The organism is Tsukamurella sp. USMM236 (assembly GCF_037148755.1).
In the GTDB taxonomy this organism is placed as follows: Bacteria; Actinomycetota; Actinomycetes; order Mycobacteriales; family Mycobacteriaceae; genus Tsukamurella.
The window spans coordinates 1-56,661 of the sequence record NZ_JBBCSS010000010.1 but is presented as its reverse complement, the minus strand read 5'-3'; the positions used below and the strand labels follow the sequence as shown (position 1 = coordinate 56,661).

Annotated in this window: 49 protein-coding genes and 3 tRNA genes (1 of these 52 only partly in view); 36 read left to right on the top strand and 16 right to left on the bottom strand. The window is 71.7% G+C overall.

All coding sequences use genetic code 11. The features are described 5' to 3' along the window. On the top strand, positions 1–1,082 hold the 3' portion of the coding sequence (locus WFK95_RS23215; protein WP_336672118.1) for a helix-turn-helix domain-containing protein. The gene continues 139 nt to the left of window position 1, outside the view; 1,082 of the gene's 1,221 nt are visible here — the last part of the coding sequence; the start codon falls outside the window, past its left edge; it ends in the stop codon at positions 1,080–1,082. On the opposite strand, the gene WFK95_RS23210 is transcribed toward WFK95_RS23215, so the two are convergent. Beyond that, complete coding sequence (locus tag WFK95_RS23210) at positions 1,079–2,443, bottom strand: NtaA/DmoA family FMN-dependent monooxygenase (RefSeq protein ID WP_336672117.1); 1,365 nt, start codon at positions 2,441–2,443, stop codon at positions 1,079–1,081. The genes WFK95_RS23215 and WFK95_RS23210 overlap by 4 nt on opposite strands. A 9-nt stretch (positions 2,444–2,452) precedes the next feature. After that, complete coding sequence (locus tag WFK95_RS23205; protein ID WP_336672116.1) at positions 2,453–3,673, bottom strand: LLM class flavin-dependent oxidoreductase; 1,221 nt, start codon at positions 3,671–3,673, stop codon at positions 2,453–2,455. A gap of 153 nt (positions 3,674–3,826) precedes the next feature. Between WFK95_RS23205 and WFK95_RS23200 the strand changes: the two genes are divergently transcribed. The 3 genes from WFK95_RS23200 to WFK95_RS23190 are packed head-to-tail and all read left to right on the top strand — an operon-like array spanning position 3,827 to position 7,879. Then, positions 3,827–5,263 (top strand): MFS transporter, encoded by a 1,437-nt coding sequence (locus tag WFK95_RS23200; RefSeq protein WP_336672115.1) that lies wholly within the window; start codon positions 3,827–3,829, stop codon positions 5,261–5,263. A 13-nt stretch (positions 5,264–5,276) separates the two neighbouring features. Then, positions 5,277–6,863, top strand: coding sequence for a phosphoglycerate dehydrogenase (gene serA, locus WFK95_RS23195; protein WP_224646762.1), 1,587 nt, complete (start codon positions 5,277–5,279; stop codon positions 6,861–6,863). Next, positions 6,860–7,879, top strand: a complete 1,020-nt coding sequence (locus tag WFK95_RS23190; RefSeq protein ID WP_336672114.1) for a 3-isopropylmalate dehydrogenase — start codon at positions 6,860–6,862, stop codon at positions 7,877–7,879. Before serA ends, WFK95_RS23190 begins: the two co-directional genes overlap by 4 nt. A gap of 104 nt (positions 7,880–7,983) precedes the next feature. Here WFK95_RS23190 and WFK95_RS23185 read toward each other — a convergent pair whose 3' ends face one another. Beyond that, positions 7,984–9,213, bottom strand: coding sequence for an MFS transporter (locus tag WFK95_RS23185; RefSeq protein ID WP_336672113.1), 1,230 nt, complete (start codon positions 9,211–9,213; stop codon positions 7,984–7,986). 90 nt (positions 9,214–9,303) lie between these two features. On the opposite strand from WFK95_RS23185, the gene WFK95_RS23180 reads away from it, so the two are divergent. Then, complete coding sequence (locus WFK95_RS23180; protein ID WP_336672112.1) at positions 9,304–10,077, top strand: fumarylacetoacetate hydrolase family protein; 774 nt, start codon at positions 9,304–9,306, stop codon at positions 10,075–10,077. A gap of 21 nt (positions 10,078–10,098) precedes the next feature. Here the strand turns inward: WFK95_RS23180 and WFK95_RS23175 are convergent, their stop codons facing one another. Then, complete coding sequence (locus tag WFK95_RS23175; RefSeq protein WP_336672111.1) at positions 10,099–10,452, bottom strand: universal stress protein; 354 nt, start codon at positions 10,450–10,452, stop codon at positions 10,099–10,101. A 28-nt stretch (positions 10,453–10,480) separates the two neighbouring features. Then, complete coding sequence (locus WFK95_RS23170; protein ID WP_336672110.1) at positions 10,481–11,935, bottom strand: sugar porter family MFS transporter; 1,455 nt, start codon at positions 11,933–11,935, stop codon at positions 10,481–10,483. A 161-nt stretch (positions 11,936–12,096) separates the two neighbouring features. On the opposite strand from WFK95_RS23170, the gene WFK95_RS23165 reads away from it, so the two are divergent. Beyond that, positions 12,097–13,272 (top strand): Gfo/Idh/MocA family protein, encoded by a 1,176-nt coding sequence (locus WFK95_RS23165; protein ID WP_336672109.1) that lies wholly within the window; start codon positions 12,097–12,099, stop codon positions 13,270–13,272. A 47-nt stretch (positions 13,273–13,319) separates the two neighbouring features. On the opposite strand, the gene WFK95_RS23160 is transcribed toward WFK95_RS23165, so the two are convergent. Continuing rightward, entirely contained in the window at positions 13,320–14,348 is a 1,029-nt protein-coding gene (locus WFK95_RS23160) for a sugar phosphate isomerase/epimerase family protein (RefSeq protein ID WP_336672108.1), read from the bottom strand. A 35-nt stretch (positions 14,349–14,383) separates the two neighbouring features. Beyond that, the gene (locus WFK95_RS23155; protein WP_336672107.1) at positions 14,384–15,598 is read right to left on the bottom strand and encodes a Gfo/Idh/MocA family protein; all 1,215 of its coding nucleotides are present in this window, start codon (positions 15,596–15,598) and stop codon (positions 14,384–14,386) included. 110 nt (positions 15,599–15,708) lie between these two features. Here WFK95_RS23155 and WFK95_RS23150 point away from each other — a divergent pair, with 110 nt between their 5' ends. The 9 genes from WFK95_RS23150 (at position 15,709) to WFK95_RS23110 (ending at position 25,073) form a co-directional block, all read left to right on the top strand. Further along, positions 15,709–16,728: a LacI family DNA-binding transcriptional regulator gene (locus WFK95_RS23150; protein ID WP_224646775.1), complete on the top strand. Its 1,020-nt coding sequence runs from the start codon at positions 15,709–15,711 to the stop codon at positions 16,726–16,728. 119 nt (positions 16,729–16,847) lie between these two features. Further along, entirely contained in the window at positions 16,848–17,870 is a 1,023-nt protein-coding gene (locus WFK95_RS23145; RefSeq protein WP_224646777.1) for a substrate-binding domain-containing protein, read from the top strand. After that, positions 17,870–18,928, top strand: coding sequence for an ABC transporter permease (locus tag WFK95_RS23140; RefSeq protein ID WP_224646778.1), 1,059 nt, complete (start codon positions 17,870–17,872; stop codon positions 18,926–18,928). Before WFK95_RS23145 ends, WFK95_RS23140 begins: the two co-directional genes overlap by 1 nt. A 4-nt stretch (positions 18,929–18,932) precedes the next feature. Next, entirely contained in the window at positions 18,933–19,745 is an 813-nt protein-coding gene (locus tag WFK95_RS23135) for an ATP-binding cassette domain-containing protein (RefSeq protein ID WP_224646779.1), read from the top strand. A gap of 4 nt (positions 19,746–19,749) precedes the next feature. After that, on the top strand, positions 19,750–20,907 hold the full coding sequence (locus WFK95_RS23130; RefSeq protein WP_336672106.1) for a Gfo/Idh/MocA family protein: 1,158 nt from the start codon (positions 19,750–19,752) through the stop codon (positions 20,905–20,907). A 27-nt stretch (positions 20,908–20,934) separates the two neighbouring features. Then, a complete protein-coding gene (locus WFK95_RS23125) occupies positions 20,935–22,110 on the top strand; it encodes a Gfo/Idh/MocA family protein (protein WP_336672105.1) in 1,176 nt (391 codons plus the stop codon). Between the two features lies 1 nt (position 22,111). Then, positions 22,112–23,062, top strand: a complete 951-nt coding sequence (locus tag WFK95_RS23120; protein ID WP_336672104.1) for a sugar phosphate isomerase/epimerase family protein — start codon at positions 22,112–22,114, stop codon at positions 23,060–23,062. After that, positions 23,059–24,060 (top strand): inositol 2-dehydrogenase, encoded by a 1,002-nt coding sequence (gene iolG, locus WFK95_RS23115; RefSeq protein ID WP_336672103.1) that lies wholly within the window; start codon positions 23,059–23,061, stop codon positions 24,058–24,060. The genes WFK95_RS23120 and iolG overlap by 4 nt, the downstream gene beginning before the upstream one ends. Continuing rightward, positions 24,057–25,073 (top strand): Gfo/Idh/MocA family protein, encoded by a 1,017-nt coding sequence (locus tag WFK95_RS23110; RefSeq protein ID WP_336672102.1) that lies wholly within the window; start codon positions 24,057–24,059, stop codon positions 25,071–25,073. Before iolG ends, WFK95_RS23110 begins: the two co-directional genes overlap by 4 nt. Before the next feature lie 33 nt (positions 25,074–25,106). Here WFK95_RS23110 and WFK95_RS23105 read toward each other — a convergent pair whose 3' ends face one another. From WFK95_RS23105 to WFK95_RS23095, 3 genes are read right to left on the bottom strand one after another with little or no spacing between them, the layout of a single operon-like run. Next, positions 25,107–26,519, bottom strand: coding sequence for an MFS transporter (locus WFK95_RS23105; RefSeq protein WP_224646789.1), 1,413 nt, complete (start codon positions 26,517–26,519; stop codon positions 25,107–25,109). Positions 26,520–26,559: 40 nt separating this feature from the next. Continuing rightward, on the bottom strand, positions 26,560–27,348 hold the full coding sequence (locus tag WFK95_RS23100) for an SDR family oxidoreductase (protein ID WP_224646791.1): 789 nt from the start codon (positions 27,346–27,348) through the stop codon (positions 26,560–26,562). Then, positions 27,345–28,535: a phytanoyl-CoA dioxygenase family protein gene (locus WFK95_RS23095; RefSeq protein ID WP_224646793.1), complete on the bottom strand. Its 1,191-nt coding sequence runs from the start codon at positions 28,533–28,535 to the stop codon at positions 27,345–27,347. The genes WFK95_RS23100 and WFK95_RS23095 overlap by 4 nt, the downstream gene beginning before the upstream one ends. Positions 28,536–28,668: 133 nt before the next feature. Here WFK95_RS23095 and WFK95_RS23090 point away from each other — a divergent pair, with 133 nt between their 5' ends. Continuing rightward, a complete protein-coding gene (locus tag WFK95_RS23090) occupies positions 28,669–29,697 on the top strand; it encodes a LacI family DNA-binding transcriptional regulator (RefSeq protein ID WP_224646794.1) in 1,029 nt (342 codons plus the stop codon). Here WFK95_RS23090 and WFK95_RS23085 read toward each other — a convergent pair. Continuing rightward, positions 29,694–30,434 carry a GntR family transcriptional regulator gene (locus WFK95_RS23085; RefSeq protein WP_224646795.1) on the bottom strand — a complete coding sequence of 247 codons (741 nt, stop codon included), beginning with the start codon at positions 30,432–30,434 and terminating at the stop codon, positions 29,694–29,696. The two genes, WFK95_RS23090 and WFK95_RS23085, sit on opposite strands and share 4 nt — an antisense overlap. A gap of 279 nt (positions 30,435–30,713) precedes the next feature. Between WFK95_RS23085 and iolC the strand changes: the two genes are divergently transcribed. From iolC to WFK95_RS23025, 12 genes are all read left to right on the top strand, one after another. Then, positions 30,714–31,691 (top strand): 5-dehydro-2-deoxygluconokinase, encoded by a 978-nt coding sequence (iolC, locus tag WFK95_RS23080; RefSeq protein ID WP_068521472.1) that lies wholly within the window; start codon positions 30,714–30,716, stop codon positions 31,689–31,691. Continuing rightward, positions 31,684–32,595, top strand: a complete 912-nt coding sequence (locus WFK95_RS23075; RefSeq protein WP_336672101.1) for a Cgl0159 family (beta/alpha)8-fold protein — start codon at positions 31,684–31,686, stop codon at positions 32,593–32,595. Before iolC ends, WFK95_RS23075 begins: the two co-directional genes overlap by 8 nt. A gap of 34 nt (positions 32,596–32,629) precedes the next feature. Continuing rightward, complete coding sequence (locus WFK95_RS23070) at positions 32,630–34,138, top strand: CoA-acylating methylmalonate-semialdehyde dehydrogenase (protein ID WP_336672100.1); 1,509 nt, start codon at positions 32,630–32,632, stop codon at positions 34,136–34,138. A 59-nt stretch (positions 34,139–34,197) separates the two neighbouring features. Then, entirely contained in the window at positions 34,198–35,142 is a 945-nt protein-coding gene (gene iolB / locus WFK95_RS23065) for a 5-deoxy-glucuronate isomerase (RefSeq protein ID WP_224646799.1), read from the top strand. Then, on the top strand, positions 35,139–37,088 hold the full coding sequence (gene iolD, locus WFK95_RS23060) for a 3D-(3,5/4)-trihydroxycyclohexane-1,2-dione acylhydrolase (decyclizing) (protein ID WP_336672099.1): 1,950 nt from the start codon (positions 35,139–35,141) through the stop codon (positions 37,086–37,088). Before iolB ends, iolD begins: the two co-directional genes overlap by 4 nt. A gap of 45 nt (positions 37,089–37,133) precedes the next feature. Continuing rightward, positions 37,134–38,078, top strand: coding sequence for a sugar phosphate isomerase/epimerase family protein (locus WFK95_RS23055; RefSeq protein ID WP_336672098.1), 945 nt, complete (start codon positions 37,134–37,136; stop codon positions 38,076–38,078). A 56-nt stretch (positions 38,079–38,134) separates the two neighbouring features. After that, positions 38,135–39,157, top strand: coding sequence for a Gfo/Idh/MocA family protein (locus WFK95_RS23050; RefSeq protein ID WP_336672097.1), 1,023 nt, complete (start codon positions 38,135–38,137; stop codon positions 39,155–39,157). A gap of 8 nt (positions 39,158–39,165) precedes the next feature. Next, the gene (locus WFK95_RS23045; protein WP_336672096.1) at positions 39,166–40,041 is read left to right on the top strand and encodes a sugar phosphate isomerase/epimerase family protein; all 876 of its coding nucleotides are present in this window, start codon (positions 39,166–39,168) and stop codon (positions 40,039–40,041) included. 36 nt (positions 40,042–40,077) lie between these two features. Further along, the gene (gene gltX, locus WFK95_RS23040; protein WP_336672095.1) at positions 40,078–41,604 is read left to right on the top strand and encodes a glutamate--tRNA ligase; all 1,527 of its coding nucleotides are present in this window, start codon (positions 40,078–40,080) and stop codon (positions 41,602–41,604) included. A 92-nt stretch (positions 41,605–41,696) separates the two neighbouring features. Beyond that, positions 41,697–41,768 (top strand) — tRNA-Gln (locus WFK95_RS23035). A gap of 38 nt (positions 41,769–41,806) precedes the next feature. After that, positions 41,807–41,879: transfer RNA gene (locus WFK95_RS23030), tRNA-Glu, on the top strand. 69 nt (positions 41,880–41,948) lie between these two features. Then, a tRNA-Glu gene (locus tag WFK95_RS23025) sits at positions 41,949–42,021 on the top strand. 52 nt (positions 42,022–42,073) lie between these two features. Here the strand turns inward: WFK95_RS23025 and WFK95_RS23020 are convergent. Genes WFK95_RS23020 through WFK95_RS23010 form a run of 3 tightly spaced genes read right to left on the bottom strand, consistent with a single transcriptional unit; the run spans position 42,074 to position 44,897 of the window. Continuing rightward, on the bottom strand, positions 42,074–42,472 hold the full coding sequence (locus WFK95_RS23020) for a phage holin (protein WP_224646806.1): 399 nt from the start codon (positions 42,470–42,472) through the stop codon (positions 42,074–42,076). A gap of 20 nt (positions 42,473–42,492) precedes the next feature. Continuing rightward, positions 42,493–44,100: an N-acetylmuramoyl-L-alanine amidase gene (locus tag WFK95_RS23015; protein ID WP_336672094.1), complete on the bottom strand. Its 1,608-nt coding sequence runs from the start codon at positions 44,098–44,100 to the stop codon at positions 42,493–42,495. Beyond that, positions 44,097–44,897, bottom strand: coding sequence for a hypothetical protein (locus tag WFK95_RS23010; RefSeq protein WP_336672093.1), 801 nt, complete (start codon positions 44,895–44,897; stop codon positions 44,097–44,099). The genes WFK95_RS23015 and WFK95_RS23010 overlap by 4 nt, the downstream gene beginning before the upstream one ends. A 280-nt stretch (positions 44,898–45,177) precedes the next feature. Here WFK95_RS23010 and WFK95_RS23005 point away from each other — a divergent pair, with 280 nt between their 5' ends. Continuing rightward, entirely contained in the window at positions 45,178–47,802 is a 2,625-nt protein-coding gene (locus tag WFK95_RS23005) for a helix-turn-helix transcriptional regulator (protein WP_336672092.1), read from the top strand. A 45-nt stretch (positions 47,803–47,847) separates the two neighbouring features. Further along, a complete protein-coding gene (locus WFK95_RS23000; protein WP_224646810.1) occupies positions 47,848–49,140 on the top strand; it encodes a DUF2235 domain-containing protein in 1,293 nt (430 codons plus the stop codon). On the opposite strand, the gene WFK95_RS22995 is transcribed toward WFK95_RS23000, so the two are convergent. Further along, the gene (locus WFK95_RS22995; RefSeq protein WP_224646811.1) at positions 49,127–50,173 is read right to left on the bottom strand and encodes a substrate-binding domain-containing protein; all 1,047 of its coding nucleotides are present in this window, start codon (positions 50,171–50,173) and stop codon (positions 49,127–49,129) included. The genes WFK95_RS23000 and WFK95_RS22995 overlap by 14 nt on opposite strands. A 135-nt stretch (positions 50,174–50,308) precedes the next feature. Between WFK95_RS22995 and WFK95_RS22990 the strand changes: the two genes are divergently transcribed. The 4 genes from WFK95_RS22990 (at position 50,309) to WFK95_RS22975 (ending at position 53,649) form a co-directional block, all read left to right on the top strand. Then, a complete protein-coding gene (locus WFK95_RS22990; RefSeq protein WP_336672091.1) occupies positions 50,309–50,662 on the top strand; it encodes a MarR family transcriptional regulator in 354 nt (117 codons plus the stop codon). A gap of 104 nt (positions 50,663–50,766) precedes the next feature. Continuing rightward, entirely contained in the window at positions 50,767–51,414 is a 648-nt protein-coding gene (locus tag WFK95_RS22985; protein ID WP_224646813.1) for an AmiS/UreI family transporter, read from the top strand. Between the two features lie 54 nt (positions 51,415–51,468). Beyond that, positions 51,469–52,506 carry an aliphatic amidase gene (locus WFK95_RS22980; RefSeq protein WP_068521441.1) on the top strand — a complete coding sequence of 346 codons (1,038 nt, stop codon included), beginning with the start codon at positions 51,469–51,471 and terminating at the stop codon, positions 52,504–52,506. A gap of 3 nt (positions 52,507–52,509) precedes the next feature. Further along, a complete protein-coding gene (locus WFK95_RS22975; protein ID WP_336672090.1) occupies positions 52,510–53,649 on the top strand; it encodes an AAA family ATPase in 1,140 nt (379 codons plus the stop codon). Positions 53,650–53,653: 4 nt separating this feature from the next. Here the strand turns inward: WFK95_RS22975 and WFK95_RS22970 are convergent, their stop codons facing one another. After that, complete coding sequence (locus WFK95_RS22970) at positions 53,654–54,376, bottom strand: IclR family transcriptional regulator (protein ID WP_224646815.1); 723 nt, start codon at positions 54,374–54,376, stop codon at positions 53,654–53,656. Positions 54,377–54,463: 87 nt separating this feature from the next. On the opposite strand from WFK95_RS22970, the gene leuC reads away from it, so the two are divergent. Then, entirely contained in the window at positions 54,464–55,897 is a 1,434-nt protein-coding gene (gene leuC, locus WFK95_RS22965; RefSeq protein ID WP_224646824.1) for a 3-isopropylmalate dehydratase large subunit, read from the top strand. A gap of 32 nt (positions 55,898–55,929) precedes the next feature. Then, positions 55,930–56,517, top strand: coding sequence for a 3-isopropylmalate dehydratase small subunit (gene leuD, locus WFK95_RS22960; protein WP_336672089.1), 588 nt, complete (start codon positions 55,930–55,932; stop codon positions 56,515–56,517). Positions 56,518–56,661: the final 144 nt, after the last annotated feature.

Below are 56,661 nucleotides of genomic sequence, written 5' to 3'. Positions count from 1 at the left end.
TGGCCGCGAGCGTCGAGGCCAACGTCGAGAACGTGACCCACGCCATCGTGCTCGACGTCCCGGTGGAGCGGGTCGAGGTCCCGCTGGCCGCGCTCGAGTACCCGCGCCGCGTGGCGCAGCGCGGCATGGCCGCGACGTCTCTCGTCCGCGCCTACTACCTGGGCCAGCAGACGATGATCGCCCTCATCGGCGACGCCCTCGACGCGGAGGCCGGGGTGGAGCAGGACCTGCGTGAGGCCGCGATGCGCTGGCTGGTGGGTTGGTCCTTCGACTACAACGACGTCGTCACCCGCCGCGTCCTCGACGAGTACGAGACCGAGCGCGCGGCGTGGGTGGACGCCCGCAGCGGTGCGCGGACGGTGCGCGTCCTCGAGGTTCTCGACGGCGAGGTGCCGAGCGTGGCCGCGGCGTCCGCGAGCATCCGGTACCCCCTGCGCGCCACCCACATCGGGATGGTCGTCTGGTACGCCGAGGGCGTCGACGAGGTCGAGCGGATCGAGCGCTTCCTCCGCGAGCTGGGCGCCGCGATCGGAACGGCGGCGCCTCCGCTCTCGGTGGCGGTCGACCGGCTCACCGCGTGGGCGTGGCTGCCGGTCGCGGACGGGGACGCGGCGGTCGCGGACGCGCGGGACTTCGCCGCCGCCGACTCGGAGGCGCCGCGCGTCGTGTTCGGGCCGCCGCGGGAAGGGCTCGAGGGCTTCCGCGCGACGAACCGGGCGGCGCGCGAGGTGCGGCGGGTGGCGGACGCGACGGACGCGCGGCTGCTGGTCGCGACGGATCCCGGGGTCGGCCTGGCGGCCCTCGTCGCACACGACGTCGCCGCGGCGCGGGCCTGGGCCGACGGCGTGCTCGGGGAGCTGACCGGGGTGTCCGCCGCCGACGAGCGCCTGCGCAGCACGCTCGAGATCTTCCTGCGCACCGGCGGTAGCTTCAAGGCCACCGCAGAACAGCAGCTCCTGCACGCCAACTCGGTGAAGTACCGGGTGCGCCGCGCGGTGGCGCGGCGGGGCCGCGAGATCGGCGACGACCGGCTCGACGTCGAGGTGGCGCTCGCGGTGCGCCGGATCTTCGGAGCGGGCTAGGTGCGCGCCTGCACTCGGCGGTGCGGCACCGGGAGCCCCAGGTTGTCGCGCAGCGTGCTCGCCTCGGCGTAGTCGGCCCGCAGGACCCCGCGGTCCTGCAGCAGCGGCACGACGCGATCGACGAACTCGTCGAGCCCGGTCGGCACCAGGTACGAGCCGAGGATGAAGCCGTCGGACCCGTCCTGCTGGACGAATTCGTCGATCTGCGCGGCGACCTGCTCCGGCGTGCCGATCAGCGGCCCGCGCTCGAACTGGTCGATCACCACCTCGCGCAGCGACAGCTTCTTCGCCTCGCCGACCTCGCGCAGCCGCTGCGCGGTCGCGAACCGGTCCTGGTGCACGAAGGCGCGCCCCTGGATGATCGGCGGCGCCTCCGGGTCGGGATCGATGGCGGGGACCGGGCCGTCGGGGTCGACGTCCGACAGGTCGCGGTTCCAGATCTGCTCCAACAGGATCAGGGCCGTCTGCCCGGTCACCTGACCGTGCACCACCTCGCGGTGCTTCTCGGCGGCGTCCGCCGGGGTGTCGCCGAGGACGAAGCTCGCGGACGGCAGGATCTTGATGTCGTCGGCGCCGCGGCCCGCGGCCACCGCGCGGGACTTGATGTCGCGGTAGAAATCCGCGGCCTCGGGGAGCTTGCCGTAGGGGGAGAAGATCGCGTCGGCGTTCGCGGCGGCGAACTGCCGGCCCTGCGGCGAGACGCCCGCCTGCAGGACCACCGGGCGGCCCTGCGGGCTGCGCGGCACGGTGAACGTGCCCTCGATGTCGAACTGCTCGCCGCGGATGCCGAAGTCGCCGGTGCCCGGATCGGCGACGAAGCGGCCGCCGGTCTTGTCCGCCAGGGGCTCGCCCTCGCCCCAGCTGTCCCACAGCGCCCGGACCGCCTCGAGGGTCTCCTCGGCGCGCACGTACCGGTCGGCCGGGTCCAGGTAGCCGCCGCGCCGAAAGTTCTGGCCGGTGAACGCGTCGAAGGAGGTCACCACGTTCCACGCGGCGCGGCCGCCGGAGAGCTGGTCCAGGCTCGCGAACCGGCGCGCCAACTCGTAGGGCTCGTTGAACGTCGCGTTGACGGTGCCGGCGAGGCCCAGGTGCTGCGTGACGGCGGCCAGCGACGCCAGCACGGTGAAGGTGTCGGGGCGTCCGATGATGTCCTGGTCGAAGACCTGCCCGGCGCGCTCGCGCAGGATCAGGCCCTCGGCGAGGAAGAAGAAGTCGAACCGGCCCCGCTCGGCGGTGCGCGCCGTGTGTTCGAAGCTGCTGAAGTCGATCTGGCTTCCCGCGTCCGGGTGCCACCACGCCGTGTGGTGGTTCACCCCGCCCAGGTAGGCGCCCAGGATGACCTGCTTCTTGTTCTCGCTCATGGCGTCTCCTCAGACGGTCGCGTAGCGGTTGGGGACGGTCGACGGAAGGCCCAGCAGGGCGCGGAGCGGACCGTCGGGGTACTCCGTGCGGAATCGGCCGCGCGCCTGCAGCGCGGGGACCAGACGGCGGGTGATCGCGGTGAGGTCGTCGGGCAGCGCGCCGGGGCGCAGGCGCACCCCGTCCACGCCGGCGTCCGACCAGTCGAGGAGCAGGTCGGCGAGGTCGTCCGCGGAGCCGGCGAAGATCGCGGCGTCGGAGGTGAACGGGGATCCGGCGTCCGCGTCGAGCCGGGCCAGGCGCTCGGCGCCGGATTCGGTTCCGCTGTCGAGGAACACGACCACATCGGCGTACACCCGCAGCCGCTCCCCGTCGCGCCCCACGCGCCGGGCGGCCTCGTCGACCAGGGCGAGGACGGGGGCGGGCCCGTCCGCGAGGGTGGGGGTCACGAACAGTAGATCGGCGGCGCGGGCGGCGAACTCGTACGGAACCGGAGCGTGTCCCAGCGCCGCCACCACCGGCTGCCCCTGGGGCGGTCGCGGCGTGATCGACGGCCCGCGGACCGAGAAGAAGCGCCCGGAGAAGTCCGCGCGGTGCAGCTTGTCCCGGTCGATGAAGCGGCGCGTCGCGACGTCGCGGATCTCCGCGTCGTCCTCCCAGCTGTCCCACAGGCGGCGGGCGACCTCGACGGCGTCGGCGGCCTCGTCGAACAGGTCGACGAGGGCCTGCGACGGCTGCGATCCGGCGAGCTCGGCGGGCGTCGGGTCCGCGATGGTCCGGCGCCCGAAATGCGCCGCCTCGGCCGCGGTCGGCGAGATGCGCGGCTGCCAGCCCGCGCGGCCGCGCGAGGTGTAGTCGAGGGTCGCGATCGCGGTGGAGACGTGGAAGGGCTCGGTGTGCGTGGTCGTCACAGTCGGTATCAGGCCGATGTGGGAGGTCGACGGGGCGATCAGCGCGGCGATGAGGTGCGCGTCGACGCGACTGCGGACCCGGCCGACGTCGTGCGACGGTACGCGCAGGGCGTCCTCGATCGAGACGAAGTCGAGCAACCCGGTCTCCGCCTCGCTCGCGAGGTCGGACCAGTACCCCGCCGAGCCGAGTTCCCGCGGCCGCGCGGCGGGTTCGCGCCAGGCCGCCGGGTGCCATCCGGCGCCGTCCAGCGCGACGCCGAGATGCAGCTCCGGCGTCCCTCCCGTCGGCCGGTCCGCGGAGGAGGATGCGTTCTGCGCCATGTGGTTCCCGTCTCGTGGTCATCGGATCTGGACACTCACGTTCGTCCCGCGCCCGTCCGGCGTCAACGATTCGGATCATCTCGATCCGGGGGAAATGTCCACGGCCACCACGGGTTTGCACCCCTGGTGGAGACGTTGCGAAACGGGAGATCCGTGCGTCCGAGGCCGCGGGGCCGGGCCCATTGGGAGGTGCTGGTGTGCTGCCTCGCGGGGTTCGCGACGCTGCTCGATTCGGGTGCGGTGGCGGTCTCCCTCCCCGCGCTGCGCGCGCAGCTCGATGCCACCCCCGGGCAGACCCAATGGGTCCTCGCCGCCTACTCCCTGGGGTTCGGACTGGCACTGGTTCCGGCGGGCCGACTCGGCGACGTGCTGGGCCGGCGCAGGCTGTTCCTGGGCGGGGTCGCGGTGTTCTCGTCGTCGGCGCTGGTCTCCGCCCTCGCGGACGGGGCCTGGCAGGTCGTGGCCGCGCGCCTGCTGCAGGGCGTCGCCGCCGGCGTCATCAGCTCGCAGGTGCTGGGCATCATCGCCGATCGGTTCACCGGGGTGCTCCGGGCCCGCGCGCTCGCCGCCTACGGCGTGGCGATCGGGCTGGCGGGCGTGGCCGGGCCGGTGACCGGGGGCCTGGTGCTCGGCCTGGCGGGGGAGGAGACCGGCTGGCGGTGGGCGCTCGCGCTCAACGTCCCGTTCGGGGTGCTCGCGCTGGTGGGCGCCGCGGTGTTCCTGCGGCGCGACGGTGCGCCGCGCGGCGCGGCCCGGTTCGACCTCGTCGGGCTCGCGCTGCTGGCCGCCGCGGTGCTGCTGGTGCTGATCCCGCTCGTCGCCCGCCTCGGAGCGGCCGGAACGGGCGCCTGCGTCGTCGCGGCCGGAGCGGTCGTCGTGCTCCTCGTGCGCTGGGAGCGCGGCTACGCGCGCCGCGGCGGTACCCCGGTGCTCGTCCCCGAGCTGCTGGCCGCGCGCGGCTTCACCCTCGGTGCCGGTGTGGCGACCTTCTACTTCGGTGCGGCGCTGTCCGCGAACACCGTCCTCACCATGTACCTCATCGAGCGCGAGGGGCTCAGCGCGCTGCAGGCGGCCCTGGTGCTGGCGGGAGGCGGTCTGGCCATGGCGGCGTCCTCCGGGATCGGGTGGCGGGTCGCCGCGCGGTTCGGCCGGGCGACGGTGGTCTGGGCGCTGGTCGCCGAGGCCGTGATCGTCGTCGCCTACGTGAGCGCAGTCGGCGTGCTCAGCGGCCCGGGCGTGCTGATCGTGGTCGCGGCCCTGTCGACCGCCTCGGGCGTGGCGTCGGGCCTCGTCGACGCCCCCAATCGGGCCCTGACGCTGGAGTACGCCCCGCCCGCGGCGAACGGCGTGGCGGCGGGCTTCCTCCAGCTGGTACAGCGGCTGTCGGCGACAGTGGCACTCACCGCGACGTCGGGCCTGTACCTGGCCCGCCCGCACGACGCGGGCGGACTGGTTCTCGCGCTGGCGTTGTGCCTCGCGATGTTCGTCGCGGGGCTCGGCTGCGCGATGCTCGATGCGCGCCGCCGCGCGACCCGCCCGAGTTCCGCCGAGCACCAGGTCACTAAGCTGACGGTGCAACCGGCACCGTGAATGAGGAGCGCAAGTGACCCGTCCCGTGGTATTGATCGCCGACAAGCTGGCACCGTCGACAGTGGAGGCGCTCGGTGACGACGTCGAGGTGAAGTGGGTCGACGGCCCCGACCGCCCCGCGCTGCTCGCCGCGGTCCCCGAGGCCGACGCGCTGCTCGTGCGCTCCGCGACCACCGTCGACGCGGAGGTCCTCGCCGCCGCCACCAAGCTCAAGATCGTCGCCCGCGCGGGCGTCGGTCTCGATAACGTGGACGTGCCCGCCGCCACCGAGCGCGGCGTCCTCGTGGTCAACGCGCCCACGTCGAACATCCACACCGCGGCCGAGCACGCCGTCGCGCTGATGCTCGCCACCGCGCGCCAGATCCCCGCCGCGGACAAGACCCTGCGCGAGCACACCTGGAAGCGCAGCGCCTTCAACGGCGTCGAGATCCTCGGCAAGACCGTCGGCGTCGTCGGCATGGGCCGCATCGGCCAGCTCGTCGCGCAGCGCCTCGCCGCCTTCGAGACCAAGATCGTGGCGTACGACCCCTACGTCAGCCCGGCCCGCGCCGCGCAGCTCGGCATCGAGCTGCTCACGCTGGACGAGCTGCTCGAGCGCGCCGACTTCATCTCGGTGCACCTCCCGAAGACCCCCGAGACCAAGGGCCTGATCGGCCGTGAGGCGCTCGCCCGCACCAAGAAGGGCGTCGTCATCGTCAACGCCGCCCGCGGTGGCCTCATCGACGAGCAGGCCCTCGCGGACGCCATCACCTCGGGTCACGTCTTCGGCGCCGGCCTCGACGTCTTCGAGACCGAGCCCTGCACCGACAGCCCGCTGTTCGAGCTGCCGCAGGTCGTCGTGACCCCGCACCTCGGCGCCTCGACCTCGGAGGCCCAGGACCGGGCCGGCACCGACGTCGCCAAGAGCGTCCGCCTGGCCCTGGCCGGCGAGTTCGTCCCGGACGCCGTCAACGTCAAGGGCGGTGCCGTCGACGAGGAGGTCGCGCCCTGGCTCGAGCTCACCCGCAAGCTGGGTGTGCTGCTGGGTGGCCTGCCCGGGCAGCTGCCGGAGAAGATCGGCGTCACCGTCCGCGGCGAGCTGGCCAGCGAGAACGTCGACATCCTGCAGCTCTCGGCGCTGCGCGGCCTGTTCTCGGCCGTCATCGAGGACGCCGTCACCTTCGTCAACGCCCCCGCCCTCGCGGAGGAGCGCGGCGTCACCGTCGAGCTGGAGAAGGTCTCGGAGAGCCCCAACCACCGCAGCCTGGTCGACGTGCGCGCCGTCTACGGCGACGGCACCGTCCAGAACGTCGCGGGCACGCTCTCGGGCCTGAGCCGCGTCGAGAAGGTCACCAACATCAACGGCCGCAACTTCGACCTGCGCGCCGAGGGCCTGAACCTGTTCATCGCCTACGGCGATCAGCCGGGCTCGCTGGGCAAGATCGGCACGCTGCTCGGCGACGCCGGCATCGACATCCAGGCCGCGGCGCTGAGCCAGGACGCCGAGGGTGCGGGCGCGACGGTGCTGCTGCGCGTCAGCCAGCCCGTCTCGGCCGAGGTGCAGCAGGCCATCGGCGACGCGGTCGCCGCCACCACCATCGCGCAGGTGGACCTGTCGTGAAGCTCGCGGTGATCGGCGGGGACGGCATCGGCCCCGAGGTGACGGCGGAGGCGCTCAAGGTGCTGCGCGCGGTGGTCGGCGAGATCGAGACCACCGACTACGACCTGGGCGCGCGCCGCTACGAGCGCAACGGCGAGCTACTCACCGACGAGGACCTGGCGTCGCTGCGCGAGCACGACGCGATCCTGCTCGGCGCCATCGGCGACCCGCGCAAGGTCCCGCCGGGCGTGCTCGAGCGCGGCCTGCTGCTGAAGATGCGGTTCGCGCTGGATCACCACGTGAACCTGCGCCCGTCGAAGCTCTTCCCGGGCGTCGAGTCGCCGCTGAAGAACCCGGGCGAGATCGACTTCGTCGTGGTCCGCGAAGGCACCGAGGGCGCGTACACCGGTAACGGCGGCGCGATCCGCGTCGGCACCCCGCAGGAGGTCGCCAACGAGACCTCGGTCAACACCCGGTTCGGCGCGGAGCGCGTGGTGCGCTTCGCCTTCGAGCTGGCGCGCACCCGGCGGAAGAAGCTGACGCTGGTGCACAAGACCAACGTGCTCGTCTTCGGCGGCTCGCTGTGGCAGCGCACCGTCGACGAGGTGGCGACCGAGTTCCCCGACGTCGCCGTGGATTACAGCCACATCGACGCCGCCACGATCTACCTGGTCACGGACCCGTCGCGGTTCGACGTCATCGTCACCGACAACCTCTTCGGCGACATCCTCACCGACGAGGCCGGCGCGATCTCCGGCGGCATCGGCCTGGCGGCGTCGGGCAACATCGACGCGACGGGCACCAACCCGTCGATGTTCGAGCCCGTGCACGGCAGCGCCCCGGACATCGTCGGCCAGGGCGTCGCGGATCCCACCGCGGCCATCCTGTCGGCCGCGATGCTCCTGCGGCACCTCGGGAACGAGGACGGCGCGCAGCGCATCGAGGCCGCCGTGACGGCCGACCTCGCAGCCCGCGGCGACGCCCCGATCCGCACCGTCGAGGTCGGCGACCGCATCGCCGCCGCCCTCAGCGCGTAACCCGTCGCCCGCCCTCTGTCGGGGCACCGTCGAGCCCATCCCTGACTTAACAGCGTTAGCAGCAGGCGTTCCCCCAGGAAGCGCCCTGGGCTAACGCTGTTAAGTCATTTCAGGGGTAGCGACGGTGCCGCGTCCGCACTCTCCGGCTGGTCCGCGCGCTTCGCGTCGGAGGGGACGAGCGGGTAGGCGAGCAGAGGGGCCAGGGCCACGAGGGCGAAGGCGGCGCCGAAGCTCGTCGCGTGGATGAGGGCGCCCAGGATCGGCCCGGCCGCGGTCGTGGCGACGAACTGCCCGGTGTTCTGGATCCCGAGGGCGCGCCCGCTGTAGAACGGTCCCGCCTTCTCGGCGATCGCGGTGAAGGCGAGGCCGTTGTCGGCGACGGTGACCACCGAGGCGACGAGCAGGACGACGACCGCGACGGGCGAGCCGATCGCGGCGAGCGCGCCGAGCCCGGCCATCGACGCCGCGGCGGCCACGGCGATCCACTTGATCGGCGCGGTCCGCGAGCCCAGCCGGTCCGACCACGCACCGGCCAGGATCCGTCCGCCCGCTCCGAGCAGCTGGCTCGCCGAGATCAGGAGCCCCGCGGTCGCCGGCGCCCAGTGCAGTCCGACGATCAGCCACGTGATGCCCCAGGTCCAGATCGCGCCCTGCGGCAGGACCAGCAGCAGCGAGACCGCGTGGATGCGGACGAGGAAGGAGTCCTCGCGGTAGGGGTTCGACCGGGCGTCCGCGGCCGCGGGGCCGGTCTCGGGCCGGGGCGGATCGACGATGAACGCCCACACCAGCACCACGGAGACCACCGCGATGAAGAGCGGGACGAGCATCGCGGCGGTGAGTCCGGCACGGCTCGCCAGCAGTGGCATCGTCAGCGACAGCAGCGCGATGCCCAGGGGCTGCGAGGTCTGCCGGATCCCCATGGCGGTGCCGCGGCTGGACGCCGGGAACCAGCCGACGACGATGCGGCCGCTCGCTCCGTTGCCGCTCGCCGCCATGGCGGAGGCGCCGAAGAGCGCGACGGCCGCGACGTACAACGGGGCGTGCGCCGCGAACGCCGCGACGGCCGCCGCCAGGCCGACCACGGCTCCGGCCATGCTGATCAGCAGGACGCGGCGCTCGCCGTAGCGATCGATCATGACGCCCCACAGGATCGTGGTGAGCAGCAGGCCGGCGGGCGCGGCGGCCGCGAACAGCCCGGCGCGCTGCGGGCTCAGGCCGCCCTGGATGAGCTGGGGGAGGAGGAACGCGGTGCAGTTCACGGCGGCGGTGGTGGTGATCGCGGCGGTCATCGAGACCACCAGGATCCACCAGCGGCGGGCGGCGGACATCTCCATCGCTACTCCCAACTAGTGAGACGACATGCTTACTATTTGAGACGAAGCCTAGTGGATCGAAGTATCGGAGTCGAACGGTAGGCTCGCGGCATGCGCCTTGCACGAATCGCCAGCAGTGACGGGGTCGCGTTCGCGGCCATCGAGGGTGACCCGGAGGACGGGGCCCGGGCCCGCGAGATCTCCGAGCACCCTTTCGGCACACCGGAGTTCACCGGCCGTAGCTGGGCGCTCGACGACGTTCGCCTGCTCGCGCCGATCCTCGCCAGCAAGGTGGTCTGCATCGGCAAGAACTACGCGGCGCACGCGGCGGAGATGGGCGGCGAGGCGCCCAAGGATCCCGTGATCTTCATCAAGCCCAACACGTCGATCATCGGCCCGCTGGCGCCGATCAAGCTGCCGCGCAGCTCCGAGCAGGTGGACTACGAGGGCGAGTTGGCCGTGGTCATCGGCCAGCCCTGCCGCGACGTCCCCGCCGCCCGCGCGAAGGACGTCATCCTCGGCTACACCGTGGCGAACGACGTGACCGCCCGCGATCAGCAGCGCCAGGACGGCCAGTGGACCCGCGGCAAGGGGTACGACACGTTCTGCCCGCTCGGCCCGTGGATCGAGACGGAGTTCGACCCGTCGGACGCGCGGATCTACACCGAGCTCGACGGCCAGATCAAGCAGGACTCGCGCACGTCGCTGATGATCCACTCCATCGGCGACATCGTCGAGTGGATCTCGTCCGTCATGACCCTGCTGCCGGGCGACGTCATCCTCACCGGCACCCCGGAGGGCGTGGGCCCCATCACCGCCGGCCAGCACGTGGCCGTCACCGTCGAAGGCATCGGCACGCTGACCAGCCTCGCCGAGGACCGCTGACGCCGTTCAGTCGGCCTTGACTCAGTCGGCCTTGACGGCGAGCACGGGGATCGGCGAGTTCAGGATCAGCCGCTGACTGACGCTGCCGAGAACGGCCTTGCTCACCAGCGATCGGCGGCGGACCGCGATCACGAGGCGGGTCGCGCCGCGCTCGTCGATCTCGTCGAGCACGGCGTCGACGGGGTCGCGGTCGCCGCGCCCCGTCCGCTCCACGACGGTGATGGCGACGTCCCCGTCGACGCCCGAGACGTCGAGCTTGGCGATGCCGAGGTTGACGGCCACGAGATCGGTGCCGAGGGATCTCGCCTCCTCGATGCCGGCGCGCAGGGCGACGGGGCCTTCGGTGGTGCCGGGGACCGCGACGATGATGGTCATGATGCTCCTCGTGTCGAGAACGATCCGGTCAGCGGAAGTCGCCGCCGGAGAAGGACTCCTCCAAGTCCTCCAGGGAGCGGCCGCTGGTGTTGGGCAGGGTCTTGTAGATCAGGACGCCGAACAGGGCGCACACCACGAAGAACGTGCCGTACGTACCGACGATGCCACCGACCTTGATCAGGGTGGGGAAGAGCTGCCCGACGAGGGCGTTCGTCAGCCACAGGACCAGTACTGACAGGCCCATGCCGAAGCCGCGCAGCCGCAGCGGGAAGAGCTCGGACAGGCACACCCACACGGGCACGTTCAGCGCCGTCTGCATGGCGAGCACGAACAGGGCGACGAAGATCAGGACGGCGTAGGCCTGCACCTTGCCCTCGGGCAGGATCAGCGCCGACAGCACGGTGAGGCCGTGGCAGACGGTCACGCCGATCATGCCCGCGATGATGAGCGTGCGACGGGGGACGCGGTCGATGAGGAAGAACAGGCAGACCGCGCTGCCGACGACCGCGGAGACGCCCATGAAGATGTTCGCGATCGGCGCCGCGCTGTCGCTGAAGCCGGCGGTCTTGAGCATCTCGGTCCCGTAGTACATCACCGAGTTGATGCCGGTGAGCTGCTGGGCGATCGCGAGGATCACGGCGGCGAGCATGATGCGGCGGACCCACGGGATCGCCAGGTCGGCCCAGCCGCCGGTCTGCGCGGCCTCCTCCTCGCGGGCGAGCTCCTCGACCTCCGCCATCTCGGCCCGCGCGCGGTCCTCGGTGCGGACCTGCATGAGCACGGCGAGCGCCTCGTCGTCGCGGCCCTTCGAGATGTACCAGCGGGGCGATTCCGGCATCCGCAGCATGCCGAGGAACAGGAAGACGGCGGGCACGGCGCACACCGCGAGCATGATCCGCCACACCCCGGGATGGCCGTCGGGGTTGGCGTCGGTGAGCGGGGGCCACACGCGGGCGATGATCGCGTTGATCACGAAGGCCAGCAGCTGGCCGATCACGATGGCCAGCTCGTTGCGGCCGCCGAGGGTGCCGCGTCGCTCCGTGGGCGCCAGTTCCGACAGGTAGACGGGGACGACGACCGAGGCGCCGCCGACCGCGAGGCCGAGGACGAACCGGGCCGGCAGCATCACCGCCAGGTCGTTCGCGAAGACGGCGCCGAGCGTGCCGACGAAGAAGACCACCGCGAGGATGATCATGGTCTTCCTGCGCCCGACGGCGTCGGCGAGCCGGCCGCAGACCAGCGCCCCGACGGCGGCCCCGATGAGCAGGGTGCTGACCACCAGGCCCTCGGTCGTCGTGGTCAGCCCCAGGTCGTGCTTCATCGGCTCCAGCGCGCCGTTGAGCACGCCGGTGTCGTAGCCGAAGAGCAGCCCGCCGAAGGTCGCGACGACCGCGACCAGGTCCATCCGCCGCTGGTGGGGGCCGGGTCTGAGGGCCGGCAGGGCTGTTCGGCCCTCCGGCGTGCTGGTGAGTCCGTCCGTCATTCTGGAGTCCTTCCCGCTGTCCGCGTGAGGAACATCACAGCAGACCGCGAGCCTGTTTGACAAGTAGTTCGACAAGATTGAAAGAATGTCCTGACATGACTATCGAGCGTGTGGCATCCTGAAACCGTTCGCACGGCTGGAAACGACGGAGGTGGCACACGATGCACGACGGTACGCAGCAGGATCCGACCCCGGTGCGGGTGGCCGTGATCGGCATGGGCTGGATGGGCCGGGTGCACGCGCAGGCGTACGCCCGTGTGCCGCACCACTACCCGGACGGCGTCGCGGTGCCCGTCCTGGCCGCGGTGGCGGACGACGTCCCCGGGCGCGCGGAGACCTTCGCCGCCCGGTTCGGGGCGGCCTCCGCGTACACCGACTGGCGCGACGTCCTCGGCGATCCGTCGATCGACGCCGTCTCGGTGACGGTGCCCAACTTCCTCCACCGCGAGATCGGCGTCGCGGTGCTCGACGCCGGCAAGCATCTGTGGATCGAGAAGCCCGTGGGCCTGACCGAGGCCGACGCGGCCGCGGTCGCGGAGGCCGCCGCTCGCAATGATCGCCGCACTGCCGTCGGCTTCAACTACCGCAACGCCCCCGCGGTGCAGGCGGCCCGGGCCATGGTCGCCGACGGCCGGCTCGGCACCGTCACGCACGCGCGGTTCCGGTTGTTCAGCGATTACGCCGCCCATCCCGACGGTGCCCTCACGTGGCGCTACCAGCGGGACCGCGGCGGCAACGGCGTCCTCGGCGACCTCGGCTCGCACGGCGTGGACCTGGTCTCCTACCTGCTCGGCGACATCGACGCGCTGGTCGCCGACACCGCGATCTTCATCCCCGAGCGGTCGGAGCCGACGGGCGCCACCTCGGGACACCAGCTCGCCACCTCGGGCGTGCGGGGCCCCGTCGAGAACGAGGACTACCTGTCGGCGCAGCTGCGCCTGACGTCCGGGGCGCGCTGCGTCCTCGAGGCGAGCCGGGTCGCGGTGGGGGAGCAGAACTCCTACGGCTTCGAGATCCACGGCACGTCCGGCATGGTGCGCTGGGACTACCGGCGCATGGGCGAAATCGAGGCGTCGCTCGGCGATTCCTTCCAGGACCAGCCCGTGTCGACGGTGCACGTCGGGCCCGGCAGCGGCGACTACGCCGCCTTCCAGCCCGGCGCGGCGAATCCCATGGGCTACGACGACCTCAAGGTGATCGAGGCCCAGCACTTCCTGCGTTCCATCGTCACCGGCGTCCCGGAGGGTGCGACGGCCCTGGACGCCGTGCGCAGCGCCCGAGCGCTGGACGCCATGACCCGTTCGGTCGACGAGGGGCGCTGGGTGACGCTCGCGTGAACCCGCGCGGGGAGACGGTGCCGGCGGACCGCCGGCACCCTCGTCCGTCATGCGCTCGCGGACTCCGCGAGCAAGGACTCGGCCAGGGCGGAGTCGGCGGCGAGCAGGACCTCCGCCGCGACGGCGACGCCCTCCTCCCGTCCCAGCTCGGTGTCCTCGTGCTCGATGTTGACGAGCATGTCGGGATCCACGTCGTGCAGGGCGCGCAGGAACTCGGTCCAGTACGCGACGTCGTGGCCCTTGCCCAGCGCGACGAAGTCCCAGGCGGACTCCGTCGGCCACTCGTTGGCCCACTCGTCGCCGCCGAGGTTGGTGCGGGCCTCGTCGGGGCCCAGGCGGTGGAACGAGTTGTCCAGAACCCCGTTCAGCGCCGCGTACTCCGGGTTGATGCGGACGTCCTTGGCTGCGGCGTGCACCACCAGGTCGCCGAGGTGCCGGACCACCGCCACCGGGTCCATCTGCTGCCAGAACAGGTGCGAGGCGTCGAGCTCCACGCCGAGGTGTGTCGAGCCGGTGCGCTCGACCAGCTCGTGCACGGTCGCGCTGTTGAAGACGATGTTCTGCGGGTGCAGCTCGAGCGCGACCTTGACGCCGTGGTCGCGGGCGATGCGGTCGGTCTCGCGCCAGAAGTCGGTGGCGATCTCCCACTGGTGGTCCAGGACGTCGAGCGCGGCGGAGTTCCAGGCGTTGACCACCCAGTTCTGGTGCAGTGCACCGGGGTCACCGCCGGGCAGGCCCGACATGGTGACGACGCGGTCCTGGCCCAGGCGGGCCGCGAGCCGGATCGAGCGGCGGACGTCGTCGGCGTGCTTGCCGCCGATCGCGCGGTTCGGATGCAGCGGGTTGCCGTTGCAGTTGAGGCCGGCGATGGCGACGCCGGTGCCTTCGAAGATCCCGAGGTAGTCGTCGCGGGCCGTGTCGCTGACGAGTATGTCGGCGATGTTCGGCACGTGCACCGGCGGCAGGAAGCCACCGGTGTTGAGCTCGATTCCGGTGAGGCCCACCGCGGCGATGGCGCGGAGCGCGTCGGGCAGGGGGCGGTCGTGGTAGATGGCGTTGTACAGACCGAGTTTCATGGAGGCTCCGTCGGAGTTGGTCGGGACTGGGGTGATCAGGACTGGGGGAGGAGGGACGGCACGTCGACCGGCGTGCCACCCGCCACGGCGGATCGGGCGACGGCGTCGATGAGTTCCATGTTGTGCAGCCCGTCGACGAAGTCGGCGTTCCGCGGCAGCGATTCGTCCACAGGTAGGCCCGCGACCTCCTCGAGCATCGCGCGGGCCTGGAAGACGAAGCCGTCGTTCTGGCCGATCCCCACGCCGGGCGCGTCCATCGCGAGGCCGCCTCGCCAGTACGGGTGGTCGGGGCCGAGCGTCACCGTGCGCGGGCCGCCGAGCGCATGGCCCTCGTCGGTGAACAGGACCTGGACCCGGCCCGGGTTGCGGAAGTCGAACGCCGCCGATCCGCGCTCGCAGAAGACCTCGAACTTCAGGGTGTTGGGGTGCCCCGCGGCGACGCGGGAGACCTGCAGCGCCCCGGTCCCGCCGCCGGCGAAGTCGACGAAGAAGCCTGCCACGTCGTCGTTCTCGACGGTGTCGCGCTCGTCGCTGACGGCGCCGTGCTCGTGACCGATCACGCGGCCCAACGGCTTCGGCCGCGTCGGGAACGCGGTGTGCAGCGTCGCGCCGCGCACGGTGGCGACGGGGCCGCCGAAGAGCTCGGCGATGTAGGTGAGGTGGCTGCCGACGTCGGCGAGCGCGCCCGAACCCGCGGGCCCCGTGAACCGCCAACTGATGGGACCGTCGGGGTCGCAGGCGTAGTCGGTCCAGTACGCGCCGTCGAAGTTGATGAGCCGGCCGAGGCGGCCGCTGCGCACCAGGTCGCCGAGCAGGGCGATCCCGGGGGAGCGGAGGTAGGTGAGGCCGATCCGGCCCAGGACGCCGCGCTCGGCCGCCGTGTCCGCGGCGGACACCATGGCGCGCGCGTCGTCGATGGTGTCGGACAGCGGCTTCTCGCAGAGCACGTGCTTGCCCGCGGCCAGAAGGGATTCGACGATCTCGCGGTGCAGCGCGTTGGCCACGACGACGCTCACCACGTCGATGTCGTCGGCGGCGACGATCGCCTGCCAGGAGGTGTCGTGCCGCACGAAGCCGAACCGGCGAGCGGTGTCGTGCGCCAGCGGCTCGTACGCGTCGGCGATGGAGACCAGCCGCACGTCCGGCAGTCCGGGGCCGTAGACGGCGGTGGCGGCTCGATAGCCCGCGGCGTGCGCCTTGCCCGCCATGCCGGCGCCGATCACGGCGACGCCGATGCTGTTCCCGCTCATGTTCCCTCCTTCAGGTTGCTGTGCGCTCCATCGCGACCTAGTGTCGATGTGAATTGGAGCGCTCCAACAAGCATGAGCAATGTTCGTATGTCCTGTCAAGAGGGTGGCGCATGGAAGGTAAGCGACCGACGATCTACGACGTCGCGAGGCGGGCGGGGGTGTCGAAATCCCTGGTATCACTGGTCCTGCAGGGATCCCCGCGGGTCGGCGAGGCGTCTCGCCGGGCGGTGGAGGAGGCGATCGCGGACCTCGGGTACCGCCCCAGCCGGGCGGCGGCGAACCTCGCCGCGCGGCGCACGCGCACCGTCGGGGTGCTGATCGACGACTACACGAACCTGTGGTTCGTCGACCTCGTGCGCGGCCTGCACGCCGCGCTCGGCCCGGCCGGCTACCGGCTGGCGGTCGTGGACGTCGCGACCGCGGATCAGGCTGAGGATCCGGTCGAGTCCATGCTCGCCATGCGGGTCGACGGGCTCGTGCTCGGCATGGATCCACCGCAATCGCTGCTGGCCCGAGACGGTGCCGCGCTGCCGCCGGTCGTGGTCGCGGGCACGCGGGCGGCGCACGACGCGCGGTTCGACGCGGTCGCCAACGACGACGCCGAGGGGGCGCGCCTCGCCGCCCGGCACCTCGTCGAACTGGGGCATCGCACCCTCGGTCAGGTGTGCGCCGGCGGCGGCGCGGGTGAGGTGCGGCGCGCGGCGTTCTCCGTCGAGGCCTCGCGCCTCGGCGCGACCGTGGTGGACGCCTCCTGGCGCGGCGAGGCGTCGGACGAGGCCGGGTTCCGCGCCGCCGCCGAGCTGTTCGCCGCCGATCCCGGGGTCACCGCGGTGTTCGCGGCGAACGACGTGATGGCCGTCGGCGTGCTCGGAGCGGCGCGCGAACACGGGCGGGACGTTCCGCGCGATCTCTCCGTCGTCGGCTACGACGACACTTCGCTGGCGTCGACCCGGTTGGTGGGGCTGACGACGGTCGACGACCGCAGCTTCGACGTGGGGAACCGGGCGGGTGCGCTCCTGCGCGACCGGATGGGGGCGGACGGCGGCGCATCGTCGTCGGCGCGCGACAGCGAGAGGGATGTTCTCGCACCGCGACTGGTCGTCCGGGGGACCACGGGAGCACCCAGTTGAGCCACAAGATCGCGGCAATGTGCGTATGTCTGAACAAACACTAGGCAAGCGCTGTGATCTGTACTACATTCAGCTCAGCGAGTGGGTCGTCTCACTCGGTGAGGTCGAAGGGACACAGCATGAAGAAGACCACGCAGCGGCCGCGAAGGCTCCGTACCCTGCTCGCCGCGACCGCGGCCGGCACGGCGGCGCTCATCACGGTGGTGGGTTGCTCGAGCACGGGCGGCGCTCCGCGCGACACCGGCGACGGCGGTGCCGGCGTCGGCTCGGCGGGCACGAAGCGCCTGACCATCGCCATGGTCACGCACCAGCAGCCCGGCGACACCTTCTGGGATCTCATCCGCAAGGGCGCGGAGATGGCGGCGAAGAAGGACAACGTCACCCTCCGGTACTCCAACGACCCGCAGGCGCCCAACCAGGCGAACCTGGTGCAGGCCGCGATCGACAGCAAGGTCGACGGGATCGCGCTCACGCTGTCCACACCCAATGCCTTCCAGGCCGTGGTGCAGAACGCGCAGAAGGCGGGGATCCCGGTCTCCGCGTTCAACGCCGGCTACAACGACTACGCGCGCATGGGGATCCAGCAGTACTTCGGCCAGGACGAGACCACCGCGGGCGTCGCGGTGGGCGAGCGCCTCTCCAAGGAGGGCGCGAAGAAGGCCATCTGCATCATCCAGCAGCAGGGCCAGGTCCAGCTCGAGTCGCGATGCGCGGGGGTCCGGACCGGCCTTGCGGGCGGCACCGTCGAGAACCTCAACGTCAACGGCGAGGACATGACCGATGTGCAGTCCAAGGTCAACGCCAAGCTGCAGCAGGATCCGAGCATCGACACCGTCGTGGCTCTGGGTGCGCCGTTCGCGCTGACGGCGAGCAAGGCCCTGGAGGGCTCCGCGAGCAAACCCCGCATCGTCACCTTCGACACCAACGCGGCACTGGTCGGCGCGATCCAGAACGGGAAGGTCGCGTGGGCCGTCGACCAGCAGCCTTACCTCCAGGGCTACCTCGCCATCGACTCGCTCTGGCTGCAGATCATCAACGGCAACACCATCGGCGGCGGCCAGGCCGTGTTCACCGGTCCGGCGTTCATCGACAAGACCAACGTCGACAAGGTCGCCGAGCTCGCCAAGGGCGGGACCCGCTGATGACCACCGACGAGGCCCTCGACCTGAGTACGCACACGCCCGTCACCGACGAGCGGGTCAAGAAGCAGAAGCCCCTGCAGCGGTTGATCCTGCGCCCCGAGATGGGTGCGTTGATCGGCGCGATCGCAATCCTGATCTTCTTCCTGATCGTGGCGCCGCCCTTCCGCAGCCCGGAGGCCTTCGCCACCGTGCTGTACGCCAGCTCGACGATCGGCATCATGGCCTGCGGCGTCGCCGTGCTCATGATCGGCGGCGAGTTCGACCTGTCGACCGGTGTGGCCGTGACCTTCTCGTCGCTCGCGGCGTCGATGCTCGCCTACAACCTGCACCTGAACACGTGGGTGGGATCCCTGCTCGCCCTGGGGCTGTCGCTCGTGGTGGGCGCCTTCAACGGCTACATGGTGATGCGCACCAAGATCCCCAGCTTCCTCATCACGCTGGCCACGTTCCTCATGCTCACCGGCATCAACCTCGCGGTCACCAAGATGGTCACCGGTCAGGTCGCCACCCCCACGATCGCGGACATGGAGGGCTTCCCGTCGGCGCAGGCCGTCTTCTCCTCGACGATCCACATCTTCGGCGTCGGCCTCAAGGTGACGGTCCTGTGGTGGATCCTGTTCACCGCGGTCGCCACGTACGTCCTCATGCGCACCCGCGTCGGCAACTGGATCTTCGCCGTCGGCGGCAACCAGGATTCAGCACGCGCCGTGGGCGTCCCGGTCACCAAGGTCAAGATCGGCCTGTTCATGTTCGTGGCCTTCTGCGCCTGGTTCGTCGGCCAGCACCTGCTGTACGCCTACGACACCGTCCAGTCCGGGCAAGGCGTCGGCAACGAGTTCCTGTACATCATCGGCGCCGTCATCGGCGGCTGCCTCCTCACGGGCGGCTACGGCACCGCGGTCGGGGCCATGATCGGCGCCTTCATCTTCGGCATGGTCAACCAGTGCATCGTCTACGCCGGCTGGAACCCCGACTGGTTCAAGTTCTTCCTCGGCATCATGCTGCTGTTCGCCGTGATCGCCAACAACGCATTCCGCAACTTCGCCGCGAAGAGGTGACCCGATGACCACGGACGATATTCAGGCCGAGACGCCCGACACCGGCGACGACAAGGTCGCGCTGATCGAGTTCAAGGACGTCGGCAAGCAGTACGGCAACATCATCGCGCTCCAGGGGATCAACCTCCGCGTGTTCCCCGGCGAGGTCACCTGCGTGCTCGGCGACAACGGCGCGGGCAAGTCGACGCTGATCAAGACGATGGCGGGGTTGCACAAGCCCAGCGAGGGCGAGGTCCTCGTCGACGGCGAGGTCACCACCCTCGACTCGCCCAAGGACGCGCTCGAGAAGGGCGTCGCCACCGTCTACCAGGACCTCGCCGTCGTGGGGCTGATGCCGGTGTGGCGCAACTTCTTCCTCGGGCAGGAGCTGCGCTCGGGCTTCCTCAAGAGCCTCGACGTGCAGACCATGCGCGCCACGACGAAGGAGGAGCTGTTCAAGATGGGCATCGACCTCCCGGACGTGGACGCCCCGATCAGCTCCTTGTCGGGCGGCCAGCGGCAGTGCGTCGCGATCGCCCGGGCGATCTACTTCGGGGCGCGCGTGCTGATCCTCGACGAGCCGACGGCCGCGCTGGGCGTCAAGCAGTCCGGCATGGTGCTGCGGTACATCACCGCGGCCCGGGACCAGGGCTTCGGCGTCGTCTTCATCACGCACAACCCGCACCACGCGTACATGGTCGGCGATCACTTCGTGCTGCTCAATCGCGGCCGGCAGAAGCTGGACTGCACGTACGACGAGATCAGCCTGGAGGAGCTGACCTCGCAGATGGCGGGCGGCGACGAGCTCGAGACCCTCAGTCACGAACTGCGCAGGTGATCCGGTGGCGGCGACGCTCCTCGAACGCTTCGGGCGCCGGCTGCGGGTCGCGATGGTCGGCGGTGGGATCGGCAGCTACATCGGCGAGACCCACGCCATCGCGCTCCGCACCGACGGTCTGTGGGACCTCGTGGCGGGAGCCTTCTCCCGCACGCCGGCGACGAACGCGGCCACCGGGCGGTCGTGGCTCGTGCCACCGGACCGCACCTACGCCGATCACCGCGCGCTCATCGCGGGGGAGTCCGCGCGGGCGGACCCCGTCGACGCGGTGATCGTCGCGACCCGGCCGTCGAGCCACGCCGAGATTGCCTGCGACCTCCTCGAAGCCGGTTTCCACGTGATCTGCGAGAAGCCGCTCACCGATACCGCCGCCGACGCCCGCCGGGTCGCGGCGGCGGTGGCCGGATCGGGCCGGCGGCTCATGCTGACCCACTGTTACAGCGGCTATCCCATGGTGCGCCAGGCGCGGGAGATGGTCGCCCGGGGCGACCTCGGGCGGATCACCCTGGTCGAGAGCAGGTTCGCGGGCGGGATGTACGCGGCGAACACACCGCCCGGCTCGTGGCGCGTGGACGGCACGGAGGGCGGCGTGACCGCGCTGATCGCCGATCTCGGCACGCACGCGCTGCACCTCGCGGAGTTCGTCGCCGGCAGGCGGATCACGACGGTCGCCGCGGACCTCGCGCGGGTCGCCCCCGAGCACGTCGCCTTCGACAACGCCTACCTCGGCCTCGGATTCGAGGGCGGCGCCCGCGGCCGCTGCTGGAGCACGTCCCAGGCCGCCGGGGCCACCCACGGCCTCGCGGTCACCGTCTACGGCGACCGCGGCAGCGTGGCCTGGGACCACGACACCCCGGAGACGCTGTGGTGGCGTGCGGACGGCGAGCCCGATCGTCTGCTCACCAAGGCCGGACCCGCGGCGACACCGGCAGCGATCGCCGCGTCCCGGTTCACCGCCGGCCACCCCGACGGGTACGCCCTCGCCTTCGCGAACCTCTACCGCGACTTCGCTCGTGCGCTGCTCGCCGATGCGTTGGGCGAGGACCCCGTTCCGTACCTGGTTGATCTCCCCGACGTCGCCGACGGCGTCCGCACCCTCGCCGTCGTCGAGGCCGCCGTCCGGTCCGACGAGGCCGGTCGCCCCGTCTCCGTCGACACCTGACCACCACCGACCCGAATCGAGCACCGCATGACCGAGCCGATCCGCGTGGCCCTCGTGGGCTGCGGCAACATCGCCCTGGGTTTCCACATCCCCGCCTACCTCGCCGCGGACGACCGGTTCCGCATCGTCGGCATCGCCGATCCGACACCGGAACGGCTCGAGCTGGGGCGCGTCGCGGCCGGGCTCACGCCGGAGCAGGTACATGCGGACGTCGCCGACCTGCTGGCGCGCGACGACGTCGACGCGCTCGACCTGTGCACCCCGCAGCACCTGCATCGCGACGTCGCGATCGCCGCGGCCCGCGCCGGCAAGCACGTGCTGTGCGAGAAGCCGATCGCCGCCGTTCCCGCGGACGCCGAGGCCATGCGCGTCGCGGCCGAGGAGGCGGGAACCGTCCTCGCCGTGGTCGCCAACTACCTGTTCTTCCCGGAGGTGGTGGCGCTCACGGCGATCATCGACTCGGGGGAGCTCGGCGAGATCCGCACGGCGCGCGTCGACATGCTGGGTGTCCTGGACCTGCCGGGCGCGGCGGGCTATCGGCCCACGTGGCGGCACGATCCCGCGCAGGCGGGCGGGGGCGTCCTGGTCGACATGCTGCACGGGGTGTATCTCGCCGAGGCCCTCCTCGGCGCCCGCGCGGAGCGGGTCTCCGCGTTCGTGGACAGCGCGACCGACGGCGACGCCGTCGACGGAATCGCGTTGTGCCGCCTCGAGGCCGGCCGCCGCGTCGCGATGGTGAACATCGCGTGGGGCATGGGCCAGGGCGGTGTCGCGGTCGAGGGCGATCGGGGCCGCGCCGTCGCGCACTACCGCGCGGACGGGACGATGCCGTGGGCGCCGTTCGAATCCCTCACCGTCACCACGGAGTCCGGGACGCGCACCGTCGACCTCCCGGCGGGCGCCGAACTGGAGTCCCTCATCGCCGCGTCGATGCGCGACACGGTGCTCGACTTCGCCGATGCGATCGGCGGCGGCCGTGCGCCCGCCGTCGATGCCGCGACGGCCCGGCACATCCTCGAGATCACCGTGGCCGCGTACGCGTCGGGCGCCCTCGGCGCGACAGTGCCGCTCCCACTCGACGGCGCTCTGTTCACCTCCGGGGTCGCCGGTCTCGCGGAGATCGGCGTGCCCGACGACTCCTTCGTCCGTCGTCGTGGGCTGTTCGGTCTGACGGTGCCTGCGGCGTCCGGGATCGAGGGCTGACGTGCAGATCGGACTGCTCACCGACAGCCTCTCCGAGCTCACCCGCGCCGAGGCCCTCGACACGGCCGTGGACCTCGGCGTCGAGACCGTCGAGATCGGCTTGGGCGGTGTGCACGGCGGGTGGTCGCCCGCCCCGCACGCCGATCTGGCGGAACTGCTGGATGACGGTGCCGCCCGGGCCGCGCTGGCCCGGGACATCGGATCGCGCGGGCTGCGGCTCGAGGCCTTCAACGCCGCCGGGAATCCGCTCCATCCCCGGCACGGGGAGCGCGACGCCGCGGTCCTGCGCGGCGCGCTGCGGCTCGCGGAGGAGTTCGAGATCGGCACGGTCGTCACGATGTCCGGCCTTCCCGGCTATCCGGGTGACACGGTGCCCCCGTGGATCACCACGGTCTGGCCGCCGGAGAATCTGGAGCTCCTGGACTACCAGTGGGAACGGGCCATCGACTGGTGGGGGCCGATCGCCGATGAGGCTCGCGCTCGCGGCGTGCGGATCGCCGTCGAGATGCACGCCAACCAGCTCGTCTACAACGTGCCCGGCCTGCTGCGGCTGCGCGCCGCCATGGGTGATGTGGTGGGCGCGAACTTCGATCCCAGCCACCTCATCTGGATGGGCGCCGACCCGCTTGCCGCGATCCGCGCCCTGGACGGCGCGATCCATCACGTGCACGCCAAGGACACCCGCATCGAGGACCGGGCGGCGGTCGCGTCGCGGCTCGAGACCGTCCCGAATCCGCGCACCGGCGAGCGGGCGTGGAACTACGTCGCGGTCGGCACCGGCCACCCGGACGGGGTCGACTTCTGGGTGCGGTTCATCGCCGCGCTCCGGCACGCCGGGTACGACGGCCCGCTGTCCATCGAGAACGAGGACTACACGCTCGGCCAGCGCGAATCCGTCGCCCTGGCCGTCGAGACGCTGCGCGCCGCGCAGAACCTGGAGGAGGTGCGATGAGCAGGATCAGGATCGCGGTGCTGGGCTGCGGCCGGATCGGGCGCGTGCACGCCGACTCGGTCGCGGTGAGCGAGCGCGCCGAGCTGGCATGGGTCTTCGACCCGATCGAGGCGGCGGCGAAGGAGGTCGGCGAGCGCTTCGGCGCCGCATGGACGACCGACGTCGAGGAGGTCCTCGAGGCCCGTGACGTGGACGCCGTCGTGGTCGCCTCGCCGACGCCGACGCACGTCGACCTGCTCACCCGCGCCGTGCGAACGGGACGGACCGTGCTGTGTGAGAAGCCCATCGACCTCGACATCGCCCGGGTCGACGCCTGCCGCGCCGATCTGGGCGACCTCACCGACAGGGTGATGCTCGGCTTCAACCGCCGGTTCGACTCCTCCTTCGCCGAGGTCCGCCGTCGCGTCGAGGCGGGCGAAATCGGCCCGCTGGAGCAGCTGACCATCGCCAGCCGCGACCCCGCGCCGCCGCCGGCGGACTACGTCGCCTCGTCGGGCGGGCTGTTCCGGGACATGATGATCCACGATCTCGATCTCGCCCGGTTCTTCCTCGGCGAGGTGGTAGCGGTGTCGGCGCTGGGATCGAACCTGGTCTCCGCGGAGATCCGCGCGGCCGGCGACATCGACGGCGCCATGGTCGTGCTGCGCGGCGCCGGCGGGCAGCTGGCGACCATCACCAACTCCCGGCGCTGCGCCTACGGTTACGACCAGCGGCTCGAGGCCTTCGGCGCGTTGGGTTCGCTCACCGCCGCCAACCAGCACGCGACGTCGGTGGCCTTCTCGGGCGCGGCTCACACCGGCGCCGCGGGGCCGGTCCTGAACTTCTTCCTGGACCGGTACACCCCGGCTTATCGCGCCGAGCTCGACGCCTTCGTGACGATGACGGAGACCGGCGGCGCGGCATCGCCCGGGTTCGTCGACGGCCGCGCGGCCCTGGTGCTCGCCGACGCCGCCGCCGAGTCCCTCCGCACCGGAGCCGTGGTCGAGGTCCGGGCGTGACGGTGCGTTGGGGCCTACTCGCCACCTCGGGGATCGGTCGCGTCGCCGCCCGCGCGATCGCCGCCGCCGGCGGCGCCGAGCTCGCCGCCGTCGCGGGTCGTGACACCGGGCGCGCCGCCGCCTACGCGGCCGAGGTGGAATCGCCCGCCGCGTACGGGAGTTACGAGGAGCTGCTCGCCGACAGCGGCATCGACGCGGTCTACGTGCCGCTGCCGATCACGCTCCACGGTGAGTGGGCGATCCGGGCGCTGGAGGCGGGGAAGCACGTGCTGTGCGAGAAGCCGCTCACCCTGGACCCGGATGAAGCGACGGCCGTCTTCGACGCCGCGGAGCGCGCGGGGCGGCACGCGATCGAGGGCTTCATGTGGCGGCTGCACCCGCAGACGCTGCTGGTCCGTCGACTGCTCGCGGAGGGCGCGATCGGTGAGCTCGCGCTCGTCCGCGCCGCGCTCAGCGTGAGCGCCCCCGCAGGCGACATCCGGCGCACGACCGATCTCGGCGGCGGCGCGTTGGCGGACCTCGGCGGGTACTGCGTCAGCGCGGTGCGGCTGTTCGGCGGCGAACCGTCGACGGTGCGCGCCGTGCGGGTCGCGGATCCGGCCGGTACCGGCGCGGGCCACGATCTGCGTGCCTCCGCGGTCCTCGAACTGGAGGGCGGCGTCCTCGGGCTGATCGACGTCGGACTGGACCTGGACCGGCGCGACCAGCTCGAGCTCGTCGGTACGGAGGGACGGATCGTCGTCGACGATCCGTGGCTGTGCCGGTTCGGCGCCGTCGAGCTGATCCGCGGGGAACGGGCGGAGCGGTTGCCGGCGGATCCGGGCGGCGCCTTCGGCCTGACGCCACCCGGGCCCGACAACGAGGACGCCTACCGGATCGAGTTCGAGGCGGCGAGCGCCGCCTTCGCCGGCGGGGCGGAGCCGGCCTTCGGCCGGAACGACGCGATCGCGCAGGCCCGTGCCCTCGCCGCCGCGCGGCGGTCCGCCGCGGAGGGCGTCACGATAGTCCTGTAGCCGCCTCCGATACCACCCGCCCGACGGTGCCCGTCACCGTCGGGCGGTGGCGTGTCCGCCGGCGTTCGCCGGGAGGCGCAGCGCTCCGAGGAGGGGGAGCAGGAGCAGCGCGGCGAAGGGGACGAACGCGACCCGGTAGCCCAGTTCGACCGGATCCGGCCCGGCCCATGACGTGCCGAGGCTCGCGGCTGCGGCGGCCGCTGCGATGCCGAGGGCGGTGCCCACCTGCTGCAGGGTGGCGGACAGACCGTTCGCGGCGGGGAGCAGGTCGCGGGGGACATCGGCGAACATGACGGTGTTGTAGGCGCTGAAGCCGATGGACCGGACCACCCCGGAGAACACCAGGAGCGCGGCGATCACCGGCGCGGGCGTCGACGCGTGCACCCACCCGAAGGCGAGCAGCGTCGCCGCGCCCGCGACGATCGACCAGACGAGGGTGCGTCGGAACCCGAGCACCCGGATGATCGGGGAGGTCAGCGGTTTGATCGCGAGGTTGCCGACGAAGACCGCCGTCACCATCGCGCCCGCCGCGGCCGCGCTCCATCCGAACCCGGCCTGGAAGAGCAGCACGAAGAGGAAGGGCGCGCCCGTGATCACGAGGCGGTAGATCGATCCGCTCACGTTGCCCACGCGGAAGGTCTGGATGCGCATGACCGCCGGATCGAACAGCGGGTGGGGGCGATGCGCCATCCCTCGTGCGGCCACCCAGGCGAGGAGCGTTGCAGCTACCAGCAGCGCGGCCACGACCCACGGCCGTCCGCCCCGCAGCAGTTCCACGCCGCCCGTGAGGCAGACGACCGCACCCGCGGTGAGCAGATAGCCCCAGCGGTCGAGCGGCGTTCGGAAGCTCGTGTCGTTCCGCGGGATCAGGAGTGCCCCGCCGATCGCCAGTGCGACGCCGATCGGAACGTTGAGCACGAAGATCCACCGCCACCCCGCGACGTCGGTGATGACGCCGCCGAGGAACGGAGCGACCACCGGCGCGACGAGGGACGGCCAGGTCAGGTAGGCCATCGCCGCGAGGAGGTCGACCGGCCGCACCGAGCGCAGCACAGCGATCCGTCCCACCGGGATCATCATGGCTCCGGCGGCGCCCTGGACGATGCGGAAGAGGCACAGCCACAGGAGGTCCGGTGCCAGCGCGCACGCGGCCGACGCCATCGTGAAACCGGCGACCGCCCACAGGAAGACGCGTCGCGTGCCGTACCGCTCCGCGACCCAGCCCGCGACGGGGACGGCCACCGCCACCGCGAGGAGGTAGCCGACGATGGCCGGACTCACGGCCGCCGGGGCGACCCCGAAGTCGCGGGCCACCGCCGGCGCTGCCGTCTGCAGCACCGCACCGTCGAGGTTCTCGAGGAACAGTGCTCCCGCGACGAGGAGCGCGAGCGGTCGGCTGAAGCTCGCGGCCTCGCGCCTGCGGATCAGCGCAGCGATGCGCGACATGTCATTATGTTCGGTCAAAATGGGCTCAGGGTGCAAGTCTTCAGTCGTAGGCGCCGCAGACCTGCTGGTCCCAGTCGATGATCGAGCCGGTGACCACACCACTGCGATCCGACAGCAGGAACACCACCGCCGCAGCCGCGTCCGCAGCGGAGGCGAGGCGGCCCGCGGGCAGCTCGCGCCCGGCGCGCTCGGCCCAGTCGTCAGGGGCGTCGTGGAACCGCTTCTGCACCAGGGCCTCGCCCTCCGTCTCGGTCCAGCCGATGTTGAGGCCGTTGATCCGGATCCGGTCGAACCGGTGCGCGTGGGCCGCGTTCTTCGTGAGCCCGATCAGCCCGGCCTTCGCGGCGACGTACGGCGCCAGGTAGGGCTGTCCGCCGTGTGCCGACATCGAGATGATGTTGACGACGGTTCCGGGGGCACGCCGTGCGCGCATGTCACGCACCGCGGCGGCCATCGTGAAGAAGGGCGCCCGGAGATTGATCGCGACGTGCTCGTCGAACAGCGCCGGCGTGGTCTCGGTGAGGGTGCCACGAGACGTGAGGCCCGCCGCGTTGCACAGGCAGTCGACCCGGCCGAGGGCCTCGACCACCGCCTCCACCGACCCCGTCGCCTGCGCGGGATCGGCGACGTCGGCCCGAACGAACAGCGCCTCCGTCCCCTCCGCCGCCAGGGCGGACCGCAACGTCTCCCCGGCGGCGGCATCCCGTCCGGAGAAGGCGACGCGGGCTCCGGCCGCGGCGGCCGCGCGGACGACGGCGGCGCCCACGCCCCGGCTGCCGCCCGACACGAACACGACCCTGTCCGCGAGATCGGCGGGCCGCCCGGTCACGGGCGGTGCCGCTCGTCGAGGGCGGCCAGTTCGGCGGCGAAGGCCTCCGGAGCCAGGCCGGACGCGAGCGCGCGGCGCGTCAGGTCCGCCTGGGTCTCGCCGTGCATGCCGCCGAGCGGCTGGTCCCGGTCCAGGTTCGACGGGAACGCGTACCCCTCGGCCGAGGCGGCGACGAGGTTCTCCACGGCGCGAGCGTCTCCGGCGGCGGCGAGCCCCTGCAGCTCGGGGTAGACGGCGCGGAGGATCGCGGACCGGTCCACCGCGTCCATCGCGCGTCCGAACGCCGAACTGATCTGCAGCAGGTTCGCCATCCGGCGGATGCCCGCCGATCGATTCGAGCCCGCGGCGTGGAACAGTGCCGGGTTGAAGAAGACGGCGTCTCCGGCGCGCAGCGGGAGCTGAACGTGGTTCGCCTCGAAGTAGTCCCGGAAGTCGGGGAGGTTGAAGGCGAGGTAGCCGGGCTCGTACCGCTGGGAGTACGGCAGGTACAGGGTGGGACCCGATGAGACGGGCATGTCGACCTGTGCGACGGCGCCCTGCAGCGTGAGCGCGGGGGAGAGCAGGTGCGTGTGCCGGGGGAAACGCTGCGCCGTCTCCGGCTCCATGAAGCCGAGGTGGTAGTCGCGGTGCGGGGACTGCGCCGTCCCGCCGGGGTTCACCACGTTGATCGCGGATGTCACCTGATACATCGGCCCCAGCCAGGCGGTCGCGACCAGCGCGAGCACGTCATTGGCGTAGTACCGGGCGAACGATGCCGGATCGCGCAGCGCGTGCTTGCTCAGGGCGTTCCAGATCCGGTCGTTCGCGCCCGGCGCGGCGAAGTGGTCGCCGCCGCCGGAGCCGTTCGCGCGCTGCTCGGCGATCATGGCGGTGAACAGCGCCGTCGACTCGTCGAGGCCGTGCCGGTCGTCGAAGGCACCGTCGAAGGCGACGATGCCCGGGCCGGTCAGGAGCGCCCGCGCCAGCTCGTCGGACAGCTGCCCGCGCCTGTCCGGATCGGCCGCGGCCTCCGTGGCCGCGGCGCCGTAGAACAGGACCCCGCGTACCGCCCGATCCGCGTAGGGGTACCTGGTCAGGTCGGTCTCGAACTCGAGCTGCGCCGTGAAGTCCTCGAGGCGGCAGTCGGCCTCGCTGATCCGGCCCGTGCGGTCCGGCGCCCCGGTCCGGGCCGAGAAGGTGGTGGGCATATCGCTTTCCTGACGTCGATGCGAAGCGGGAGTGGGGAATCGGTGTCCGTCCCCGCATTCATCGTGGCAAGCTGTCGAGGTCCCGGGTAGCCCGGAAAACCCTCAAGAATCCCTCAGCACGAGGAGGCCCGCGGTGGCGCACTCCCATCCGATCCGCGAGATCGCGCAGCAGGCGGGCGTCAGCGAGGCCACCGTCGACCGCGTGCTCCACGGCCGCGTCGGGGTGCGCGAGGGAACGGCGGCACAGGTCCGGCAGGCGATCGCCGATCTCGACCGGCAGCGCTCCCAACTGCGGCTGTCGGGTCGCCGGTTCATGGTCGATCTCGTCATGGAGACTCCGCGCCGCTTCTCGGACCTGACCCGGGCCGCGCTGGAGGCCGAGCTCCCCACTCTGCGCCCGGCGGTCTTCCGCGCGCGCTACCACGTGCGGGAGGCGTGGGAGCCGGAGGAACTGATCGCGGAGCTCGACGGCATCGCGCGCCGCGGTAGCCACGGCGTCGTCCTCAAGGCTCCGGATACGCCCGCAGTCGCGGCGGCGATCGCGCGCCTGACCGCGCGCCGCATCCCCGTCGTCACCGTGGTCACCGACGTTCCGCAGAGCGCCCGGATCGCGTACGTGGGCATGGACAACCGCGCCGCGGGCGTGACCGCGGCGCACCTCGTCACCCAGTGGGTCAGTGAGTCGCGCGGAGCCCTGCTCGTCGTCACCAGCGGCCGGCTCTTCCGGGGCGAGGAGGAACGGGAGACGGGGTTCCGCAGCGAGATCCACCGGTCTGATCCGGCGCGGCGGATCGTCGGCGTCGCCGATACGGGTGGCCTCGACGCGGTGTGCCGCCGGGAGGTCGCCGCGGTGCTCGCGAGCGACCCGGACATCGCCGCGGTCTACTCGCCGGGTGGCGGCAACCGGGGGATCATCGCGGCGTTCGACGAGGCGGGGAGGAGGTATCGCGGCTACATCGCACACGATCTCGCCGAATCGAACCGCGAACTGTTGCTGGCGGGTCGGATCTCGGCGGTGCTGCACCACGACCTGCGGGCGGATCTGCGCGGCGCCGCCCACGCGATCATGGCCTTCCACGGCGCGATCGACGGTCCGCACCGGCCGCGGCCCACCGCGATCCAGATCGTGGTGCCGCCGAACCTGGCCGGGGTCGACAGCTAGCGGCTGAACACCGAGACGTCGAAGAAGTACCGCGACGCCCGGTACACGTGGCGGCCCAGCTCGATCGCCGTGCCGGACTCGTTCAAGGCCACGCGCTGCATGGTGAGCACGGCGCCGCCCGCGGGCTCGTCGAGCAGCCGGGACTCCTCGTCGTCGGAGATGCGGGCGCCGATCCGCTGCTGCGCCTGGGCGATCGTGATGCCCCGCCCGCGCAGGCACTGGTACAGGCCCTTGCTCTGCAGCTCGTCGGGGGCGGGGGCGAGCTCGGCGGGGATGTAGTTGGTGAGGATCGCCAGCGGCACGTCGTCCGCGCTGCGCAGGCGCCGGATCGACACCACCTGGGCGTCGTGCTCGATGCCCAGCTCGTCCGCGATCTCCTCATCGGGCCGGCCGAGCCGGTAGTCGAGCAGCTCCGTCGACGGGGTCTGGCCCGCGGCGATCAGGTCCTCGTACAGGCTGGTGAGCTCGACCGCGCGGTGCACCTCGTTGCGCACCACCTGGGTGCCGACGCCGCGCTTGCGCACCAGGAGGCCCTTGTCCACGAGCGCCTGGATCGCCTGCCGCGCAGTCGGACGAGACAGGGTGAGCCGCTTGGCGAGGTCGATCTCGTTCTCGATCCGGTCGCCGGGCACCAGCTCGCCGTTCAGGATGGAACGTTCGAGGGCCTGCGCCAGCTGGTAGTACAGCGGCACGGGGCTGGTGCGGTCCAGTTCGACCGAGACCGGGGCGGGAGACATGCGATGCAGTCTAGTGCACCGAAGCGGGAAATGCGGGCGCTGATCAGCGTTTGTTCGTACAATCGCCCCTTGCGGCGCGATCAGGTCTATGTCCGCACATACGGCGTCCATGTCAGCCGGTCGCCGACGGCTCTATCGGATTCGCGATGCTGCGATGGGGTGGATCTCTGCAGCTAGGAGCCTATTGAAGAATGTCGCCCCCTTCTGTTAGATTGACAGGACAAACGAGCGGGAGTGATCCACGTCTCGTCCGGGACCAGGCTAAGGAGGGCCTCCCACATGACTGACGCCGGTACCCACGGTGCCCCGTTCGACCTGATCACCATCGGGCGGGTCGGGGTCGACATCTACCCCCTGCAGGACGGTGTCGGACTCGATCGTGTCGAGACCTTCGGCAAGTACCTCGGGGGCAGCGCGACCAACGTCGCCGTCGCCGCGGCCCGTCACGGCCGACGGTCCGCGGTCATCACGGCGACCGGCGCGGATCCGTTCGGGCGCTTCGTTCATCAGGAGCTGGTGCGCCTCGGCGTCGACGACCGGTACGTGGGCGAGGTCCGCGGCCTGAACACCCCCGTCACCTTCTGCGAGATCTTCCCGCCGGACGACTTCCCGCTCTACTTCTACCGCGACCCGATCGCGCCGGACCTCATGCTGGACGACGACGCGCTCGACCTCGACGCGATCCGCTCCGCGAAGATCTTCTGGGCCACCGTCACCGGGCTCTCCCGCGAGCCCAGCCGCTCCGCGCACCACACGGCGTGGAACGCCCGCGGCCGCGCCCCGCTGACCGTCCTCGACCTCGACTACCGGCCCATGTTCTGGGAGTCCGCCGAGGTCGCGAGCCAGGAGGTGGGCAAGGCCCTCGAGCACGTCACCGTCGCCATCGGCAACCGCGAGGAGTGCGAGGTCGCGGTCGGCGAGACCGAGCCCGGCCGCGCCGCCGACGCCCTGCTGGAGCGCGGCGTCGAGCTCGCCGTGGTGAAGCAGGGCCCCAAGGGCGTCCTCGCGAAGACCCGGGACGAGAGTGTCGAGGTCGCACCGCACTTCGTCGACGTGATCAACGGTCTCGGCGCCGGTGACGGCTTCGGCGGCGCCGTCTGCCACGGCCTGCTCGCGGGCTGGCCGCTCGAGCGGGTCCTGCGCTTCGCCAACGTCGCCGGGGCCATCGTCGCCTCGCGCCGCGAATGCTCGACCGCCATGCCCACCACCGACGAGGTGGAGTCCGTCATCGAGGAACGGGACAACAACCATGTCTGACACCGCCCGCACCACCGGCCCGCTCACGGCGGGCGATTTCGACCGGCTGCGCGCCGCCCGGCACGAGAACCCCGACGCCATCGCCGATGTGCTCGGCGCACGGATCCGCCGCCCCCTCGTCCGCGGCGACCGCCGGCTGCTCATCGTGGCGGCGGACCACCCCGCCCGCGGCGCGCTCGGCGTCGGTTCCGACGCGATGGCCATGGCCGACCGGTACGACCTGCTGCAGCGGATGGCGCTCGCCCTCTCCCGCCCCGGGGTCGACGGGGTGCTCGGCACCCCCGACGTCGTCGAGGACCTCGCGCTGCTGGGCCTACTCGACGACAAGATCGTGGTCGGCTCCATGAACCGCGGCGGCCTGCGCGGCGCGGCGTTCGAGATGGACGACCGGTACACCGCCTACGACGTTCCCTCGATGCGGCGCGGCGGCCTGGACTTCGGCAAGCTGCTCGTGCGCGTCGACCTCGAGGACCCCGGCACCGTCGTCACGCTCGAGGCCACGGCCCGCGCCGTCGACGCCGCGGCGGCCGCGAAGCTGCCGATCATGCTGGAGCCCTTCATGAGCCGCCGCACCGACGGGAGGATCGGCAACGACCTCTCGACGGAGGCCGTCATCAACTCGGTCGCCATCGCCTCCGGCCTCGGCAACACCTCCGCCTACAGCTGGCTCAAACTCCCCGTCGTCGACGACATGGAACGCGTCATGGCGGCGACCACGCTGCCCACGCTGCTCCTCGGCGGCGACCCGGGCGGCGACCCCGCTGCCGTCTACGCCTCGTGGGCCAAGGCGCTCGCCCTGCCCGGCGTGCACGGCCTCGTCGTCGGCCGCACCCTGCTCTATCCCCGCGACGGCGACGTGACCGCCGCCGTCGACACCGCCGCCGGCCTCGTGCACGGCGCCTGACCACCCGCATCCACCTCCGCGAAGGAGCCGCTCCATGACCACCACCGAGACCCTCACCGTCGTCCCGCACTGGATCGACGGCGCCGAGTACCCGTCCACCAGCGGCCGCACCGCCGACGTCTACGACCCCGCGCTCGGCGTCGTGACCAAGCGGGTCGCGCTCGCCGATCGCGCCGAGATCGACGCCGCCGTCGCCTCCGCCAAGAAGGCCTCGGACAACTGGGGGGAGCTCTCTCTCGCCAAGCGCCAGTCGGTGCTGTTCGCCTTCCGCGAGCTGCTCAACGCCCGCAAGGGTGAGCTCGCCGAGATCATCACCAGTGAGCACGGCAAGGTCCTCTCCGACGCCCTCGGCGAGATCAGCCGCGGCCAGGAGGTCGTCGAATTCGCCTGCGGCATGGCGCATCACCTCAAGGGTGAGTACAGCGAGCAGGTCTCCTCGGGGATCGACGTCTACTCCACCCGCCAGCCCCTCGGCGTGGTCGCGGTGATCAGCCCGTTCAACTTCCCCGCCATGGTGCCCGCCTGGTTCTTCCCGATCGCGATGGCCGCGGGCAACGCCGTGGTACTCAAGCCCAGCGAGAAGGATCCGTCGGCCGCGATCTGGATGGCGGAGCTGTGGCGCGAGGCGGGCCTGCCCGAGGGCGTGTTCACCGTGCTCAACGGCGACAAGGAGGCCGTCGACGGCCTGCTGACTCATCCGGACGTCGCCGCCGTCTCCTTCGTCGGTTCGACGCCCATCGCGCGGTACGTCTACGAGACCGCCACCGCGCACGGCAAGCGGGTCCAGGCCCTCGGCGGCGCCAAGAACCACATGCTGGTGCTGCCCGACGCCGACCTCGCCCTGACGGCCGACGCCGCGATCAACGCCGGCTTCGGTTCGGCCGGCGAGCGGTGCATGGCCATCTCGGTCGTCGTCGCCGTCGAGCCCGTGGCGGACGCGCTGATCGCGGAGATCACCGATCGCATGGCCGGGCTGCGCATCGGCGACGGCCGCCGCGGCTGCGACATGGGGCCGCTCGTCACGCAGGCGCACCGGGACAAGGTCGCCTCCTACATCGACGTCGCCGTCGCGGACGGCGCGAGCGTGGTCGTCGACGGTCGCGACGTGACCCCGGACGGCGATGCGGCGGGCTTCTGGCTCGGTCCGACCCTGATCGACCGCGTGCCCACCACCTCCCGGGTGTACACCGAGGAGATCTTCGGCCCCGTGCTCGCGATCGTGCGCGTCGCCTCGTACGAGGAGGGGGTCGATCTCATCAACGCCGGCGCCTTCGGCAACGGCACCGCGATCTTCACCAACGACGGCGGCGCCGCACGCCGGTTCCAGAAGGACATCCGCGTGGGCATGGTCGGCATCAACGTGCCGATCCCGGTCCCCGTGGCCACCTTCAGCTTCGGCGGCTGGAAGGACTCGATGTTCGGCGACACCAAGGCGCACGGCGCCGAGGGCGTGAAGTTCTTCACCCAGCTCAAGGCGATCACGAGCCGGTGGCTCGACCCCAGCCACGGCGGCGTCGACCTGGGATTCCCCCAGAACGACTGACGCGGACTTCATTCCGGCAGCACCATCGTCCGCGAGGACGGAAACAGGAGAGGACGGCGATGGCGACGACGCCCAACGAATGGTTCCACGCCCGAGGCGCGCTGGCGCGCGACGGGTGGGAATCGGTGGTCGACGGCTCCCTGCCCGGCTGGGCGCACACCGGGATCCGCGTCGCGGACCTCGGCGACGCGCCGGTCGTGCTGCCCGGCGGTGACATCGAGCGCATCGTCGTGCCGCTCTCGGGCGGGTGCCACGTCGAGCTCGACGGCGCCGCCGCCGCGAGCTTCGACGGTGCGCCGTCCGTGGCCCTCGCGGGCCGCGCGTCGGTCTTCGACGGGCCCACCGACGTCCTGTACGTCGGCGCCGGTGGGGGATTCACCGTGCGCGGAACCGCGCGCATCGCCATCGCCGAGGCGCCCACGTCGCAGCGCCGCCCCACGCGGTACATCCCCGCCACGGAGGTCCCCGTCGAGGTGCGCGGCGCCGGCCGGGACACCCGGCAGGTGCACAACTTCGGCACGCCCGGCGCGCTCGACGCGGCCGCCCTCATCGTGTGCGAGGTGATCACCCCCGGCGGCAACTGGAGCAGTCACCCCGCCCACAAGCACGACGAGCACATCGCCGGCCACGAATCCCGGCTCGAGGAGATCTACTACTTCGAGGCGGCGCCCGCCCGCGGCCTACCGGCAGGGACCGTGCCCGAGACGACCGACGCCTTCGGGAGTTTCGTCACCTACTCGTCCGCGGCGGGGGAGATCGACACCAACGCCCTCGTCCGCACCGGCGACATCGCCCTCGTGCCCTTCGGCTACCACGGCCCCGCGATGGCCGCCCCCGAGTACGACCTCTACTACCTCAACGTCATGGCGGGCCCCGACCCCGAACGGGTCTGGCTGATCAGCGACGACCCGCGCCAGGCCTGGCTGCGGGACACCTGGCCCACGCAGGCCACCGACCCGCGGCTGCCCTACGCGGCCGCACCGACCGAAGGAGACGAGCGATGAGCACCCGGCGGATGACCGTGGGCCAGGCCCTCATCGAGTTCCTGGCGCACCAGTGGACCGTGGACGAGATCGTCCTCGCCGACGGCACGGTGAGCACCGTGCGCGAGCGCACCGTCCCCGCGACCTTCGGCATCTTCGGCCACGGCAACGTCGCCGGCGTGGGCCAGGCCCTGCTGCAGTACGCGACCACCGATGCCGGGCTCATGCCCTACCACCAGGCCCGTAACGAGCAGGCCATGGTGCACCAGGCCGTCGGTTACGCCCGCATGCACCGCCGGCGCGGCACCTACGCGTGCACCGCCTCCGTGGGCCCGGGCGCCGCCAACATGCTGACGGGCGCCGCGCTCGCGACCGCCAACCGGCTGCCCGCGCTGCTCCTGGTCTCCGACACCTTCGCCACCCGCGTCGCGGATCCGGTGCTGCAGCAGCTCGAGCACCCGCACGACATCGGGCTGCAGGTCTCCGACGCCTTCCGGCCCCTCTCGAAGTTCTTCGACCGGGTGCAGCGGCCGGAGCAGCTGTTCTCCATCGCGCTGGCCGCGATGCGGGTGCTGACCGACCCGGCGGAGACCGGTGCCGTGACCATCGCGCTGCCCGAGGACGTCCAGGCCGAGGCCGTCGACGTCCCCGAGGAGTTCCTCGCGGACCGCGAGTGGCACCTCCGCCGGCCCCTGCCCGAGCGCGGCCCGCTGGCCCGCGCCGTCGCGGCGATCCGGGAGGCGAAGCGCCCCTTCATCGTCGCCGGCGGCGGCGTCCTCTACGCGGGCGCCGAGGACGAGCTGCGCCGGTTCGCGGAGGCCACGTCGATCCCCGTCGGCACCACGCAGGCGGGCGGCGGCGCGCTGGCCTGGGACCACCCGCTGAACCTCGGCGGCGTGGGCGCCACCGGCACCGCGGCGGCGAACGCCATCGCCGCGCAGGCCGACGTGATCATCGGGATCGGCACCCGGTACAGCGATTTCACCACCGCCAGCCGCACGGCCTTCCAGGACGCGGGCGTGCGCTTCGTGAACCTCAACGTCGCCTCGTTCGACGCCTACAAGCACGGCTCGCAGCTGCCGCTCATCGCCGACGCCCGCGAGGGCCTCGCCGCGCTGCGAGCGGGGCTCGCCGACTACCGCGTTCCGCCGGAGTCCGTCGCCGCGGCCGCTGCGGCCAAGGCGGACTGGGACGCGGTCGTCGACGTCGCCCTCGCGCCCACCGGGGCCGACCTGCCGGGCCAGCCCGAGGTGATCGGCGCGGTGCACGCCGCGATGGACCCGGCCGACGTGATCATCCAGGCCGCGGGCTCCCTCCCGGGTGACCTGCAGAAGCTGTGGCGCGTGCGGGACCCGCTCGGCTATCACGTGGAGTACGCCTTCTCCTGCATGGGATACGAGATCGCGGGCGGGCTCGGCGCGAAGCGCGGGCTGCTCGCCCTCGGCGACGACCGCGACGTCGTCGTCATGGTCGGCGACGGCTCCTACCTCATGCTCAACAGCGAGCTCGTCACCGCCGTCGCCGAGGGGATCAAGCTCATCGTCGTCATCGTCGAGAACCAGGGCTACGCCTCGATCGGCCACCTCTCCGAGACCGTCGGCTCGCAGCGTTTCGGCACTCGGTACCGCACCGCGGACGAGTCGGGCGGCGTCCCCGCACCGGAACTCGATCGCGGCGCGTTCCTGCCCGTCGACCTGGCGGCCAACGCGCGCAGCTACGGCGCGCGGGTCATCGACATCGCGCCCGGACCGGACTCCGTCGCGGAGCTCACCGAGGCCGTCCGCGCCGCCAAGGCGGCGACCGGCCCCACCGTCATCCAGATCCACAACGACCCGTTGGTCTACGCCCCCGAGGGCAACGGCTGGTGGGACGTCCCGGTCGCCGCGGTGTCGACGATCGACAGCACCGTCACCGCGCGCGCCGAGTACCTCGACCAGCAGAAGGCGCAGCGGCCGCTGCTCGGCTGAGCCTTCGCCCCACCACTCTCACGATCCGACGTAAGGACCATCGTCATGACCGACACCCTGGGCACGACCGCCTCCGCCGCCGCCCACACCGAGGGCCTCCGCATCGGCACCGCCCCCGACTCGTGGGGCGTCTGGTTCGCCGACCACCCGCGCCAGACCCCGTGGGAACGCTTCCTCGACGAGGTGGCCGAGGCCGGCTACCACTACATCGAGCTCGGCCCCTACGGCTACCTGCCGACCGACCCCGAACGCCTGCGCGACGAGCTCGCCGAGCGCGACCTCGAGCTGTCCGGCGGCACCATCTTCACCGGCTTCCACAAGGGCGCCGACCAGTGGGACCGCGCCTGGAAGCAGGTGAGCGACGTCGCCACCCTCGTCGGTGCCCTGGGCGCCGAGCACATCGTCGTCATCCCCGACCTGTGGCGCTCCGATCTCACCGGCGAGGCCCTCGAGTCCCGCACCCTCGACGACGAGCAATGGAAGGCGCTCGCCGCCGGCCACGACCGGCTCGGAAAGGCGCTCGCGGAGGAGTACGGGATCAAGCAGCAGTTCCACTCCCACGCCGACAGCCACGTCGGCACCACCGGCGAGGTGGAGCGCCTCCTCGCCGAGACCGACCCGCGGTACCTGAACCTGTGCCTCGACACCGGCCACTTCGCCTACTACGGCGGCGACAACGTGGCCCTCATGCAGCGCCACCCGGAGCGCATCGGCTACCTGCACCTCAAGCAGATCGACCCGGCGCTGATCTGGGAGGTGCTCAAGAACGACACCCCGTTCGCCGACGCCGCCTCCGCCATCATGGTCGAGCCGCCCAACGGGATCCCGGACTTCGCGCCCGTCATCGAGGCGGCGCTGCGCATCAACCCGGACCTGTTCGCCATCGTCGAGCAGGACATGCCCGGCTGCGACATCGACCTCCCCGCGGGCATCGCCACCCGCACTCGGCAGCACATCTTCGGCTGCCACCCGCTCACCCGCACCCGCTGATCCCGAACCCGGACATCGAGCTCGGACCCCGAAGCCCCGCAAGGAGACACCCACAGATGACCAACGACTTCCGCGTCGCAGTGGTCGGCGCCGGCATGATGGGCGCCGACCACGTGAAGCGCATCGCCACCATCACCGCGGGGGCGTCCGTCGCCGCGGTCGTCGAGCCCGACGAGGCCCGCCGGGCCGCCGCCCTCCGACTCGCGCCCGGCACCGCCGGTTTCGCCGACCTCGACTCCGCGCTCGCCTCGGGCGTCGTCGACGGCGTGCTCGTCGCCACGCCCGGGCAGTTCCACGAGGACGCGCTGCTGAAGGTCCTCGCTGCGGGACTGCCCGTGCTCTGCGAGAAGCCGCTCACCCAGGACCCCGAGTCCTCCTGGCGCGTCGTCGAGGCCGAGATGGCCGGCGGCCGGCAGTTGATCCAGGTCGGCTTCATGCGCCGCTTCGATCGCGAGTACGAGGAGCTGCGGAAGGTGGTGGCCGCCAAGCCCGCCGGCGAGCTCGTCATGCTGCACGCCCGCCACCGCAACGCCTCGGTGCCGGAGAGCTACGTGCAGACCATGCTCATCAACGACTCCGTGGTGCACGAGTTCGACGTCGTCCCGTGGCTGGCGGGCGGAGTCGTCACCTCGGTCGAAGTGAAGTACCCGCGCCGCAATTCGCGGAGCCCGGAGCACCTGCGTGAGCCGATCCTCGTCCTGATGGAGCTCGACAACGGGGTGCTCGTCGACGTCGAGATGAACGTCTCCATCGAGTTCGGCTACCAGGTCGCGACCGAGGCCGTCTTCGAGCAGGGCGTCGCCCGCATCGGCGAGCCCTCGGGCCTGCAGATGTGGCAGCAGGGCCGGTTCTCGGTCGCCGACCACGCCGACTTCACCACCCGGTTCCGCGACGCCTACGACCGCCAGGTCCAGGCCTGGGTCGACGCCGCGAAGGCGGGCACCATCGCCGGACCGTCGGCCTTCGACGGCTACAAAGTCGCCGTGTGCTGCGCCGCCGGAGTCAAGGCGCTGGAGACGACCGGCCCCGTGCCCGTCGAGCTCCCCGAGATGCCGGCGTTCTACGCCGAGCGTGCCTAGGGGGCATCGTGGTCCGCATCGCCCTCGATCCCACGCCGTACCACTCGACGCACGACTTCGAGGACTTCTTCGACGTGGCCGCCAAGGCCGGCTACGAGTGGATCCAGCTGACCCCGCACGCCGACTTCATCCCGTTCTTCGCGCACCCGCGCGTGGACCGGGCGCAGCTCGCGCGCGTGCGCAAGCGCGCCGCCGACGCGGGCGTCGGGATCACGTCGCTGCTCCCGGTGCAGCGCATCTCGTGGCCCGACGAACCGCAGCGCGAGGTGGCGGTCCGGAACTTCCGGCGCATCATCGCGATCGCCGCGGAGCTCGAGACGCCCGTCATCAACACCGAGTTCAGCGGCCGGCCCGAGCGCGCCGAGGAGTCCGAGGCGGGCTTCTACCGCAGCATGGACGAGCTCGTCCCGCTCCTCGAGCGGGAGGGCGTGACGCTGAACATCGACCCGCACCCCGACGACTTCGTCGAGGACGGGCTCGAGGCCTGGCGGATCATCCGCGGGCTGGACACCCCGGCCGTCGGCTTCGTGTACGTGGGCAGCCACACCTTCCACTACGGCGACCGCGCGGCCACGCTGATCCCGCAGCTGGGGGAGCGGCTCGGCGCCGTGTACGCCGCGGACAGCTTCGATCACCGCCGCTCGCACGGCCTGCGGTACATCACCAACCCGCCCGGCAACGCGGTCCGCGTGCACCAGCACCTCACCATCGGCGACGGCGATGTGGATTGGGACGAGCTGTTCGGCCACCTCGGCGCTTCCGGGTTCCTCGCCCGCGAGGACGCGATCATCTGCTCCAACGTCTTCGCCGAGGACGAGCGCGCCGACGAGGTGTCCGCGCTGCAACTCGAGAAGATCCGGTCGCTGGTCGCGGCGCACGCGTGAGCGGCCGCGTCGTGCGCGGCGACTACGCTGGACGTCGTGACTGAGTCTTCCGCCGCACCGTCGAACGCCGCCGCGCCCGGGTCCGTCCGCGTGCGCTTCTGCCCGTCGCCCACCGGCACGCCGCACGTCGGCATGGTGCGCACCGCGCTGTTCAACTTCGCCCACGCGCGACACACCGGGGGCACCTTCGTCTTCCGGATCGAGGACACCGACGCCGCCCGCGACAGCGAGGAGAGCTACGCAGCGATCCTCGAGTCGCTGCGCTGGCTCGGACTCGACTGGGACGAAGGGCCCGAGGTGGGCGGACCCTACGGCCCCTACCGCCAGTCCGAGCGCAAGGACCTGCACCTGGACGTCGTGCGCTGCCTCGTCGAGGGCGGTTACGCCTACGAGGCCTTCTCGACCCCGGAGGAGGTGGAGGCGCGGCACGTCGCCGCCGGCCGGAACCCGAAGCTGGGCTACGACAACTTCGATCGTGACCTCACCGACGAGCAGAAGGCCGCCTACCTCGCCGAGGGCCGCAACCCCGTCGTGCGGTTGAAGATGCCCGACCACGACTTCACCTGGAACGACATGGTGCGCGGCGAGACCACCTTCGCCGCGGGCAGCGTCCCCGACTTCGCTCTCACGCGCGCGAACGGCGACCCGCTGTACACCCTGGTCAACCCCGTCGACGACGCGATGATGAAGATCACGCACGTCCTGCGCGGCGAGGACCTGCTCAGCTCCACGCCGCGGCAGATCGCGCTGTACGAGGCGCTGGAGGCGATCGGCGTCGCCGAGCGCACCCCCGAGTTCGGACACCTGCCGTTCGTGATGGGGGAGGGCAACAAGAAGCTGTCCAAGCGCGACCCCGAGTCCAACCTCTTCCACCACCGCGACCGCGGCTTCATCCCGGAGGGGCTGCTCAACTACCTCGCGCTGCTCGGCTGGGGCATCTCGGCCGACAACGACGTCTTCAGCCTCGACGAGATGATCGCCGCCTTCGACGTGCACCGGGTGAACTCGAACCCGGCGCGCTTCGATCAGAAGAAGGCCGACGCGATCAACGCCGAGCACATCCGCCTCCTCGCCCCCGAGGACTTCGAGGCGCGCCTGCGGGCCTTCCTCGTCGACCGGGGCTTCGTCGACGGTGCGCGCCTCGGCGCGGAGTTCCCGACCGCCGCCGAGCTCGTGCAGACCCGCATCGTGGTGCTCTCGGACGCCTGGGACCTGCTGAAGTTCCTCTACGTCGACGAGGCCGACTTCGAGGTCGATCCCGCGGCCGCCGCGAAGAACATCAAGGCCGACGCCGGCCAGGTGCTCGACGAGAGCATCGCCGCGCTCGACGGGCTCGCGGACTGGACCACCGACGCCATCGAGGGCGCCCTCAAGGGCCGGCTCATCGACGAGCTCGAGCTCAAGCCGCGCAAGGCCTACGCCCCGATCCGCGTGGGCGTGACGGGCTCGCCGATCAGCCCGCCTCTGTTCGAGTCGCTGGAGCTCCTCGGGCGGGAGCGGACGCTGAGCCGGCTCGTGGCCGCCCGCGCCCTGGTACCCGCCGACGGTGCCGCCCCGCAGTAGGGGATGACCTGCCGATTTGGCGTTCCCAGTGCGGCTGGGTAAGCTGGATCGCGGCTCAAAACGAGGTCGGAAACGACTTCGAACTGAGTCAGTGGCCTATGGTGTAATTGGCAACACGGCTGATTCTGGTTCAGTTGTTCTAGGTTCGAGTCCTGGTAGGCCAGCGTGACAGCGCCCTCCGCGTGCGGAGGGCGCAGTCCTAGCCCCCGTCGTCTAGCGGCCTAGGACGCCGCCCTCTCACGGCGGTAGCGTGGGTTCGAATCCCATCGGGGGTACGTTCGATGCAGGTGTGCTACCTTCATCGACATCGTCGAGGCGCCTCGTGCGCATCGGCAATAGTTCTGGCCCCCGTCGTCTAGCGGCCTAGGACGCCGCCCTCTCACGGCGGTAGCGTGGGTTCGAATCCCATCGGGGGTACAACGGAAGGCCCGGATCATGCGATCCGGGCCTTCGTCGTTCCTCCCCGGAGCTATCCCACCGGCACGGCGCGCGGCGCTGCGGTGCGGTTCTCCTCGGCCAGCCCCGACGGCGTGAACGCCGCGGCCAGCCCGATCCCCAGCAGGGACACCACGATGCCGCTGATCGCCGCCCACGTCGCGTCCGTGCCGATGCCGTAGCCCTGCAGCACGGCCTGGAGCGCCGCGGTGGTCAGATAGACGGCGTTGCGCCAGCGGGACTCGCAGTTGACCACCGCGATGAGCAGTGTGACGGCTGCGATCACCAGCGAGGTCCAGGCCGCGGCCTGGTTCCCCGGGATGAGGCCGCCCGCGGCCAACAGTGTGACGAGCGGGCCCGCGGTGGCGTACAGCGCGCGCCGGACTGATTCGGGGATCCTCCGCGGGAGGATCCGGCTCCTGTTCTCCTCCATGATCTCCACCTCTTCCGGTGTCAGGCGGCCGGCGCCGCGCCGGCCGCATCGGGTGCGCCGGCCGCGCCGACCACCGTGGTTCCGTCGGGCGACCAGTACAGCCGCCCGTGTTCGAAGTCCTGCCGCACGCCGCCGTCGGCGAGCCTCATCTCCGACGAGACGGGCCATCCCAGAGGCCCCTTCTCGTAGCCGTCGCGGGCCCAGCGGGCGCCGATCGTGCCCGCCACGAAGAAGCCCTGCGCCGCGTCGCGGCGCCGGTAGAGCACCCCGCGCTCGAAGGCCTCGACCTGCCCGTCCGGCAGCTCGGTGTGGTCGACCACCGGGTAGCCGAGGGGGCCGTTCTCCCGCTGGTAGGACGTGTAGGACTCCAGCAAGCGGGTCGGCACGGCGTGCGCCCCGGTGAGGGCGGTCCAGTAGATCGTGCCGCCCCGGAAGGCCGCGAACCAGCCGCGCTCGTCGGGGCAGGCGACCGCGACGAGGTCCTTCCGCGGGCCGAGCCAGTCGGCGGCCCGGGCAGCGACGGCGCCGATCGCGGCCTCCGCCTGCGCCGCGGCGTCGATCGGCGGCGGGACGGGCACCGGGCCCGCGGCGGCCGGCGCTGCGGGAGCGCCGGCCTTGGCGGCGTCCGCGGGAGCCGCCGCGCCGCTGAACACGGCGACGTCCGCGGCGAAGACGTCCCAGGGGAAGCCGTCGCCCACGTCGGTGTGGTCGCCGATGCCCGCGCGGGTGACGTACCGGTGATCGCTGATGCCGTCGGTGACCCGGTACGGCGGGGCGACGACGGTCGTGGCGAAGCCGTACTTGCGCGCGTCCGCCACCGCGAGCCACGCCGCGATCGTGAGGTCGGCGCGGCGCTCGAGCCAGTCGGCGCGCGACCACCCGGCGTGACTGCCCGCGAAGCACAGGTTGATCGTGTACGGGTTGGCGCTGAGCACGCTCCACGAGGCGAAGTCGGTGTCGACGACGTCGCACACCACCCCGTCCCGCACGGTGTAGTGGTAGCTGGCGCCGTGCGCCGCGTCGTTGCAGAAGGCGGCGAGGCGCTCGGCGGTGCTGTTCCCCTCCTCGGTGTGCAGGAGGAAGTTCCGGATCACCGCGCCGTTGCGCGACGAGCGGGAACCGCCCATCCGGTCGAGTTCGGTGTAGGCGGGTGCGGGGGACATCGCGACTCCGTTCGCGTCGTCGGGAAAGGGTGACGGGGCGGCCGCGGCCAAGCGGTCGTAGATCGCCTGCGCCTGCGCCATCCGCTCGTCGTAGCGATCGGGGAAGGCCGAGCGCTGGACCTGCTGGGCGTACCAGCCGGGCGTGTGGGCGGGCGAGTCGAAGGGCTGCGCCTTGAGTGCCGTGTAGAACAGGCGCGAGCTCAGGGTGGGGTCCATGCGCTCCCGCGCGCTCGAGCCCCACCACGGTGCCCGCTGCTGCAGGGGCCCGACGCTGTTCGCGTCCGAGCCGATGGCGTCGTGGGGTTCCTTGAGGGAATCGGGGTCGGCGGGGTTGGCGTAGACGGTGAGGTTCGATTCGACGAGGCCGGTCGCCAGGCAGATCACGATCCCGCGCTCGGAGACGCCGGACCGGCGCCCCTCCGCGATGAACGCGGCGGCGACCCCGTCGCGGGTGTACGCGCTCATACCGGCACCACCGACTTCTTCCAGCTGCAGACACGGGCGAGCAGGTCGATCCCGGAGACCGGCCGGTTCGCGCTGTCGCGCCACATGGGGAGGCCGTACGCGGTGGTGTGCTGTCCGCTCGCGAAGCCCGACAGATCTGCCGGCCAGGACCACCACCCCGGGTCGAACCAGTGCCCGACGTTCGCGAGATCGGAGACGACGTCCTCGATCCCGTCGTCGACGAGCTGCGCGATCAGGCGGTTCGGGTCGGTCAGGGTGAATGCCATCACCGGACCGGCGAAGGCGTGCAGGGGCGATACGGCGGGGCAGGAGGTCATCACGTCGCCGGGACTGGCGATCTCGAACAACGGCACCGGCGACCGCTGGTCGTTCGGCACGGTCCCGGTGCCGCCCGTCGCGTAGATGCCGAAGCGGTTCGGCGCGATCGGCAGCCCGTAGGAGACGCCCGCCCGCCGGCTGGGGTCGGCGATGGTGCCGACCATCAGGCAACCCGCCGTGTCAGCACTCGTCTTGAGCCACCGGTTCACGCCGACGGCGCCGAGCGAGTAGCCGAGAACGATGTAACGGTCCCCGGGGTGGAGCGCCGCGGTCCGGCTGCGGAGCCAGTCCACCACCTGCGTCGCGCTGTTGTCGCCCGACGGTGCCAGCGGATCGCGGGCGGCGTTGTCGAGGCTGATCGAGGCGCTGTAGATCACCTGTTCCACGGTGACCTCGCGCAATTGCCGGGTGACGTTGTCCAGCATGTTGCCCGAGACGGGTTCGCCGGTGCCCCGGGCGCAGAAGACGAAAACGGACATTCGCTCGCTCCTTCGGTGCGGAGATCGCCGGGGCGGGAGAGGGATTCCGCTGGTGCGTACGGCGACCTGAAGGAAAGTCTGCGCAGCAGCGACGCCGAGCACACGAGTAGCGCACTACCTGATTTCTCGCCGGCTCCGTGGACGGCGGTGCGAGATCAGCCGCGGCGGATCGCAAACATCGAATTTTCGACCATTAGTACCCGAATCGACGTGCCGGGCAGGAAAACCCGGGAGATTCGACCTGCGCAGTCGGGCCGCACCGGGACTAGAATAGGTGTTCATGCGACAGCAGTTGCGGATCGTCGAGCGGGGGCGCGAGTACGACGACGTCCGCGCGGCGCTCGATGCGGGGTCCGCGGGCTGTGGGGTCATCGTGACGGGGGACGCCGGCGTCGGCAAGACGACGCTCGCGCGGTCGGTCGCGGCGGATTCGAAGCTGCACGTGCAGTGGGTCGCGGGAACGGAATCCGCGCGCGGGATCCCCCTCGGGGTGTTCGCGCATCTCGTCGGCCCGGCCACCTCCACCGATCCGGTCACCTACCTGTCGGCGGCGCGGGAATCGCTGCTCGCGGACGGGCACCTCGTCGTCGGCGTGGACGATGCGCATCTGCTCGACGAGCTCTCGGCGACCCTGCTGCACCAACTCGCCATCGACCGCGCCGTCCACCTCATCGCGACGGTCCGCAGCGGCGAGGCGGTGCCCGACGCCATCACCAGCCTGTGGAAGGACGGCCACGTCGTCCGGATCGCGCTGGATCCCTTCACGCTGGAGCAGAGCGTCGAGCTGGTCGAGGCGGCGGTCGGGGGACGCCTCGAGGGCCTGTCGGCCCGCCTGATGTGGGAGGCCTCCGGTGGGAACGCGCTCTACCTCAAGCACCTCGTGCAGGGGGCGCTGGAATCGGGGGCGCTGCGGGAGGTCGGCGGCGTGTGGCAGATGCGCGGACGGGCGGCGGTGACCTCGGAGTTGGCCTCGCTCCTCGACGGGCGCGTCGACCACCTCGACGACGCCGTGCTGCACGTGCTGAAGCTGCTGACGCTCTGCGAGCCGATCGACCTCGACGTGCTGGCCGACCTCGGTGGGGACGACGCCGTGGAGAAGGCCGAGGCCGAGGGGCTGATCCGGATCGCCCGCGAGGGCCGCGCGCTCTCGGTCCGCTACGCGCATCCGCTCTTCGGCGAGGTGATCCGGGGCCGGCTGGGATTCGCCGCGTCGCGGCGGCTGCGCGGGCACCTCGTCGAGGCGCTGGGGCGGCGCGAGGTCTCCTCGGCGTCGGACCGGATCCGGCTCGCGGGACTGGCTCTCGACAGCGACGCCGACCTCGAACCGGGCCTCCTGTGCGATGCCGCCCGCGACGCCCTGATGCTCGCGAACGTCCCGATGGGGGAGCGCTTCGCCCGCGCCGCACTGGACGGCGGGGCCGGGCTGCCCGCCGCGTGCCTCCTGGCGCGCGCGCTGATGTGGCAGGGCGAGGCGGCCGAGTCCGACCGGGTGCTCCGGGCCTTCGACTCCGACGATCTCGACGAGGTCGAGCTCGTGCTGTGGGGCGCGCAGCGGATCGGGAACCTGTTCTGGGCGGTCGGCGACGTGGCCGCCGCGAACGAGGTGCTAGCGCTGCTGGCCGAGCGCGTCGAGGCGCCCGTCCTCGCACTCATCGTGCAGGGCATCGGGGCGGCGTGCGCCGCGTTCACCGATGACCTGCCGCGGGCGCTGGAGCTGGCGGACGGCGTCATCGGGTCGCCCGCGGCAACGCCCTGGGCCGTGGAATGGGCCGTCTTCGCAGGCGGTTTCGCGCGGGCGCTGGCCGGCCGCGGCGACGAGGTGGCGGCGCTCGCGGTGCGTGGCCGCGAGGCCGAACCGCACACGGACGGCGTGCTGCGGTTCCCCGCGGGCTACGGGGAGATCCTCGCGCTGACGCTCACCGGGGCCTTCGAGCGCGCCCGCGCCGCGGCGCAGCGCTACGTCGAGTTCCGTTCCGCGGGGCAGTTCCTCGCGTGGGCGCTCTCCGGCATCCATGTCAGCGCGGTCGACCTCGCGGAGGGGAACTACGCGCGGGTCGTCCAGCAGGCGGAGCAGACCCTGGCGACGGTCCGCGACCGCCCCGACGTCTCGTGGGTCTTCCCCGCGCGGTTCCAGCTGGCGCAGGCGTACGCCGCGCTCGGCGAGGCGGAGGCGGCGGCCGCGGCGATGCTCGACGCCCGCCGGCATTTCGGGGACAACGTGGCGGTGTTCGGCCACCAGCTCATGATCGCGCAGGCGTGGCAGGAGGCGGCGGCGGGGACCACGTCCGCGGCGATCGCCACCTCCCGGGCGGCGGCCGACGCCGCGGGGGCGAGCGGGCAGCACGCCCTCGAGGCGGAGGCGCTGCACACCGCCGCGCGGCTCGGTGACGCGGAGCCCGGGATCGCCGACCGCCTCGATGCGCTCGCGGAACGACTGGACGGCGTGCTGGTCCCGGTGTACGCCCGGCACGCCCGCGCGCTGGCCGACCGGGACGGTGCGGGCCTCGACGCCTGCGCGGCGGAGTTCGAGCGGATCGGCGCCCTGCCCTCGGCGGCGGATGCGGCCGCTGCGGCGGCGAGCATGCACGCACTGGCGGACGCACGGAGCGCGATGCACGCCTCCGCGGCCACCGCGGACCGTCTGGCCGCGGCGTGCGGCGGCCTGCGGACGCCCGCACTCGCGGAGTCCGCCCACCCGCTCCCGCTCACCACCCGGGAGCGGGAGATCGCGAATCTCATCGCCGCCGGACTCACGAACAAGGAGATCGCGGACCGGCTGTTCCTGTCGGTCCGGACGGTCGAGGGGCACATCTACCGCGCCTGCGCCAAGGTGGACGCGACCGATCGCGCGGGCCTCGCGTCCGCGCTCGTGCGGGGGCGCCGCGATGCGGCCCGAATCGAGTAGCCCACTACTCGTGACCGCTGTCCGCCCGCTTCGTACGGTCGGACCATGAACGCCATCCGGAAGCCGAAGACCCTGGTGATCTGCTGCGACGGCACGTGGCAGAAGCCCGACAACAAGCACGTCTCGAACGTGGAGAAGATCGCCCGCGGCGTGGCCCCCGTCGGGCACGACGGCGAGCCCCAGATCGTCTACTACCAGCGCGGCGTGGGCTCCGCCGGCAGCCGGATCGAGCGCGTTCTCGCGGGTGCCTTCGGGTTCGGGCTCGACGCGAACATCCTCGACTGCTACTGCTTCCTGGCGCTCAACTACGAGCCGGGCGACCGGATCTCGGTGTTCGGCTTCAGCCGCGGCGCCTACACGGCGCGAAGCCTCATCGGGATGATCTCCCACGTCGGCCTTCTGACCCCGGACGGCGTCGCGCAGGACAAGCTACCCGAGGCGATGTCCGTGTACCGGACGCGGCCGCCGGGCGAGAAGAAGGACCCGAAGCACGACGCGGACCTCGCGAGGCTGCAGCCGTACTGCTACGACGAGGGCGTCGTCACCATCGACAATCTGGGCGTCTTCGACACCGTCGGCGCCCTGGGCCTCCCCGGCATCGCCCGCGAGAAGTACCGGTTCCACGACGTCGAGCTCAGCCCGAAGGTGAACCGCGCCCGACAGGCCCTCGCGCTCGGCGAGCGCCGCCGGCCCTTCGCGCCCTGCCTGTGGGGCGGCGCGCACCGGGACATCCGGCAGGTGTGGTTCGACGGCGTCCACCTCGACGTGGGCGGAGGGTACGAGAACTCCTTCTACTCGGACCGGTCCCTGCTCTGGATGGTCGGCGAGGTGGCGCAACGCGGCCGGCTGCGGGAGTCCGTGCGACCCAAGGCCGCGGTCCGGCCGGAGGACTACGACGACTATCCGGGGCTGCGCTTCGACTGGTCCATGCTCGGGCCGGGCCTGTGCTCCACCGGCCCCGTCGAGAACGATTCGCTGGGCTTCGGATACCGGATCGCCAACGCCCTCGCGGCGATCCGCGACCTGTGGCGCCGGCCCGGGCCCGGCGTCGTGCCGGTCTTCGCCGGCGGGTGGCGCACCATGGCGCCGACCGCGCCGAGCGTGAACGATCCGCACGGCCGCGCCTACGACGTCCACCTCGAACGCAGCGCCGCCCAGCGCGGGATCAACCCGAACACGGCGATCTGGGTGGCCGAGGTGCGCGGCGCCCTCAGCCTGAAGCCCGACGGCTCGACCGGGCCGGCCGACGTGCACGCGCTGGACAATCTCTACACCGAGGTCCCCACCTTCGCGGCCCTCAGCGCGCCGCCCGCGAGTGGGACGCTCAGAGCTGGCTGATCACGTCGAAGTCGCAGCCCTCCGCGCGCGCCAGGTACATCCGCTGATGCGCGTGGCCGTCGCGGAGCGCCATGTTGCCGCGGGCCCCTTCGTAGTGCACGCCGCCGACCCCCGCCATGATGTCCCGGACGTCCGTGCTGCGCACCGTCGACAACAGGGACTCGAGCAGGAGCATGCCCTCGAAGCAGGACTCGCCCATCGACGTCGGGGTGCAGGCGTCGGGGCCGAAGCGGCCGAAGTAGCGGGCGCCGAACTCCATCGACTCGGACGTCACCACGGAGTCGAAGTAGCCCGCCGAGGCGAACAGGTCGCGCGTGGCGTCCGGGCCCGAGGCCATCAGCATGTGCTCGTCCATGAGCGGCGAATAGCGCACGAAGGCACCGTCGAGGCCGGCCGCCGCGAAGGCCCGGTTGAACTCGACCGCGTCCTGCCCGAGGAGGAGCATGAGCACGCCGTCGGCGTCGGAGCGCGCGATGTCGGTGACGACGGACGAGAAGTCCTCGGTGCCGACGGGGACGAAGCGCGCGCCCACGAGATCGTCGCCGAGGCGGCGCGCGAAGCGCACGCACGCCTTCGCGCTGTCGCGGGCCCAGAGGTAGTCGCTGCCGACGATCCACCACCGGCGCAGTCCGCGTTCCCGGCGGAGCCATTCGAGGGCGGGGAGGATCTGCTCCTCGGGCGTCTCGCCCGTGAGGAAGACACCGGCCGTCGACTCGCCGCCCTCGTAGAGCGCGGTGTAGACGTAGGGCACTCGCAGGTCGAGCCGCGCGGAGAGCGCGCGCCGCACGTCGGAGGTGTGCCAGCCGACGATGGCGTCGATCTCGCCCGCCGCCAGCAGGGATTCGACCTCGCGCGTCACGTTCGCCACGCCGGTGGCGGAGTCGATGGGGCGCACGGTCAACTCGCGCCCGAGGATCCCGCCCCGGGTGTTGATGTCGTCGGCGGCCAGCGTCGTGCAACTGAGGCACGACGGGCCGAACAGCCCCGCGGGGCCACGTCGGGGGTACAACAACCCAACGGTGTACTCGCTCATGGACGTCCGCTCGTCTGAAGTCCTGCCCTACGGACCGGTGTGCAGACGAGCCTACGCGGAGCGCGCCCGCAGCCGGGGAAGAACGCGATACAGTGGTCGCGGATTGCGATGACACAGTCGAGGATCGGGGCGGACATGGACGCGAGCGCGGACCTGCGGGAGGCGCCGGCGCGCACCGCTTTCGCGGCCGTCTGCGAGGCCGACGATCTCGTCATGAACGTCCTCACTCCGGCCCTCGCGGAGCACGACCTCACCGTCGAGCACTTCCGCGCGCTGCGCCTGCTCGCCGCGGTCGAAGGCGCCACCGTCGGTGAGCTGGCGGCCCGGACCGGCACCACTCCGTCGTCCACCACCCGCCTGGTCGACCGCCTGGTCGAGCGCAACCTCGCGTACCGGCGACCCGCTCCGGGCGACCGGCGCAGTGTTCTGCTGACGCTCTCCGACACCGGCCGCGAGGTCTGGGAGTCGCTCGTCCTGCGCCTGTCGTAGCAACCCCTACCTGCGTTTTCACCGATTCCGCTGCGCGCATCGAGCTGTCCGCGAATACTACCGATCAGAGATAGTGCCGAATCGGTAATAAATCGGGAGTCGCGATGACCACACTCGGATTGCTCTTCGTCGGAGCCGTTCTGTTCGTCAACGGGGCCTGGTTCCTCGGGGCGATCTCCGCCCGCGAGGCGGGCGTCTTCAACCTCTTCGTCGGGGCGATACAGGTCGTCCTACCGACGCTCGCGGTCGTCGCCGCCGACGGTGACCTCGGCGGGGTCTTCGGGGCGGGGTCGAGCTACCTGTTCGGCCTCACCTACCTCTACGTCGGCGTCAACAACCTCATGGGCAACGACGGCCGCGGCCTCGGCTGGTACTCGCTCTTCGTGTCCGCCATGGCGATCGTCTTCGGCGTCTTCTCCTTCTCGTCGGACCCCGTCTTCGGCGTCATCTGGTTCGTCTGGGCCGTGATGTGGCTGTTGTTCTTCCTCATCCTGGCCGTCGGGAAGACCTCGCTCATGCCCTTCACCGGCTGGCTGATCCTCGTCGGCTCGCACCTGACCGCGACGGTCCCCGCGCTGCTGATCTGGCGGGGGAACTGGCCCACCAGTACGTCGGCGGCCCTGTGGGCGGTGGTGATCGCCGTCGCGCTCCTGGTGCTGAGCGCCGTGGCGGCGCGGGTGCTGCCGTCGCTGCCGGCTCCGGCGTCCGCGCTCCAGTCCGTGCCGGCGGCCGCCGCGCCCGAGGCCGCCTGATCCGGCAATCCCTGCCCTGCAACGACATCAACGAAATCAACGAAAGGTCCCACCATGCGTCACGGAGACATCTCCTCCAGCCCGGACACCGTCGGCGTCGCCGTCGTCAACTACAAGATGCCGCGCCTGCACGACCGTGCCGGGGTCATCGAGAACTGTCACAAGATCGCCGAGATGATCGTCGGCATGAAGGCCGGCCTGCCGGGCATGGACCTCGTCGTCTTCCCCGAGTACTCCACGCAGGGCATCATGTACGACCCCGACGAGATGTACGCCACCGCCGCCGCGATCCCCGGCGAGGAGACGAAGATCTTCTCCGACGCCTGCCGCAAGGCCGGCACCTGGGGCGTCTTCTCCATCACCGGTGAGCAGCACGAGGACCACCCGAACAAGCCGCCCTACAACACCCTGATCCTCATCAACGACCAGGGCGAGATCGTCCAGAAGTACCGCAAGATCATCCCGTGGGCCCCCATCGAGGGCTGGTACCCCGGCAGCTCCACCTATGTCGTGGACGGCCCCAAGGGGCTCAAGGTCTCGCTCATCGTCTGCGACGACGGCAATTACCCGGAGATCTGGCGCGACTGCGCCATGAAGGGCGCGGAGCTCGTGGTGCGCTGCCAGGGCTACATGTACCCGTCGAAGGATCAGCAGGTGCTCATGGCCAAGGCCATGGCCTGGGCCAACAACGTCTACGTCGCCGTCGCCAACGCCGCCGGCTTCGACGGCGTCTACTCCTACTTCGGCCACTCGGCGATCATCGGCTTCGACGGCCGCACGCTCGGCGAGACCGGCGAGGAGGAGTACGGCATCCAGTACGCGCAGCTCTCCGTCTCGACGATCCGCGACGCCCGCAAGCACGACCAGTCGCAGAACCACCTCTTCAAGATCCTCCACCGCGGCTACACGGGCATCCACGCCGCGGGCGAGGGCGACAAGGGCGTCGCCGAGTGCCCCTTCGACTTCTACAAGCTGTGGGTCACCGACGCCGAGGCCGCGCGGGAGCAGGTCGAATCCTTCACGCGCGACACGATCGGCGTCGCCGACTGCCCCGTCGGGACCCTGCCCACCGAGAAGACCCGCGAGGCGTAGACCGTGCCCTTCATCACCGATCGCCTGGCCGCCGAGGGCGTCGCCGTCGGCGGCCAGGGGTCCGGCCACTCCGAGTCCCGCCCCATCGACGCCGAGTTCGCCAAGGCGGCGGTCGGGCGGGTCGACGCGGCGCGGATCCTGGCGCAGCTGCGCGCCAACGTCTTCGGACAGGACCACGCGATCGAGTCGATCTTCAAGACCCTTTCGGTGGTGCAGGCGGGCCTCACGGACAAGACCCGTCCTCTCGCCAGTCACCTGCTGGTCGGCCCCACCGGGACCGGCAAGACCGAGATCGTCCGCCAGCTGGCCTCCGCGCTGCGGACGGGGCCGGACGACTTCTGCCAGGTGGACATGTCGGCCATGGCGCAGGAGCACTACGCCGCGTCCTTCGCCGGGGCGCCGCCCGGCTACTCCGGCTCCAAGGAGGGGCTCAGCGTCTTCGATCGCGACCGCATCGAGGGCACCGTCTCCATGCCCGGGATCGTGCTCTTCGACGAGGTGGAGAAGGCCCACACCACGGTGCTGCGGGCCCTGCTGCACGTGCTGGACCGGGGGCAGCTGACCCTGGCGAACGGGCAGCAGCGCTACGACTTCCGCAACTGCCTGGTGTTCATGACCTCCAACCTCGGCAGCCGCGAGCTGCGCGCCGAGCAGGAGCGTCCGTGGCACCGGGCCGGGCGCTCGGTCTCCCGGCTACTGCCCGCGCCGGCGGGGGAGCGGGTGGACCGCGTCCTGGAGGGGCGCCTCGACCGGATCTCGGAGCAATCGATCGCCCGGTTCTTCGATCCCGAGTTCCTCAACCGGATCGACGAGGTGACGCTCTTCGAGGAGCTCTCCCAGGACACCGCGGTGGAGGTGGCCCGGCACGAGCTGGAGATGTTCGCGGACCGGGCCCGCAAGCGGGGCGTGGACCTGACGATCGACGACGCGGTCGCCGCCCATCTGGTGGAGACCGGCTTCGACCCGGTGTACGGCGCGCGCTCCGTCCGGCGCGCGATCCGGCACGACGTCTGGCCCATGGTGGCCGAGGCCGTGATCGCGCACCGCGCGGCGCGCATGGCGGACACGACGAGCCGCGTCTCCGCGGTCCTCGTGGTCGACGGTGCCGCGGTGCGCTGCCGGGTGGGCGGTCCGGCGGCGTAACGGCTCAGATCCGGCGCTGCAGCGCCTCCGCCGCCTGCAACAGGTCGGCGGCCCACCGGGCGCCGGGCCGCCGGCCCATGCGGTCGGTCGGGCCGGACACGGAGATCGCCGCGATCACCTCGCCGCGCGGATTGCGGACCGGCGCCGAGACGCTGGCGACGCCCGACTCGCGCTCGCCGGCGCTCTGCGCCCAGCCGCGCTTGCGGACCTCGGCGAGCGCGCGGTCGCTGAAGAAGGAGTCGGTCCGGGGATCCGCCCACGCCGCGAGCACCTTCGCGCCCGAGCCGGCGGTCATCGGGAGCCGGGATCCCACCGGCACGGTGTCGCGCAGGCCCGAGGGCGGCTCGGCGGCGGCGACGCACACCCGGTGATCGCCCTCGCGGCGGTAGAGCTGGACCGACTCCCCGGTGATCTCGCGGAGCCGGGGCAGGACCATCGCCGCCGTGTCGACGAGCGCGTCGGCGGTGCTGGCCGCGAGCTCGCGCAGCGCGGACCCGGGCCGCCACAGGCCGTCCCCGTCCCGAGTGAGCAGGCCGTGCAGCTCCAGCCCGACGGCCAGACGGTGCGCCGTCGCCCGCGGCAGGCCGGTGCGGCCGCACAGCTCGGCGAGGCTCGCCGGCTCCTCCGCGGCCGCGCGCAGCACGGCCACCGACTTGTCGAGCACGCCGATCCCGCTCACCGGGGTGAGGCTTTCGGGGGTGTCCGACGGTGCGGTATCATTTCCCATAGTTCGATACTAGGCTCTCGCATGGTGGGATTCAACGCGCAGCCCGCGTCCACCGGCGGAGCGAAGATCATGGAGCAGGTGGGAAGCATGCAGCCGCGCACAATGGCCGAGAAGGTCTGGGATCAGCACGTCGTCGTCAAGGGGGAGGGCGAGGGCGCCTCGCGCGAGCCCGACCTCATCTACATCGACCTGCACCTCGTGCACGAGGTGACGAGCCCGCAGGCCTTCGACGGCCTGCGCCTGGCCGGCCGGCCGGTGCGGCGCCCCGACCTCACCATCGCCACCGAGGACCACAACGTGCCCACCGACACGCTGGTCCAACCCATCGCCGACGAGGTCTCCCGCACCCAGGTGGAGACCCTGCGCCGCAACTGTGCCGAGTTCGGCGTCCGCCTGCACTCCATGGGCGACGGCGAGCAGGGCATCGTCCACGTGATGGGACCGCAGCTCGGTCTCACCCAGCCGGGCATGACGGTCGTCTGCGGCGACAGCCACACGTCCACGCACGGAGCCTTCGGCGCCATCGCCATGGGCATCGGCACCTCGGAGGTCGAGCACGTGCTGGCCACCCAGACCCTGCCGCTCAAGCCCTTCAAGACCATGGCCATCAACGTCTCCGGCGAGCTGCAGCCCGGCGTCACCTCCAAGGATCTGATCCTGGCGATCATCGCCAAGATCGGCACCGGCGGCGGCCAGGGCTACGTCCTCGAGTACCGCGGCAGCGCCATCGAGAAGCTATCGATGGAGGCGCGGATGACCATCTGCAACATGTCGATCGAGGCCGGCGCCCGCGCCGGCCTGATCGCGCCCGACCGGATCACCTACGACTACCTCGAGGGGCGCGACCACGCGCCGAAGGGCGCCGACTGGGACGCCGCGATCGAGGCCTGGGACGCCCTTCGCACCGACGAGGGCGCGGTTTTCGACGCCGAGGTCGACATCGACGGCAGCGCGCTCACTCCCTTCGTCACTTGGGGCACGAACCCCGGCCAGGGCCTGCCGCTGAGCGCCTCGGTGCCCGATCCCGAGTCCTTCGGCTCGGACGGCGAGAAGGAGACCGCCGCGAAGGCGCTGCAGTACATGGGCCTCGAGGCGGGCACCCCGCTGCGCGACATCGCCGTCGACGCCGTCTTCGTCGGCTCGTGCACCAACGGCCGGATCGAGGATCTGCGCGCCGTCGCCGAGATCCTCCGCGGCCGCAAGGTGGCAGAGGGCGTCCGCATGCTCGTCGTACCCGGGTCGATGCGCGTGCGCGCCCAGGCCGAGGAGGAGGGCCTGGGGCAGGTCTTCCTCGACGCCGGCGCCGAGTGGCGGCAGGCCGGCTGCTCGATGTGCCTGGGCATGAACCCGGATCAGCTCGCCGCCGGCGAGCGCTCCGCGTCCACGTCGAACCGCAACTTCGAGGGGCGCCAGGGCAAGGGCAGCCGCACGCACCTGGTCTCGCCGGCGGTCGCCGCCGCGACGGCCGTCCGCGGCACCCTCTCCGCCCCGGCCGATCTGGCCCCCGTCGCCGGCGCGTAGCGCCCGCCCGTCCGCAGTCAAGGAGAACGAGCATGGAAGCCATCGTCACCCACACCGGCATCGGCGTGCCGCTGCGCCGCACCAACGTCGACACCGACCAGATCATCCCCGCCGTCTACCTCAAGCGCGTGACCCGCACCGGATTCGAGGACGGACTGTTCTCGGCCTGGCGTGGCGATCCGAACTTCATCCTGAACACCCCGCCCTACGACCGCGGCTCGGTGCTGGTCGCCGGACCGGACTTCGGCACCGGTAGCTCCCGCGAGCACGCCGTGTGGGCCCTCATGGACTACGGCTTCCGGGTGGTCATCTCGTCGCGGTTCGCGGACATCTTCCGCGGCAATTCGGGCAAGGCGGGCCTCGTGGCCGCTCTGGTCGAGCAGGAGAACGTCGAGCTGCTCTGGAAGGCCCTCGAGAACGATCCCGGGCTGGAGATCACCGTCGACCTCGAGGACAAGACGGTGACCGCCGGGGACTTGGTAGTTCCCTTCACGATCGACGACCCGGTCCGATACCGCCTGATGGCCGGTCTGGACGACATCGGCATCACTCTGCAGCAGGACGAGGCGATCACCGAGTTCGAAAGCCGCAGGCCCGCATACAAACCCGTGACCCTGTAGCTCGAAAACCCGTCAGTGGCGGCCCCGGGTGGGCACGGGGGCCGCCCAGTTGAATGCGGAACAAAATAGGTGAAAAAATGCGTGGGGGGTGGGTTTAAATCACATATGGGGTTAAGGTGTGCCGAGGTTGGTGAGCGGTGGGCC

What these genes read in the sequence shown, in the direction of transcription:
- WFK95_RS23095 (WP_224646793.1), bottom strand. Translation starts at nt 28,535, where the DNA reads ATGCCCACCACCTTCTCGGCCCGGACCGGGGCGCCGGACCGCACGGGC.
- iolD (WP_336672099.1), top strand. Translation starts at nt 35,139, where the DNA reads ATGAGCACCCGGCGGATGACCGTGGGCCAGGCCCTCATCGAGTTCCTG.
- WFK95_RS23085 (WP_224646795.1), bottom strand. Translation starts at nt 30,434, where the DNA reads ATGTCTCCCGCCCCGGTCTCGGTCGAACTGGACCGCACCAGCCCCGTG.
- WFK95_RS23210 (WP_336672117.1), bottom strand. Translation starts at nt 2,443, where the DNA reads ATGAGCGAGAACAAGAAGCAGGTCATCCTGGGCGCCTACCTGGGCGGG.
- WFK95_RS23015 (WP_336672094.1), bottom strand. Translation starts at nt 44,100, where the DNA reads ATGAGCGCGTACACCCGCGACGGGGTCGCCGCCGCGTTCATCGCGGAG.
- WFK95_RS23140 (WP_224646778.1), top strand. Translation starts at nt 17,870, where the DNA reads ATGACCACCGACGAGGCCCTCGACCTGAGTACGCACACGCCCGTCACC.
- WFK95_RS23170 (WP_336672110.1), bottom strand. Translation starts at nt 11,935, where the DNA reads ATGACGGACGGACTCACCAGCACGCCGGAGGGCCGAACAGCCCTGCCG.
- WFK95_RS22990 (WP_336672091.1), top strand. Translation starts at nt 50,309, where the DNA reads ATGGACGCGAGCGCGGACCTGCGGGAGGCGCCGGCGCGCACCGCTTTC.
- WFK95_RS23150 (WP_224646775.1), top strand. Translation starts at nt 15,709, where the DNA reads ATGGAAGGTAAGCGACCGACGATCTACGACGTCGCGAGGCGGGCGGGG.
- WFK95_RS23145 (WP_224646777.1), top strand. Translation starts at nt 16,848, where the DNA reads ATGAAGAAGACCACGCAGCGGCCGCGAAGGCTCCGTACCCTGCTCGCC.
- WFK95_RS23125 (WP_336672105.1), top strand. Translation starts at nt 20,935, where the DNA reads ATGACCGAGCCGATCCGCGTGGCCCTCGTGGGCTGCGGCAACATCGCC.
- WFK95_RS23175 (WP_336672111.1), bottom strand. Translation starts at nt 10,452, where the DNA reads ATGACCATCATCGTCGCGGTCCCCGGCACCACCGAAGGCCCCGTCGCC.
- WFK95_RS23205 (WP_336672116.1), bottom strand. Translation starts at nt 3,673, where the DNA reads ATGGCGCAGAACGCATCCTCCTCCGCGGACCGGCCGACGGGAGGGACG.
- leuD (WP_336672089.1), top strand. Translation starts at nt 55,930, where the DNA reads ATGGAAGCCATCGTCACCCACACCGGCATCGGCGTGCCGCTGCGCCGC.
- WFK95_RS23070 (WP_336672100.1), top strand. Translation starts at nt 32,630, where the DNA reads ATGACCACCACCGAGACCCTCACCGTCGTCCCGCACTGGATCGACGGC.
- WFK95_RS23185 (WP_336672113.1), bottom strand. Translation starts at nt 9,213, where the DNA reads ATGGAGATGTCCGCCGCCCGCCGCTGGTGGATCCTGGTGGTCTCGATG.
- WFK95_RS23075 (WP_336672101.1), top strand. Translation starts at nt 31,684, where the DNA reads ATGTCTGACACCGCCCGCACCACCGGCCCGCTCACGGCGGGCGATTTC.
- iolC (WP_068521472.1), top strand. Translation starts at nt 30,714, where the DNA reads ATGACTGACGCCGGTACCCACGGTGCCCCGTTCGACCTGATCACCATC.
- WFK95_RS23165 (WP_336672109.1), top strand. Translation starts at nt 12,097, where the DNA reads ATGCACGACGGTACGCAGCAGGATCCGACCCCGGTGCGGGTGGCCGTG.
- WFK95_RS23000 (WP_224646810.1), top strand. Translation starts at nt 47,848, where the DNA reads ATGAACGCCATCCGGAAGCCGAAGACCCTGGTGATCTGCTGCGACGGC.
- WFK95_RS23160 (WP_336672108.1), bottom strand. Translation starts at nt 14,348, where the DNA reads ATGAAACTCGGTCTGTACAACGCCATCTACCACGACCGCCCCCTGCCC.
- WFK95_RS23055 (WP_336672098.1), top strand. Translation starts at nt 37,134, where the DNA reads ATGACCGACACCCTGGGCACGACCGCCTCCGCCGCCGCCCACACCGAG.
- WFK95_RS23135 (WP_224646779.1), top strand. Translation starts at nt 18,933, where the DNA reads ATGACCACGGACGATATTCAGGCCGAGACGCCCGACACCGGCGACGAC.
- WFK95_RS23005 (WP_336672092.1), top strand. Translation starts at nt 45,178, where the DNA reads ATGCGACAGCAGTTGCGGATCGTCGAGCGGGGGCGCGAGTACGACGAC.
- WFK95_RS23155 (WP_336672107.1), bottom strand. Translation starts at nt 15,598, where the DNA reads ATGAGCGGGAACAGCATCGGCGTCGCCGTGATCGGCGCCGGCATGGCG.
- iolB (WP_224646799.1), top strand. Translation starts at nt 34,198, where the DNA reads ATGGCGACGACGCCCAACGAATGGTTCCACGCCCGAGGCGCGCTGGCG.
- WFK95_RS22985 (WP_224646813.1), top strand. Translation starts at nt 50,767, where the DNA reads ATGACCACACTCGGATTGCTCTTCGTCGGAGCCGTTCTGTTCGTCAAC.
- WFK95_RS23010 (WP_336672093.1), bottom strand. Translation starts at nt 44,897, where the DNA reads ATGTCCGTTTTCGTCTTCTGCGCCCGGGGCACCGGCGAACCCGTCTCG.
- WFK95_RS23020 (WP_224646806.1), bottom strand. Translation starts at nt 42,472, where the DNA reads ATGGAGGAGAACAGGAGCCGGATCCTCCCGCGGAGGATCCCCGAATCA.
- leuC (WP_224646824.1), top strand. Translation starts at nt 54,464, where the DNA reads ATGCAGCCGCGCACAATGGCCGAGAAGGTCTGGGATCAGCACGTCGTC.
- WFK95_RS23180 (WP_336672112.1), top strand. Translation starts at nt 9,304, where the DNA reads ATGCGCCTTGCACGAATCGCCAGCAGTGACGGGGTCGCGTTCGCGGCC.
- WFK95_RS23050 (WP_336672097.1), top strand. Translation starts at nt 38,135, where the DNA reads ATGACCAACGACTTCCGCGTCGCAGTGGTCGGCGCCGGCATGATGGGC.
- WFK95_RS22980 (WP_068521441.1), top strand. Translation starts at nt 51,469, where the DNA reads ATGCGTCACGGAGACATCTCCTCCAGCCCGGACACCGTCGGCGTCGCC.
- WFK95_RS22970 (WP_224646815.1), bottom strand. Translation starts at nt 54,376, where the DNA reads ATGGGAAATGATACCGCACCGTCGGACACCCCCGAAAGCCTCACCCCG.
- WFK95_RS22995 (WP_224646811.1), bottom strand. Translation starts at nt 50,173, where the DNA reads ATGAGCGAGTACACCGTTGGGTTGTTGTACCCCCGACGTGGCCCCGCG.
- WFK95_RS23105 (WP_224646789.1), bottom strand. Translation starts at nt 26,519, where the DNA reads ATGTCGCGCATCGCTGCGCTGATCCGCAGGCGCGAGGCCGCGAGCTTC.
- iolG (WP_336672103.1), top strand. Translation starts at nt 23,059, where the DNA reads ATGAGCAGGATCAGGATCGCGGTGCTGGGCTGCGGCCGGATCGGGCGC.